The sequence below is a fragment of the Phocaeicola coprocola genome (assembly GCF_041333015.1).
Taxonomy (GTDB): domain Bacteria; phylum Bacteroidota; class Bacteroidia; order Bacteroidales; family Bacteroidaceae; genus Phocaeicola; species Phocaeicola coprocola.
Genome location: NZ_JBGKGM010000001.1, coordinates 1211100 through 1268770, shown reverse-complemented (window position 1 = coordinate 1268770; position 57671 = coordinate 1211100). Strand labels below are relative to the sequence as shown.

General features: G+C 41.5%; 43 protein-coding genes, 1 other RNA gene and 1 pseudogene (2 of these 45 cut by a window edge). 23 read left to right on the top strand and 22 right to left on the bottom strand.

All coding sequences use genetic code 11. From position 1 onward, the window contains the following. Positions 1–2023, bottom strand: the 5' portion of a protein-coding gene (locus tag ACDG22_RS05250) for a pectinesterase family protein (RefSeq protein ID WP_270230432.1). The gene continues 77 nt to the left of window position 1, outside the view; 2023 of the gene's 2100 nt are visible here — the first part of the coding sequence; it begins with the start codon at positions 2021–2023; its stop codon lies beyond the left edge, outside the window. Between the two features lie 261 nt (positions 2024–2284). On the opposite strand from ACDG22_RS05250, the gene ACDG22_RS05245 reads away from it, so the two are divergent. The 3 genes from ACDG22_RS05245 (at position 2285) to ACDG22_RS05235 (ending at position 6318) form a co-directional block, all read left to right on the top strand. Beyond that, positions 2285–3670: a PTS galactitol transporter subunit IIC gene (locus ACDG22_RS05245; RefSeq protein ID WP_007567001.1), complete on the top strand. Its 1386-nt coding sequence runs from the start codon at positions 2285–2287 to the stop codon at positions 3668–3670. Positions 3671–3712: 42 nt separating this feature from the next. Beyond that, positions 3713–4636, top strand: a complete 924-nt coding sequence (gene kduI / locus ACDG22_RS05240; protein WP_007567003.1) for a 5-dehydro-4-deoxy-D-glucuronate isomerase — start codon at positions 3713–3715, stop codon at positions 4634–4636. 203 nt (positions 4637–4839) lie between these two features. After that, complete coding sequence (locus ACDG22_RS05235) at positions 4840–6318, top strand: MFS transporter (protein WP_007567004.1); 1479 nt, start codon at positions 4840–4842, stop codon at positions 6316–6318. Between the two features lie 614 nt (positions 6319–6932). On the opposite strand, the gene ACDG22_RS05230 is transcribed toward ACDG22_RS05235, so the two are convergent. Then, positions 6933–8150 carry a transposase gene (locus ACDG22_RS05230; RefSeq protein ID WP_370858802.1) on the bottom strand — a complete coding sequence of 406 codons (1218 nt, stop codon included), beginning with the start codon at positions 8148–8150 and terminating at the stop codon, positions 6933–6935. A 240-nt stretch (positions 8151–8390) separates the two neighbouring features. Between ACDG22_RS05230 and ACDG22_RS05225 the strand changes: the two genes are divergently transcribed. Both ACDG22_RS05225 and ACDG22_RS05220 read left to right on the top strand, forming a co-directional pair. Continuing rightward, on the top strand, positions 8391–11645 hold the full coding sequence (locus tag ACDG22_RS05225) for a SusC/RagA family TonB-linked outer membrane protein (protein ID WP_270230349.1): 3255 nt from the start codon (positions 8391–8393) through the stop codon (positions 11643–11645). 15 nt (positions 11646–11660) lie between these two features. Beyond that, positions 11661–13751: a RagB/SusD family nutrient uptake outer membrane protein gene (locus ACDG22_RS05220; protein WP_270230348.1), complete on the top strand. Its 2091-nt coding sequence runs from the start codon at positions 11661–11663 to the stop codon at positions 13749–13751. A 222-nt stretch (positions 13752–13973) separates the two neighbouring features. On the opposite strand, the gene ACDG22_RS05215 is transcribed toward ACDG22_RS05220, so the two are convergent. The 3 genes from ACDG22_RS05215 to ACDG22_RS05205 all read right to left on the bottom strand — a co-directional run bounded on the left by ACDG22_RS05215 (position 13974) and on the right by ACDG22_RS05205 (position 18961). After that, positions 13974–15236 carry an acetylxylan esterase gene (locus ACDG22_RS05215; protein WP_177593856.1) on the bottom strand — a complete coding sequence of 421 codons (1263 nt, stop codon included), beginning with the start codon at positions 15234–15236 and terminating at the stop codon, positions 13974–13976. Between the two features lie 297 nt (positions 15237–15533). After that, on the bottom strand, positions 15534–17999 hold the full coding sequence (locus ACDG22_RS05210) for a bifunctional UDP-N-acetylmuramoyl-tripeptide:D-alanyl-D-alanine ligase/alanine racemase (RefSeq protein ID WP_007568791.1): 2466 nt from the start codon (positions 17997–17999) through the stop codon (positions 15534–15536). Next, positions 17975–18961, bottom strand: a complete 987-nt coding sequence (locus ACDG22_RS05205) for a GSCFA domain-containing protein (RefSeq protein ID WP_270213087.1) — start codon at positions 18959–18961, stop codon at positions 17975–17977. Before ACDG22_RS05205 ends, ACDG22_RS05210 begins: the two co-directional genes overlap by 25 nt. A gap of 92 nt (positions 18962–19053) precedes the next feature. On the opposite strand from ACDG22_RS05205, the gene dxs reads away from it, so the two are divergent. The 16 genes from dxs (at position 19054) to ACDG22_RS05125 (ending at position 40134) form a co-directional block, all read left to right on the top strand. After that, the gene (dxs, locus tag ACDG22_RS05200) at positions 19054–20961 is read left to right on the top strand and encodes a 1-deoxy-D-xylulose-5-phosphate synthase (RefSeq protein WP_270230347.1); all 1908 of its coding nucleotides are present in this window, start codon (positions 19054–19056) and stop codon (positions 20959–20961) included. Next, positions 20958–22298, top strand: a complete 1341-nt coding sequence (trkA, locus tag ACDG22_RS05195; RefSeq protein WP_007568797.1) for a Trk system potassium transporter TrkA — start codon at positions 20958–20960, stop codon at positions 22296–22298. The genes dxs and trkA overlap by 4 nt, the downstream gene beginning before the upstream one ends. A 908-nt stretch (positions 22299–23206) precedes the next feature. Continuing rightward, on the top strand, positions 23207–23557 hold the full coding sequence (locus tag ACDG22_RS05190; RefSeq protein ID WP_007566212.1) for an NADH-quinone oxidoreductase subunit A: 351 nt from the start codon (positions 23207–23209) through the stop codon (positions 23555–23557). Continuing rightward, a complete protein-coding gene (locus ACDG22_RS05185; RefSeq protein WP_007566210.1) occupies positions 23548–24150 on the top strand; it encodes an NADH-quinone oxidoreductase subunit B in 603 nt (200 codons plus the stop codon). The genes ACDG22_RS05190 and ACDG22_RS05185 overlap by 10 nt, the downstream gene beginning before the upstream one ends. A gap of 24 nt (positions 24151–24174) precedes the next feature. Further along, positions 24175–25797, top strand: a complete 1623-nt coding sequence (locus ACDG22_RS05180) for an NADH-quinone oxidoreductase subunit D-related protein (RefSeq protein ID WP_007566208.1) — start codon at positions 24175–24177, stop codon at positions 25795–25797. A gap of 34 nt (positions 25798–25831) precedes the next feature. Next, entirely contained in the window at positions 25832–26923 is a 1092-nt protein-coding gene (nuoH, locus tag ACDG22_RS05175) for an NADH-quinone oxidoreductase subunit NuoH (protein ID WP_007566205.1), read from the top strand. Between the two features lie 25 nt (positions 26924–26948). Further along, positions 26949–27416 carry a 4Fe-4S binding protein gene (locus ACDG22_RS05170; RefSeq protein ID WP_007566203.1) on the top strand — a complete coding sequence of 156 codons (468 nt, stop codon included), beginning with the start codon at positions 26949–26951 and terminating at the stop codon, positions 27414–27416. A 12-nt stretch (positions 27417–27428) separates the two neighbouring features. Then, positions 27429–27944, top strand: a complete 516-nt coding sequence (locus ACDG22_RS05165; protein ID WP_007566200.1) for an NADH-quinone oxidoreductase subunit J family protein — start codon at positions 27429–27431, stop codon at positions 27942–27944. A 17-nt stretch (positions 27945–27961) separates the two neighbouring features. Next, entirely contained in the window at positions 27962–28279 is a 318-nt protein-coding gene (gene nuoK, locus ACDG22_RS05160) for an NADH-quinone oxidoreductase subunit NuoK (RefSeq protein ID WP_007566198.1), read from the top strand. 17 nt (positions 28280–28296) lie between these two features. Further along, the gene (gene nuoL / locus ACDG22_RS05155) at positions 28297–30189 is read left to right on the top strand and encodes an NADH-quinone oxidoreductase subunit L (RefSeq protein ID WP_270230346.1); all 1893 of its coding nucleotides are present in this window, start codon (positions 28297–28299) and stop codon (positions 30187–30189) included. Further along, positions 30186–31670: a complex I subunit 4 family protein gene (locus ACDG22_RS05150; protein WP_007566194.1), complete on the top strand. Its 1485-nt coding sequence runs from the start codon at positions 30186–30188 to the stop codon at positions 31668–31670. Before nuoL ends, ACDG22_RS05150 begins: the two co-directional genes overlap by 4 nt. Positions 31671–31676: 6 nt before the next feature. Next, the gene (locus tag ACDG22_RS05145) at positions 31677–33101 is read left to right on the top strand and encodes an NADH-quinone oxidoreductase subunit N (RefSeq protein ID WP_204482516.1); all 1425 of its coding nucleotides are present in this window, start codon (positions 31677–31679) and stop codon (positions 33099–33101) included. A gap of 513 nt (positions 33102–33614) precedes the next feature. Next, entirely contained in the window at positions 33615–35219 is a 1605-nt protein-coding gene (locus ACDG22_RS05140) for a hypothetical protein (protein ID WP_040311763.1), read from the top strand. A 30-nt stretch (positions 35220–35249) separates the two neighbouring features. Then, positions 35250–36680 carry a DUF5723 family protein gene (locus ACDG22_RS05135; RefSeq protein ID WP_022125904.1) on the top strand — a complete coding sequence of 477 codons (1431 nt, stop codon included), beginning with the start codon at positions 35250–35252 and terminating at the stop codon, positions 36678–36680. 155 nt (positions 36681–36835) lie between these two features. Next, complete coding sequence (locus ACDG22_RS05130; protein WP_007566267.1) at positions 36836–37807, top strand: type I phosphomannose isomerase catalytic subunit; 972 nt, start codon at positions 36836–36838, stop codon at positions 37805–37807. A 125-nt stretch (positions 37808–37932) separates the two neighbouring features. Further along, positions 37933–40134, top strand: coding sequence for a GH92 family glycosyl hydrolase (locus ACDG22_RS05125; RefSeq protein ID WP_007566265.1), 2202 nt, complete (start codon positions 37933–37935; stop codon positions 40132–40134). Positions 40135–40245: 111 nt separating this feature from the next. Here the strand turns inward: ACDG22_RS05125 and ACDG22_RS05120 are convergent, their stop codons facing one another. Beyond that, positions 40246–41400: a lactonase family protein gene (locus ACDG22_RS05120; RefSeq protein WP_022125905.1), complete on the bottom strand. Its 1155-nt coding sequence runs from the start codon at positions 41398–41400 to the stop codon at positions 40246–40248. Between the two features lie 112 nt (positions 41401–41512). On the opposite strand from ACDG22_RS05120, the gene ssrA reads away from it, so the two are divergent. After that, positions 41513–41909, top strand: a transfer-messenger RNA (tmRNA) gene (gene ssrA, locus ACDG22_RS05115). A 146-nt stretch (positions 41910–42055) separates the two neighbouring features. On the opposite strand, the gene bioD is transcribed toward ssrA, so the two are convergent. From bioD to ACDG22_RS05080, 7 genes are all read right to left on the bottom strand, one after another. Continuing rightward, positions 42056–42697, bottom strand: a complete 642-nt coding sequence (gene bioD, locus ACDG22_RS05110) for a dethiobiotin synthase (RefSeq protein ID WP_270230345.1) — start codon at positions 42695–42697, stop codon at positions 42056–42058. Between the two features lie 11 nt (positions 42698–42708). After that, positions 42709–43461, bottom strand: coding sequence for a malonyl-ACP O-methyltransferase BioC (bioC, locus tag ACDG22_RS05105; RefSeq protein ID WP_270230344.1), 753 nt, complete (start codon positions 43459–43461; stop codon positions 42709–42711). Further along, positions 43446–44114 carry a DUF452 family protein gene (locus ACDG22_RS05100; RefSeq protein ID WP_270230343.1) on the bottom strand — a complete coding sequence of 223 codons (669 nt, stop codon included), beginning with the start codon at positions 44112–44114 and terminating at the stop codon, positions 43446–43448. Before ACDG22_RS05100 ends, bioC begins: the two co-directional genes overlap by 16 nt. Before the next feature lie 149 nt (positions 44115–44263). Continuing rightward, on the bottom strand, positions 44264–45427 hold the full coding sequence (locus tag ACDG22_RS05095) for an 8-amino-7-oxononanoate synthase (RefSeq protein ID WP_370858801.1): 1164 nt from the start codon (positions 45425–45427) through the stop codon (positions 44264–44266). A 12-nt stretch (positions 45428–45439) separates the two neighbouring features. After that, the gene (bioA, locus tag ACDG22_RS05090; protein WP_270230342.1) at positions 45440–46729 is read right to left on the bottom strand and encodes an adenosylmethionine--8-amino-7-oxononanoate transaminase; all 1290 of its coding nucleotides are present in this window, start codon (positions 46727–46729) and stop codon (positions 45440–45442) included. Next, a complete protein-coding gene (gene bioB / locus ACDG22_RS05085) occupies positions 46719–47675 on the bottom strand; it encodes a biotin synthase BioB (protein ID WP_270212611.1) in 957 nt (318 codons plus the stop codon). Before bioB ends, bioA begins: the two co-directional genes overlap by 11 nt. Continuing rightward, a complete protein-coding gene (locus ACDG22_RS05080; RefSeq protein ID WP_270212610.1) occupies positions 47647–48117 on the bottom strand; it encodes a hypothetical protein in 471 nt (156 codons plus the stop codon). Before ACDG22_RS05080 ends, bioB begins: the two co-directional genes overlap by 29 nt. Positions 48118–48386: 269 nt before the next feature. On the opposite strand from ACDG22_RS05080, the gene ACDG22_RS05075 reads away from it, so the two are divergent. Beyond that, the gene (locus ACDG22_RS05075) at positions 48387–49757 is read left to right on the top strand and encodes an ACT domain-containing protein (RefSeq protein WP_270230341.1); all 1371 of its coding nucleotides are present in this window, start codon (positions 48387–48389) and stop codon (positions 49755–49757) included. 21 nt (positions 49758–49778) lie between these two features. On the opposite strand, the gene ACDG22_RS05070 is transcribed toward ACDG22_RS05075, so the two are convergent. From ACDG22_RS05070 to ACDG22_RS05030, 9 genes and pseudogenes are all read right to left on the bottom strand, one after another. Further along, positions 49779–50219 carry a hypothetical protein gene (locus ACDG22_RS05070; RefSeq protein WP_270230340.1) on the bottom strand — a complete coding sequence of 147 codons (441 nt, stop codon included), beginning with the start codon at positions 50217–50219 and terminating at the stop codon, positions 49779–49781. A gap of 96 nt (positions 50220–50315) precedes the next feature. Next, positions 50316–50804 carry an ankyrin repeat domain-containing protein gene (locus ACDG22_RS05065; protein WP_270230339.1) on the bottom strand — a complete coding sequence of 163 codons (489 nt, stop codon included), beginning with the start codon at positions 50802–50804 and terminating at the stop codon, positions 50316–50318. Between the two features lie 26 nt (positions 50805–50830). After that, complete coding sequence (locus ACDG22_RS05060; protein WP_022125882.1) at positions 50831–51307, bottom strand: hypothetical protein; 477 nt, start codon at positions 51305–51307, stop codon at positions 50831–50833. Between the two features lies 1 nt (position 51308). Then, the gene (locus ACDG22_RS05055) at positions 51309–52622 is read right to left on the bottom strand and encodes an RHS repeat-associated core domain-containing protein (protein ID WP_370858800.1); all 1314 of its coding nucleotides are present in this window, start codon (positions 52620–52622) and stop codon (positions 51309–51311) included. A gap of 379 nt (positions 52623–53001) precedes the next feature. Next, a complete protein-coding gene (locus ACDG22_RS05050; RefSeq protein WP_217771246.1) occupies positions 53002–53373 on the bottom strand; it encodes an RDD family protein in 372 nt (123 codons plus the stop codon). 469 nt (positions 53374–53842) lie between these two features. Then, positions 53843–54826, bottom strand: a pseudogene (locus ACDG22_RS05045) (RHS repeat domain-containing protein); the annotation flags it as partial. Positions 54827–54981: 155 nt separating this feature from the next. Next, on the bottom strand, positions 54982–56145 hold the full coding sequence (locus ACDG22_RS05040; protein ID WP_007564783.1) for an IS4 family transposase: 1164 nt from the start codon (positions 56143–56145) through the stop codon (positions 54982–54984). Positions 56146–56282: 137 nt separating this feature from the next. Continuing rightward, positions 56283–56792 carry a fimbrial biogenesis chaperone gene (locus ACDG22_RS05035; RefSeq protein ID WP_270230337.1) on the bottom strand — a complete coding sequence of 170 codons (510 nt, stop codon included), beginning with the start codon at positions 56790–56792 and terminating at the stop codon, positions 56283–56285. Further along, positions 56789–57671, bottom strand: partial view of a DUF6443 domain-containing protein gene (locus ACDG22_RS05030; RefSeq protein WP_270230336.1) — the 3' portion only. It continues 2789 nt past the right edge of the window; the window shows 883 of its 3672 coding nt (coding positions 2790–3672); its start codon lies beyond the right edge, outside the window; the stop codon is at positions 56789–56791. The genes ACDG22_RS05035 and ACDG22_RS05030 overlap by 4 nt, the downstream gene beginning before the upstream one ends.

Genomic DNA, 57671 nt, shown 5'->3' with positions numbered 1-57671 from the left:
GCCGTGCCCAACTTACACGCTGGCTTATATCAGCTCCTTCTCCCGTGTTCTTATACTCTGCATAACGAGCTGTCTTTTCGTTTTTAGGATTTCTCCAATTATCCCAACCAGCTTTTACTATATGCTTTCCTAATTCACAATTCATAAATAAAGTATAAGCGTACGGGCGCCATGGTCTTCCTAAATAAACTTTATCAACTCCCTCTTCTGCTGTTAACTTACAGTTATTAAAGATATATCCATACTTGATATTTTCAGGAGTCGATGCAGCTGTAACATAAGAATTTGCCTTACTGTGTATCGTACAATTCTCAAACCATGCAGTTGACGGTCCAAATATGAAATCGGTCGTTCCTTCGATATAACAATCTTCAAAATAAAGTCGAGTACCTGCAACTCCTGTATAGACAGTATCCTGATTACCCAAGAAACGGCAGTTAATAAAACGCAGACAATCTCCTTCTGTATGTAAAGCTACAGCCTGACCTAATTTAGGCGCATTGTTTTCTATCGTTATATTCCGAAAAGTTATATGGTTTCCTTCTACTTTGACTGTATATGTACGGAAGGTACCCATATTATTCATATTGGCATGATCTGCATTAGTTATAATCGTATTTTGCACATCCTCTCCTATGATTTCAACATTTTGCAGCCATGAAGGAATAATCAATTTTTCTTTATACGTACCCTTTTTTACATATATCTTTACATCAAAATCCATAAAAGCACGAACACTCTCCAAAGCCTCTGCTATCGTAGAATAATCGCCTGTCTTATCTTGGGCAACAACCAGCTCCCTAGGCTCAGCGAAACGTCGTTTTTCCTTAGGCAATCCTTCCCATTCCAAGCTGGCCAAAATAAAAGGTCCCACAGCTTTCGGGTCATTATCACGTACAAGTTCATTTATATAATAAGAATAATCTCCCATTCTGTAATTCTTTCCCCCTAATCCAGCAACAGCACATGCCTTTGTGATGGAAACAAGACCATTCTCATCAACTTTTATAAACTCATTCAAAATACCCTCATAGCCTTTACGGGCTACAGCAAAATATGATGAAGGTATATATCCCTTACGAACGGCCTTAAACAGAGAATAAACGAACATGCTGGAGCATGAAGACTCCAGATAGTTTCCAGATTCTCCACTTTTATCCATAACCTGATACCACAAACCTTCCGGACTCTGATACTTTTTCAGAGTCTTTGCTATCTGATTCAAAATAACCAATACAGAATCACGTCCCGGCTCATGCAAAGGTATAAAATCAAGATTATCAACTATAGCCATTGTATACCACCCTAAAGCACGTCCCCAGCAATGTTGTGACTGACCGGTTGTTTTATCTGCCCATTTTTCTCGCTTGCTTACATCACATGCATGACGGAACAGTCCATTTGACGGATCATAGGTGTGACGTGCAACAATCTTTATCTGATTTATCACTTCCTGATAGGCATGCGGATCATTATTTCTATAAGCATATTCAGCAAGAAACGGCGTCCCCATATAAAGCCCATCCAGCCACATTTGATTAGGATAAACTTTTTTATGCCAAAAACCGCCATCTTCATTACGAGGCTGACCATCAAACTGCAGTCTCAACAGATTTAAAGCCTTTTTATATTTTTCATCCTTAGTCTGCTCATAAATCCGGAAAAGCATTTTCCCCGAATTTATACGGTCTAAGCTATAATCTGTCAACTTATATTTCTTTATCGTCCCATCCTCATTTACCATTGTATCTGCATACGCCAGCGCATAATCATAAAATTTCGAATCGCCATATCGATCATACACATCCATCATAGCCCCCAATTCTAATCCATGGCAATAATCCCATTTTAAAGAAGGCTGAAAATCTACTTGCCAAGATTCTGGATTACGTACCATTTCCGATTCGGCCATTCGTACAGACCAAGGTTTCTGTTTTTTTGGAAAATCTTCTGTAGTCTGAGCCATACTTGTAATACAAAGCATAGCTCCCAAACACCCTAATAAAATACTTCTGTTTTTCATGATTCGATAATTACTTTTATAAATACAAATATAGCCAAAAGCACGAATCCGTATGTGGATTTTCTGTGCTTAAAGGTAGATTTATTATTCACATCCTTACAATAATCGTGTACGATAACGGGAAATATTTGTTTATTTCAATAAAGTTTTGAATTAAATCATATTTCCGTTGCAAATTAAAAGAAAAGAACGTATTTTTGGTGCAATTTAAATTTATAATTAAACCTAATATCACGATTCACAGAAAGACAAAAGCAAATTATGGAACAAGTTTTTAGCTATATCATCGGTCTGGGAGCAGCGGTGATGATGCCTATTATTTTTACTATTTTGGGAGTATGCATCGGAATTAAATTCGGAAAGGCGTTAAAGAGCGGACTCCTTGTGGGAGTGGGATTCGTAGGGCTGTCTGTCGTGACGGCATTGCTCACAAGCAGTCTGGGAGATCCCCTGAAAAAAGTAACCGAAATCTACGGACTGAGCCTTGGCATTTTCGACATGGGATGGCCGGCTGCCGCATCGGTCGCATACAATACATCTGTGGGAGCTTTCATCATTCCCGTATGTCTGGCCGTAAACATCGTTATGCTTCTGACCAAAACTACAAAGACAGTAAACATCGACCTGTGGAACTACTGGCACTTTGCCTTCATCGGAGCTGTTGTATATTTTGCGTCAGACAATATATGGTGGGGATTCTTCGCTGCAATCATATGCTATATCATTACCCTGATCATGGCAGACCTGACAAGTAAACAGTTTCAGACATATTATGAAAAAATGGACGGAATATCCATTCCCCAACCTTTCTGTCAGGGTTTTGTTCCGTTTGCCGTAGTGATAAACAAGGCTCTCGACAAAATCCCGGGATTCGAAAAACTGAACATTGATGCGGAAGGCATGAAAAAGAAATTCGGTATCATGGGCGAACCGCTATTCTTGGGAGTCATTGTAGGATGTGGTATCGGAGCACTTGCATGTGAAAACACTCAGGAACTTGTAAACAATATCCCTTCCATTCTGGGACTCGGTATCAAGATGGGAGCTGTAATGGAACTTATTCCACGTATCACTTCGCTGTTCATTGAGGGATTACGTCCTATTTCGGATGCAACCCGTGAGCTCATTGCACGCAAGTTCAAGAATGCGGCAGGGCTGAACATCGGTATGAGTCCGGCACTGGTTATCGGACATCCTACTACACTGGTAGTCTCACTGCTGCTGATTCCGGTAACACTGTTCCTTTCTGTTGTCCTGCCGGGTAACCAGTTCCTTCCGCTGGCATCACTTGCAGGTATGTTCTATCTGTTCCCTGCTGTCCTGCCTGTTACAAAAGGCAACGTACTGAAAACCTTCATTATCGGACTGGTTGCACTGATTGTGGGACTTTACTTTGTAACCGATCTTGCGCCGTTCTTTACACAGGCTGCTCAGGATGTCTTTGCCAAGACCGGAGATTCGGCAGTGAAAATACCCGAAGGATTCCAGGGAGGAGCACTCGACTTCGCTTCAAGCTTGTTCTCATGGATCATTTTCCATCTGGTATATAACTTTAAAATCGTCGGTTCAGCTGTTCTGGTAATCTGTACACTGGCACTTGCCATTTTCAACAGAAGACGGATTATTAAGGAAAGCCGACAGGGATAAGTCAAAAGAATCAATATAAAACAATATAAAATCAAGAAAATTATGAAAAAGTTAGCTCTTGCAATGATGTTTGGCGCAGCAGCCGTTAGCGCAAACGCCCAGATTTCCAGCGTACAGATGCAGGTTGCATGTAACCCGCAGGACGTGAAAACATACGACACACAAAGATTGCGCAGCAGCTTCATGATGGAAAAGGTCATGGTCGCTGATGAAATCAATCTTACCTATTCTATGTACGACCGGTTCATCTTTGGAGGTGCAGTTCCTGTAAACAAAGAACTGACACTGGATACAATCGATCAGCTGAAAGCTCCTTATTTCCTGTTCAACCGTGAGCTGGGAATTATCAATATCGGAGGAGAAGGTATCGTAACAGTGGACGGCAAAGAATATGCGCTCAATTTCAAGGAAGCTCTTTATGTAGGAAGAGGCAATCAGAAAGTTACCTTTAAAAGCAAAGATGCATCAAAACCGGCAAAATTCTATTTGAATTCAGCCATTGCTCACAAGGCTTACAAGACACAGCTTGTCACACTTGACGGACGCAAAGGTTCCCTGAAGGCTAATTCATTTGCAGCTGGTAAAATGGAAGAAAGTAATGACCGTGTAATCAACCAGCTGATCGTAAGCAACGTTCTGGAAGAAGGTCCTTGCCAGTTACAGATGGGATTGACAGAGCTGAAGCCGGGAAGCGTATGGAATACAATGCCTGCACATACCCACTCACGCCGTATAGAAGCATATTTTTATTTTAACCTGACTCCGGGCAACATGATCTGTCACCTGATGGGAGAACCTCAGGAAGAAAGACTGGTATGGCTGGCCAACGAACAGGCTATTATGTCGCCGGAATGGTCTATTCATGCAGCTGCCGGAACAAGCAACTATATGTTTATCTGGGGAATGGCCGGAGAAAATCTCGACTATGGAGATATGGATAAAATCTCATACACAGAAATGAAATAATCCAGTTTTCATATAATCATCTATTTATCATTCTAAATGTTGTGGTTCTTAACCATTTACATAACTCAAATTACATACCACACATTTAGAATGATAGTTTTTTGACAAACAAATTTAAATTGGGCAGGCAAATTTTTAGGAACACAAAGAAACACTTTCAGTAGAGCCAAAACCCATAGAAAAACATTATTAAACTTTATATCATGAATACATTTCGAAAAGTAGATGAAAAAATGACAAACTTCAGATGGGTTATTTGTGGAATGTTATTTTTTGCAACTACAGTAAACTATCTTGACCGACAGGTTCTTTCTCTAACTTGGAAAGATTTTATCGCACCAGAATTTCACTGGACAGACTCCAACTATGGAGATATCACAGCTATATTTTCAATTGTATATGCCATAGCAAATCTTTTTGCCGGACGTTTTATTGACTGGATGGGTACCAAAAAAGGATATCTCTGGTCTATTTTCATTTGGTCAGCAGGAGCCTGCCTCCACGCATTATGCGGCTGGGCAACTGAGGTAACCTTAGGTATTCACAATGCAACAGAAATGCTTTCTGCCACAGGAGCCGTAGCATCAACTATCGCAATCACCAGTGTATACTATTTTATTGCAGCACGTATTGTTTTAGGAGCAGGTGAAGCAGGTAACTTCCCCGCAGCCATAAAAGTAACAGCAGAATATTTCCCTAAAAAAGACCGTGCTTTCTCTACTTCGATATTCAATGCCGGTTCTACCATTGGAGCATTGATAGCTCCCGTAAGTATTCCTCCTTTGGCACGTTATTTCCAAAGTATAGGTGTAGGAAACGGTTGGGAAATGGCATTTGTTGTAATCGGTGCTTTAGGTTTTGTTTGGATGGGATTATGGATGTTCCTATATAAGAAACCAAATGCTAATCCACATGTAAACGCAGCTGAATTAGCATATATTGAGCAAGACAACAATGAGCAAGAAGCAAAAAGCTCAGACTCACAGACTACAAACAGTGATTTTGACAATCAGAAAATTTCTTTCCTCCAGTGTTTTAAATTCCCTCAGACATGGGCTGTATTCTTCGGTAAGTTCATGACAGATGGTGTATGGTGGTTCTACTTATTCTGGACACCTGCTTATATCTCAGACGTGTACGGTTTCTCTTCTGATACTGCTACCGCTCAGATGCTTATCTTTGTACTATATGCCATCACAATGCTTTCTATATACGGAGGAAAATTGCCAACCATTATCATCAATAAAACAGGCAAGAACCCATATGTAGCACGTATGCAAGCGATGTTTATCTTTGCTTTATTCCCGTTGTTAGCTCTATTTGCTCAACCATTAGGAAATTATTCATATTGGTATCCGATTATTATTATAGGTATTGCAGGTGCAGCCCATCAGTCATGGTCGGCTAATATCTATTCTGTAGTAGGTGATATGTTCCCAAAGAGCACTATTGCTACCATCATCGGAATCGGTGGTATGGCAGGAGGTATCGGTTCATTCTTTATCAACATGGGCTCAGGACGACTGTTCGACTATGCAGCCGAAACCAATATGGTGTTTATGGGCTTTGAAGGTAAAGCAGCCGGCTACTTCATCATCTTCAGTATATGCGCAGTAGCTTATCTGATTGGATGGATAATCATGAAAATATTGGTTCCGAAATATAAACTGGTTAAGGTTTAATTAATTCAGGAATTAAGATAGTTCAACTCCCCTTTACATTCAGACGTTTAAAGAACAAAAGGAAAAACGTGAAGAATGTAAAGGGGAGTTTTGTTGTTCTTTCGCTTTAAACAACGTGAAATTACCTCCAACATTTGTTCAGAAAAAATTATTTTTAGTACAAACCTTGATATCTTTTGTACAAAAGATCAGGCAAATAACTGCATGTTTTTTAAAAACAACATGATAATATATGTATTATTTGACATTTATAGTTATTGTGGTTTACTAAAAAGAAGTAGAAAGCTTTAAAGGAAAGGGTTACATAAAAGAGTACCCTGTCTTTGTTCTTTTTTGAATGAAGCATTATCTATAAAATTAATTCAGACACTGAATAAATTATAGTTAAATATTATTCTTTTCGTGCATAATATATTTTATCGGATAGCAAATGTCCAACTCTTCTATCACGAGAAAAATCACCACGTAAAAATGTACACATATACAATTTTCCCGATAAATCGTACGATTTTATAGGTCTCTGCGACCAAATAATATCAATTTTGTAATACCAGAATAATAAAATTTTTATAATACATATATTACAGCAATAGTTCGTTAAAAATTCGCCAAGCCTAAGCGGCTCTGGCAGTAAATAAAATGAGTTCTTTGAAAAGTTTGTCAATAACTTGCGGGTCTGGGCTAATCCCAAACACGCAAATAAATCGTTCAAGCATATAAGCATTGTGTATGAATGACTTGCAGGAGGATATGGAATAGGCTATTCCGAGCCTCTTACATGCCGCTTTGGCCAAGTTGACAGCAGCAAGCGATGCATTGAAGTGAAAATCCAATTTCCTGAAGTCGGTAGACTGGCAGCTGGTGATTCCTGCATGCTGCTTGCCATCTCTAAAGCAAAATTCCAACTGGAACCTGGTTCTGTAATAATCCAGCACCTCGCGTCCATCCATGGAATCGTCTGTAGAGAAATAAAGCTGCCACTTGTCTGTCCTCCCGTCCATCGGATACCAGACGGCTAAGGAAACATACCTTTTGAAAGCTTTAGCATAAACCCTCAATCCGTATAGCTTTCCTTTGTTCACCTCGTATTCCTTGCACCGGGTCAAATCCAGATTGGCAAAGTCAATCCTGCCGTCAAACCACTTGGGATGACCACGTTTTCCTGTTTTCTTTTCCAATGTCGGATAGTACAGGACAACATCATTCCTAAAGCGGCTGATAACATGGAAACTGTTCTCACACATAGGCGTTACGAAAGTTTCCTTGGAAAAGAATGCGTCTGCAACCACCGTTTTGGATATGCTTTGCAGCTTGTCTTTTCTGCTGATAAGATAGCAGCTGTACCAGTCAACAAGGTTCTTGTCCATATTATCCAAGGTCTTACAATCCGGCGTCTGAATGGAACCTAAAGTCATGCATTCATGGTTGTCGATGTCAATGACACCGATGCCCATGATTTCCAATCCTCGCTTGTACTCTCCTGCACAACCGGACCAGAAGTAACCTATCCAAGGTGTCTTCTTGCCTGATTTGGGAATATAGGAAGGGTCGATGGCAATGGCTTTTCTTTTGCCTGTGAGATGCTTGCTGATGACAGATCCGTTGAACGCAAACCAGTCGAAAGTTTCATGCTCAAAAAGGTTACGATAAGTCTGTTCTGAGAAACAGCCATATCTGCCCAATTGGAGGAAGTTTATACGATCCGGGATGGCCATGAATAATTTCATGGTGTCCATGAATGCTTTTTCAAAAGGTTTGTGTATATTCGCTACTGATTTGAGAGCCGACATGCACTCGGATTGGTATTGCATAAGGAGTGTTTCTTTAGTCATAATCAGAAGAGTTCAGAGACTTCTAATTTACTAAGAAATAACGAATTATGCAATACTTTCCTTCTTTATTATCAGCAGGTTAGCTCTCTTTTTTTCAGCACATTTCTTCATGCTTAACCATTCGTTTTTGACAACATTTCAATGACCTCTTTAGTGTTTCCGAACCAGCTTTTGCCGGTTCTGTTGTTTAACTTTTAATCTTTCGGTAAAAATTTACCGAAGTATTGTTACAGATAATCTATGAGAAGCGTACAAAAACAAATCAGCTTATTATTAATCTTATTAATAAGCTCTTCACTAAATGTTCTAGCACAGAACAAAACGATTACCGGTACGGTAAGAGATGCTAATGACGTAGTTATCGGAGCCTCCGTCACAATCAAAGGCAACAAATCACTTGGTACCATCACTGACATAGAAGGTACATATAGTATTTCCGTTCCAGAATCAGCTCAGGAATTAATCTTTTCTTATGTGGGATATGAAACCCAAATTGTTCCTATAAAAGGGCGTACAACAATTAACATTACTTTATCAGAAAGCAGCCAAATGCTGGATGAAGTTGTTGCTATTGGATATGCAAAGGTACAACGCAAAGACCTAACTGGAGCTATTTCTTCAGTTGGAGGAAAAGAACTTGCGAATGTTCCTGTAACCACAGCTATGCAAGCCTTACAAGGAAAAGCAGCAGGTGTCAATATTGTAACAGCTAGTGGTGCTCCAGGGGCAAGTGCCAATATTACTATTCGAGGTGGTATGTCTCTTACTCAAGGGACAGAACCACTTTATATTGTCGATGGATTTGAAATGGGAGATGCACTCGATAATATTGATATTAACGATATTGAAAGTATAGATGTCTTAAAAGATGCTTCATCAACAGCCATTTATGGTGCACGTGGCTCCAATGGTATCATTGTAATAACAACAAAATCAGGTAAAAAAGGTAAAACACAAATTTCATACAATACATATTTTTCGTTTGACAAATTAGCAAAAAAACTAGATATGCTAAATAACGTAGAAGAGTATGTAAAATATCAATATGAATTTGCTGCTATGCGAGAAAATGCGTTAACAGCATACTCTAATGTATACGATAATGCCATAGGAATTGATCAAGATGACTTTTATACAGGAGCCTATGAACGCATCGCAAATCGTTATTCAGGAACAGAAGGTATTAATTGGCAAGAAGAAGTTTTTGGAGGATCAGCTATGACACAAAGTCATAATGTAAATATCTCAACAGGAACAGAAAAGACTCAAGTCATGTTAAGTTATAATTATAATGGACAAGATGGTCTTTTAGCAAATCACTCCTCTAACAAAAGTTCATTCCGTGCAAAAATCAATTCAGAATTATATAAAGGAATCCGACTAGACGTAAATACAATGTTTTCTAATAAAAGTACCGATGGAGGTGGTAAATACGACGGTATGCGAAATGTACTGTTGCAACCCATTCACGGAGGAACGCTTTTTACACAAGACGAATTGTTGTACACTCAAACATATCCAGACTATACTAGCATGGATTCTGCATTCAATACGCCTAATCCTTTAGTACAGAATAATGCTTCAACCTCTAACAGTCGGTTTCGTCTATTCAGCGTAAATGCCGGAATTGAATTCGATTTTCTTAAATACTTTACATATAGAGTGGCAGGAAGTTATACCTGGTCAAACTCAAAATCGACATCCTTTGCCGATGAAAATTCTACATCTTATATCATGGATCCCGAGAATACAGGTATAAATGGAAGTATTGGGAACAAAGAATCTTACAAATATCAAATTACAAATACATTAAATTATAATCAGACATTTGCCCAAAAGCATAAAGTTAATGTATTGCTAGGACATGAAGTCACCTACTCTGAGTCAGAGAAAAATTCAATGAAACTCAGAAAATTCCCGTATCCTAACCATGGATTGGACCAGATTGACCAAGCAGAAGTCTATGAAAAAGATGCAGGTCATTCGCATAGCGGTATGGTTTCTGCTTTCATCCGTGCCAATTATACGTTTGACGAACGATACTTGTTTACAGCAACTTTACGAGGCGACGGATCTAGTAAATTTGCACCGGCAAACAAATGGGGCATATTCCCTTCAGTTTCAGCAGCATGGCGTATATCAGAAGAAGCTTTCTGGAAAGGTCATCAAATAGAAAATATCATAAACAACATGAAATTACGTATTGGTTACGGTACAACCGGTAACAATGGTATCGGAGACCGTCTATACGTTACGAGCATTCAGCAAACCAGCTACCCGATTAATAGTGATGCAGGAAATTCTGCCTATTTGCCTGGAGAAACTTTAGGTAACAAAGACTTGAAATGGGAAACATTAATCTCGACCAACGTCGGACTTGATTTATCATTTTTCAACAGCCGCATCAACTTTACAGCAGAATGGTATAACAATCAATCTAAAGATTTACTAATGCAATGCGTTATTCCTAGTTCTACCGGCTATAAAAACCAATACCAAAATGTGGGAAAAATGCGAAACCGTGGATGGGAATTCACTTTAAACACTGTAAACGTACGCACAAAAGATTTTAGCTGGACTAGTGATTTAAACTTGTCATTTAACTCATCACATGTTGAATCACTTGAAGAAGGGCTGAATGAAAAAACATTTGCAGTAGGAAACAGCCGCTCTGGAATGGTTACTTACTATGCTACTGTAGGACAAGGGCTAGGAGATATGTATGGATATGTCTATGAAGGTGTTTATACAACGGAAGACTTTATAGAAAGTAAAGATGCCGATGGAAATACAGTCTTCACCTTGCGCGACGGAGTAGTAAGACCATCGGAAGGAAGTGTTCAACCAGGCGATATAAAATATGCAGCCGACGATGTAGATGAAAACGGAAACCCTATCTTCACAAGAAAAAATGTAAAAATCGGTAACGGTACACCGACTTGCATAGGTGGTTTCAACAATAGCTTCAGCTACAAGGGGTTCGACTTAAGCGTCTTCATGAAATTTGCCCTTGGACAAGACATCTACAATGCTACAAAACAAAGTATGTCACCATATGCACAATTCCAAAACATTCCAACCGAATTTAATAACTATTACCGTGTAATTGATCCGGCTACAGGAAAAAAAGCTACAACATTAGCCAGATTAAAAGAACTGAATCCTAGTGAAAGCAACCGTTTGTGGAGTTTGAGCCTCAACAATGCTACCAGCGGATTTTATCCATCTTCATATTACGTAGAAGACGGTTCATACCTGCGTATCGCACAAGTGACATTAGGCTACACATTCCCTAAAGCATGGACAACAAAAGTAATGATTTCAAATGCCCGAATCTATTTCACAGCTAACAACTTAGCCACAATTTGCGGATATTCTGGCTACGACCCTGAAGTAAAATCAGCAAATGACAATGTGGTTTGTACTCCTGGATATGACAGCTCCATGTATCCACGTTCCAGAAGCTATGTTATAGGTCTTAATTTAACATTCTAAAAAACTGATACAATCATGAAAAATATAACATCAACATTAAGAAGAAAACTAATTTTATCAGCATTAGTAACAGTCTCATTAAGCTTAGGAACAAGTATGACATCTTGTTCTGACTGGTTAGAAATGGAAGCTTATACTAGCGATGATATAGAAACCACTTTCAGTGATGAGGTTAGAGCTGATAAATTTGTACAAGGTTGTTACCGTGGATTGATACATAACGAAATGTATTACCAATTAGGTATGGGAGAAACAGTTATGCACTCATGTGAAGATGGCTCTACAAATAATAGCAAATATATGATGTGTAATTACAAATTTGATGCTTTAATTCCCGCAACAGTAACTACTATTTACAAAGAACAATATCGTATTATTGAAGCGACCAATATTGCCATCTCAAATTTAAGCAAAATGCCAGAAACTGAAAAACGCAATCAATTATTAGGTGAAGCCATCTGTATCAGAGCATTTTGTTACTTAAACTTAATCCGCATATATGGAGATATACCTGCTGTTTACACTCCTTTAGAAGAAATGGATCCTAACGATGAAAATACATTTTATCCTAAGCGTTCATCACGTGATGAAATTTATGACAAAGTTATTTCAGAAGTGCAAAGTGTTATTGACTGGCTACCTTGGTTTGAAGAAAGCGACTATCAGACTCCTGAACGTATAACTAAGCAAGGAGCTTATGCATTATTAGCTCGTTTAGCTCTTTATGCAGGAGGGTACTCACTCCGTTGGAATCTAGAAACTAATGATCCAGCTACACTCAAGATGGCTCGTCGTGATGATGCAACCCGAGTAAAAGAACTTTACCAAATAGCAGATAATGCTTGCTTCCAAATTATAAACCACGGAAGTAACTCGTTAGTACAAGCTCATGAAGACATGAGTGGTTTCCAATATCTATGGTACAATCACTGCCAAAGAAATTTCGCAGCCACCAATACAGAAATATTATGGGAAACAGCACAATATGGTGACGTAACAAATTCTCAATTTACAACTTATGCTCAGCCTGGTTCACGAGGTGGTAAATATGGCTCATTGAAAGCTATGCAATTCATGTTACCCACATATTACCTATCATTCAATCCCAAAGATACACGCCGCGATGTTTCATGTACCTCATATAGCATTTATTTCCTAGAAAAAGGAAGTGCTAATGACACTTGGGTTGATGTAGGAACAACTTACTCTTGCATAATGCCGGGCAAATTCCGTCTTTCATGGTGCGTTGCCCCTCAATCAAATAAACAACGTAACCTAGATATTCCTATTTTCCGTTACGCAGATGTATTACTAATGTATGCTGAAACTCAAAACTATTTAAACAACGGTCCTACTCAGGCTGCCAAAAACGCACTACAAGAAGTACGTAACCGTGCAGGTGTCGGTGAAGAGCTTACAATCCCTAATGAACAGGAGGCTTTTGATGATGCTATTGTACAAGAGCGTAAATGGGAATTTGCTACAGAATTTACATTACGCACCGACTTGATACGTATGAATCGACTAGCAAAAGAGTTAGCTAAAACTAAACAAGCAATGAAAGATTTATCAGATCGTAAAAATGAATATGCAAATATACCTACATATCGTTTATACAAATTTCATATAGATGCTCAAGAATACGGAGATAAATTTCTTGCTGTTGATTACATAGATTTAACAGATCCATCAGAAATTGAGGTTGTAAAGAGTGTACCTACAGCCAAAGAAGAATATGATGCTTTCCAAGAGAAAATATTAAATATAGTAAAAGCACATAATATTGAGGTCAGCAATGGTGACAAATGGTATCCTGTAAATATGTTTGAAGCATATACTAGCACTTTTAATGGCAATTCCCGTAAAATGGTCGGATTCAGAGCAGGATTCAACACATTACAAATAGGAAAAATCATTTATACCCTACCTACCGGATCTGCTGAAAATGGTGGAAAATATCCAACATGGATTGAATCTGCAGATGGAAGTGACGGACTATATTATGGTTTTCAAGAAAATAAATCAGAATTATGCCCATTTGCAGCAAAAAGTCCTGGACATCCATTAGTTGACAATCCTAATTTAACACAATTGCCTGGATACTAAAAATATCTTTTTCAAAAGAAAATTTTTAATTATATCCAAAGCTATCATTAGTAAAATGAGAATATAAAATAGTCCTATCATGCTTCACATTTAGAAGTAATGATAGGACTATTAAATTATCAGTTCCCCTCCTCTATAAAAAAGAAGTATCCATCTTATTTTAAAGCTAATTTCCTAGGAAATGAACATATTCCTAGTTTAGACAAGTTCTATCCCCCTCACTCATTTAAGATGTTTCTGAATCCATTTCAACTGTCCATATTCCGTATCATCTGAGGTCCAATGCTCGTTTATAGGAGTAATAAGAGCATCTTTCGGACAATCGAGCACATTGTAAACAATATAGCTGGTAGTAGGAGGACAAGTATCATCATTATACCCCCAGGTAATATATACCGGAACTTTTATCTGCTTTGCAAAATTTACAACGTCATAATAAGCTAATGTACTTATTTTTTCGGGAGTATCCATGCCTTTATAGTTTTTGAATAAATGCGGATATCCTCCCGCACGTCCTGCCTTATAACCAGCCATATCACTCAATGCCGGATGATTAGCTACACACGCTGTAACACGCTTATCCAGTCCTGCCGTAACAATAGCAAGCGCTCCCCCTTGACTACCGCCCTGAACTATTACATTTTTTCCATCCCAATCAGGTTGAGAAGTAAGGAAGTCAATAGCACGTACACAACTCATATAGACTTTTTTCATATAATAATTATCCCGGTTGTCTATACCATTAACCAGATAGTTTCCAAAAGCAGACGAAATTTCCTTAAACTCTTCGGTAGACATTTCCGGATTCAAGCCATGAATTTCCATTTCCAGACGGATGCATCCCTCTTCAGCATAATAAATATGACGCTTGGGCTCCTTGATAGTCTTTACTCCAGCTCCCGGAGGGCACAATACCACAGGATATTTCCCTGGAGCTTTTGGACGGGTAAGATAACCGTAAATATACGAACCGGGGCGGAAGCATTGCAGCTTAACCAAATAACAGTCAGCCTTTTCTGTAGAATATTCAGGAGCTGGTTTTATGGTATATTTCAACGGACACCGTGCCGCATCTTCCATATTTTTTTGCCAGAACTGATTAAAATCGTCAGGAAGCTCCGTATATGGTTGCAGCTTCTCGGGAGAGAAACCAACCTTAACGTGATGTTTATACGTTTTACCATTCACAACAGCAACCAGACGACAGTCACGGAATCCTGGATTTTTCATCGTTCCGACATTAATGACAGCACGTCCGTTTTTCAGCTTCACGGAGCCAGTTTTATCTGCTGGCATCATATCGCCCCCGAGTTCATATTTCACTTCCACCCCATCCTGAGGAATACCATATTTATAAAACTGAACTTCTACTTGAGCCTTTTCTCCCATTTTATACAACCAGTCAGCATGATCGGGTACTGTTACCCATAATACATCACTTCGATAAGGATAATTCTCGGCGGTAGAAGAGAGAGCTGAAAACATAAATGCACAAATAAAACCTCCCTTCAAGAATAAAGACTTTACGTTTTTCATATCTATACCAATTGATTCGGTTGAACAATATTTTACCAATAGCAAAAATACATCAAAACACTTGTACTGATGTTTACTTTTTAGACATTGAAGTGTAATAACTCACCAAGATCTTCTACTATTGTATACTATTTACCGTCAAAATCAAAAAGGATAGATACAAAAAAGGACCGTATCATAGTGCGTATAGAGCAATGATACGGTCCTTTTTACTGTTGGAACAGTCAGTATTTTATTTCACAATACTTAATTCTGATAATAAATACGTTTTACACGATTCGATACACTTGTCAAAATTTCATAAGGAATCGTATTGAGCTTATCTGCTAATATTGTTACAGGTAATTCATCACCAAAAATAATAGCTTTATCCCCTTCCTTACAATCAATATCTGTCACATCGATCATGCAGACATCCATACAGATATTTCCGACATAAGGAGTCTTCTGACCGTTTACCAGACAATAAGCATTACCATTTCCTAAATGTCTGTTCAAACCATCAGCATATCCAATAGGGATTGCAGCAATACGTGAATTACGTGTCAGAATTCCCTTCCGGCTATATCCTACAGTTTCATCTGCCGGAACATCGTGTATTTGCAAGATAGTTGTTTTCAAGGTACCAACATTATGCAGAATTTTATTAGTAAAAGGATCTATACCATATAATCCTATGCCTAAACGAACCATATCAAACTGTGCACCCGGATAACGTTCGATACCAGCTGTATTACAAATATGACGCAAAATTTTATGACTAAATCCTGCTTGCAGCTCAGCAGAAGCATTCTCGAAAGTTTCAATTTGCCGGCGAGTAAACGAATCAAAGCGTTCGGCATCACTACCTACCAGATGAGAGAATACAGAACGAGGAATTACAGCCGACTGACGATGTAAACGATCTACCAAGGCTGGGATTTCTTCAGGAGCAAATCCTAACCGATGCATACCCGTATCAATCTTGATATGTATCGGGAAATTGGAAACGCCTTCACGTCCGGCAGCCTTAATCAATTCTTCAAGCAAGTGAAAACTGTACACTTCCGGCTCCAGTTTGTAGTCGAACATGGTTTTAAATGCCGTAAGTTCCGGATTCATAATGATTATAGAACTATTAATTCCAGCCTTACGCAAGTCTGCTCCTTCATCGGCTACTGCCACAGCCAGATAATCTACACGGTGATCCTCCAGCGTCTTCGCTATCTCAAACGAACCTGCTCCATAAGCAGAAGCTTTAACCATACATACCATTTTTGTATCTGGCTTAAGCTTATTACGATAATAATTCAGATTGTCGACCAAAGCCTCAAGATTAATCTCAAGAATCGTTTCGTGCACTTTCAACTCCAACAAATCTGTAATATCATCGAAATGGAACACACGAGCCCCTTTTATTAACACCACTTCATTGCGCAACGAAGATAAGATACCCGATTCTATCAATTCAGCAGTTGTACGGAAAAAGCGTTTATCGATTTCAAATCGTGAAGCCGCAGCAGATATTTCTTCACCTACTCCTATTATACGGTCTACCTTACGGCTATGTACCAAATCGGCTACCTGACGATAAAGCAATTTACTAGGTTGTCCACTCTCCAAAATATCTGATAAAATAAGCGTACGCCGACGACCTTTATCTTCTGTACGGCGGGCCATGAAATCAAGAGCAATGTCCAGTGAAGCAAAATCAGAATTATAACTATCGTTTATTAAAACACAACCATTCTTGCCTTCCTTCACTTCCAGACGCATGGCAACTGGTTCCAAATGAGCCATCCGTTCGGCAATATCCTCAGGAGAAACCATCAGATACAATGCCACAGCAAGAGCATTTAATGAATTTTCAATGGACGCATCATCTATAAAAGGAATGCGGTACTCCTTCAAAAAGCCCAGATAGCGATATTTTACGGTAGTTCCGGTATCATCCTTTTCTATTTTTTCAATGAACAATGGACGTTCATTATCCTTCATCGACCAGGCTATCTCACGAGATGTAAACAGTGACTTCGAAACACAACTGCTTATCAACTCATTATCACCATTATAAATAATGACATCACAGTCTTTGAAAAGCTGCAGCTTTTCCATACATTTACCCTGCAAAGAAGAAAAATTCTCCTGATGTGCCCAACCGATATTTGTCAACACTCCGATAGTAGGCTGAATGATAGGCTGTAATGCTTCCATTTCACCCATTTCTGAAATTCCAGCCTCAAATATACCCAACTCAGTATGTTCGTTCATCATCCATACAGACAAGGGTACTCCTATCTGTGAGTTATAACTACGAGGTGAACGGGTAATTACTTTTTCAGGACTTAACAGTTGATAAATCCATTCCTTCACCACTGTTTTTCCATTACTTCCGGTAATACCTACAACAGGAACCTGGAACTGTTCACGATGTTTGGCAGCCAGACGCTGCAAAGCTTTCAGTGTATTTCCAACTTGCAAAAAATTGGCGTCAGCATAATGAGACAACTGCTCTGGCACATCAGTTACCACAAAATTTCTCACCCCTCTGGCGTAAAGTTCCGGTATGTATTTATGTCCGTCATTACGCTTTGTTTTTAAAGCGAAAAATAAAGTTTCTTCCGGAAAACACAATGAACGGCTATCCGTAAGAATCCAGTCAATAGTTGCCTGGTGTTTTCCTATTCTCTCAGCTCCAATGACGGAGGTTATTTCTTCAATCGAGTTTGACATAATGTTATTTCATTTTGTACGTCTAAGTACGGTAATTTTTCTTTTAGCCTTTCTATCTTTAACATTATTTGACTTAGAAAAGTATAATAAGCTTCCGATTTTGCATTGAAAGGACGGTGGTCAAGCCCCTTTTTTATTTCTTGCCATTCCTTCATTATATGCAACGTTTCTGTTGTGAAAAAGCACTCACAAAAACATTCCCAGATATAGTTTATGGCAAGCTGGCTCGGATGAAGCATATCATCGGCATAAAAACGATAATCACGCAATTCGTCCAACAGAATCTCATATGACGGAAAATAATGACAATATGAAAACTTCTGACATATTTTTTCGATTGCCAGCAAAAGTACTGCCTTACTTAACTGATTGCCATGTAAGCCGTCTTTCGCATGACGTATCGGGCTAACCGTAAACAAGATCTGTACCTCCGGATTCACCAAGCGAATCTTTTCAAGTAAAGAAATATAAACTGATACGATTTCGTCTACATCCAACAGACGCCGTACAAACAATTTATCTGGCAGTTTATGGCAGTTTCCAACAACTTCTCCAGTTTCTTTCCATTCATAAACCCGTGCAGTTCCCCAAGTAATAATCAGCCAGTTAGCCTTACCTAACGTAGCACTTCCCTTTATCATGCGGAAGTTGATTTTATTCAGACACTCTAACTTGTCTGATGAAGAAAAAGAACTATGATGCATCAGACTATACCAAATTCCTTTGTCAAAGCGTAAGTCGTCCTCACCATATACCTTTTCATCCAATAATAGAGATATGGACTTTGCTATTGAAAAAGGATTATATAAAATGCCAAAAGGATTTATGTCACAATTAAACTTATTATCTACCAATAGTTTTCCTATATTTTCCGAGAAACAAGACCCCCATGACATAAGTAAATCCGAATGACAAATTTTAGATTGTCCGACCGGCAATTCTACTTTTGTTCTAAACTCCATAAGCAAACATTGTTCATTATTTTTTGTGCAAATGTAAACACAATACACATATTTATCGTATTTTTGTGAAATTAATATTGAATAAAAACCGGATGGAACAACCCATTTCTTACGAATTGTTGAATAAAATAGATAGCCCGGAAGATTTGCGTCATCTTCCTATCGAGTCTTTACCTGAGGTCTGTCGGGAGCTCAGGGATAAAATCATTGATGAACTTTCTCGCAATCCCGGGCATTTTGGTTCAAGTTTAGGAGTAATAGAATTAACTGTTGCACTTCATTATATATTCAATACCCCCTATGACCGCATTGTATGGGACGTAGGACATCAGGCGTACGGACATAAGATACTGACTGGACGTCGTGACCGTTTCTGTACAAACAGAAAACTAAACGGTTTATGCCCTTTTCCCTCACCGTCAGAAAGCGAATATGATACGTTTACCTGTGGACATGCATCCAACTCTATCTCCGTAGCTCTAGGCATGGCTGTTGCTGCGGCCCGCAAAGGTGAAGAAAACCGCCATGTAGTAGCCGTAATCGGGGATGGTTCGATGAGTGGCGGGCTGGCTTTTGAAGGATTGAATAATGCGTCTTCTACTCCCAACAATTTGCTGATTATCTTGAACGATAACAACATGGCGATCGATCGGAGCGTAGGAGGAATGAAACAATATCTGCTAAATCTCCAAACATCAGAAGGATACAACCGACTGAGATATAACATCTCAAAGAAGCTACATCAGTGGGGAGTTCTGAATGAAGAACGCCGGAAAAGCTTAATCCGTTTCAACAATAGCCTGAAATCTGTTCTTACCCAACAACAGAACATTTTTGAGGGAATGAATATCCGCTACTTCGGTCCAGTAGACGGACACGATGTTTTTGCTCTGGCAAAAGTACTGAAAGAAATTAAGGACATGAAGGGACCGAAACTACTTCATATCCATACAATCAAAGGCAAAGGATTCAAACCTGCGGAAGAAGCAGCCACCATCTGGCATGCTCCAGGCATATTCGATAAAGAAACTGGAGAAAGAATCGTAAATGATACAAGTGGTATGCCACCTTTATTCCAGGATGTGTTTGGCAAAACCTTACTGGAACTGGCAAAAAAGAACGACAAAATTATTGGAGTGACTCCAGCCATGCCTACTGGCTGTTCTATGAATATCTTAATGAAAGCTATGCCCGACCGTGCATTCGATGTAGGCATTGCCGAAGGACATGCCGTAACTTTTTCGGGAGGTATGGCCAAAGAGGGATTACTGCCTTTCTGTAACATTTACTCCTCGTTCATGCAACGGGCATACGACAATATTATCCACGACATAGCCATACAGAAACTGAATGTAGTGTTATGCCTAGACCGTGCTGGCTTAGTAGGAGAAGACGGTCCAACGCATCATGGCGTATTCGATCTGGCGTATTTACGTCCTATCCCTAACCTAACAATAGCTTCACCTTACGACGAACAGGAACTGCGCCGGCTGATGTATACAGCACAGCTTCCCGACCAAGGTCCTTTTGTTATCCGCTATCCTCGCGGACGAGGTGTGCTGACCAACTGGAAATGTCCACTTAAAGCTGTTGAAGTGGGAAAGGGCAGAAAACTGAAAGACGGTTCCGACCTGGCTGTAATCACAATCGGTCCTATCGGAAATACAGCAGCCAAAGCTATTACAGAAGCCGAGAATACTCATAATTGCAGCATTGCCCACTACGATCTCCGTTTTTTAAAACCACTGGATGAAGCATTATTACACGAGATAGGAAAAAAATTCTCACGTATCATCACAATAGAAGATGGAGTGCTCAAAGGTGGAATGGGAAGTGCTGTTCTGGAATTTATGTCAGACAATAACTACACCCCTATGGTAAAGCGTATGGGTATTCCTGACCATTTTATACAACATGGTCCTGTAAATGCTCTTTACTCCATTTGTGGTATCGATCAAACAGGTATATATAATACATTAATTCATATTCTGAACTCATGAAGATTATCATTGCCGGCGCAGGAGCTGTAGGAACACACCTGGCCAAACTCTTATCAGATGAGAAACAAGATATTATCCTTATGGACGACGACGAAGAAAGACTGGGAAGACTAGGCAGTAACTTCGATCTGCTCGCCGTCAACATATCCCCTACTTCGATTTCAGGATTGAAAGAAGCGGGAGTAGCAGGTGCAGACTTGTTTATCGCCGTAACTCCGGATGAAAGCAGGAATATGACCGCATGTATGCTGGCTACTAGCCTGGGAGCCAAAAAGACAGTTGCACGAATCAATAACTACGAGTATCTGCTTCCTAAGCATAAAGAGTTTTTTGCCAAACTGGGAGTCGACTCCCTAATTTATCCGGAAATGCTGGCAGCGAAAGAAATTGTAGATGCCGTAAAGATGAGCTGGATTCGTCAATGGTGGGAGTTCGCTGGAGGAGCATTAGTTTTACTCGGAACCAAGATGAAAGAAACAGCAGAAATTCTGAATGTACCTCTGCATGAGTTGGGAGGAAGAAATATCCCTTTCCATATTGTTGCAATCAAACGTGGCAGCGAAACAATCATTCCCCGAGGTGATGATACTATTATTTTGAATGACATCGTATATTTTACGACAACAAAAAAATATATTCCTTATATCCGGAAAATTGCTGGAAAAGAGAATGAAGCTGATATCCGCAACGTGATGATTATGGGTGGAAGTCGTATAGCCGTACGTACCGTACAATATATGCCCGAATACATGCGTACTAAAATCATTGAGAGTGACTTCAACCGATGCAACCGACTTACCGAACTGGTAGATGATAAGGTAATGATTATCAACGGAGACGGACGAGATATGGAACTGCTTCTGGAAGAAGGAATCAAAAATACAGAAGCATTTGTTGCTTTGACCGGAAATTCAGAAACAAATATTCTTGCCTGCCTGGCAGCTAAACGTTTAGGTATAAGCAAAACCGTAGCCGAAGTCGAAAACATAGACTATATCAGTATGGCAGAGAGTCTGGATATAGGTACTGTTATCAATAAAAAATTCATTGCCGCCAGCCATATCTACCAAATGATGCTGGATGCCGATGTATCAAATGTCAAGTGTCTGACATTTGCCAACGCCGATGTAGCAGAATTTACAGTAAAAGCAGGCTCACGCATCACTCGCTCTCAGGTAAAAGATGTGGGCCTTCCTAAAGGAGCTACTATCGGAGGACTCATCAGAAACGGAGAAGGTATCCTGGTTACAGGTAACACCACCATCATGGAAAACGACCACGTAGTAGTGTTCTGTCTGGGAATGATGATCAAGAAGCTGGAAAAATTTTTCAACTAAATTCTAAGCCCAGTTATTTACTCTTTACAAAACGTATTTACATAGTCATTCTATACGAAAGCCTTGCTTTACACAACAAAATAAAGCAAGGCTTTTTTACAACTGACAATCAAACATTTGCTCATTCAACATCAAACCTAAGTATAAGGATAAAAGAAACTATAATGGTATCTGACAATTTTCATAATAGCAATTCTTCTACAATACTTGTTTAGAAAAACAATAAAAAGAAAACTATAAGAATCACTTATTTTTCACTAAATGTCCTTCATGTTCGAAATCTTATAATACGACCGGATTTTCAGAATTACAAGCTATTTGCATTTTGTTTTTTTATACAATCCTATTAAAAAGACTAAAAATAAATCACTATCTTTGCACCCGTTTTCAGATAGGTATATGATGGGTAAACAGGTGAGAAAGGCAACAATATTTTTCTTTGCTTTCCTTATAATGGTCATTATAGGGAATGTCGTTTGTGTACCCGCACAACATACCGACAATACAGCTTCCGTATCCTGCACAACAACTTACAGTGAGATACAGGAACCTCAGTCGCCCATGGAAAAAACCATCCAACACCTATTCTCTCAAAATCATACAGATCTCCCCAATAAGGCAATTATTATACCAAACATCAATACTTACGATTTCAAATCGGTATTACGTAATGTTATATGTTTAGCGGTATATTATAATATCACCGTATATCGAAGTTTTGCCTGTTTCAATCACCCCCCGACAAACAAGACAATTTCCTATTACATTTATACGTTAGAAAAAATATTGATTTAGCCTCTCTATAACGATAGAGATCAGGCTAGATTTTATTCTTTATATATGGTAAAGGGCGTTTTACCATATAGAGAGTGTATATATATACGATTTACAAATATAAAATTCTATTTATGTTTTTCACATTTTTAATTGTTGTCATTCTGACGGCCATAGCCTTAGTAGTAGTCGCAATGACAATCGCAAAGCTTATCGCACCGCGGTCGTTCAATCCACAGAAGGGAGAGCCTTATGAATGTGGAATCCCGACACGAGGGCAATCATGGGTACAGTTTAAGGTAGGATATTACCTGTTTGCCATTCTGTTCCTGATGTTCGATATCGAAACAGTATTTTTGTTTCCGTGGGCAGTAGTAGTCAACGAAGTCGGTACTTATGCCTTGGTGTGTGTGGCATTTTTCTTATTAGTATTAATATTAGGCCTGGCATATGCATGGCGGAAAGGAGCATTGGAATGGAAGTAAAAAAACCAGCAATCCGTTCAATGAAATACGATGAGTTCAAAAACAATGATTACCTGCAACGCATGGTAGATGAACTGAACCGTGACGGTGCCGGAGTAGTCATAGGAACAGTAGACCAACTCATCGAATGGGGAAGAAGCAATTCACTCTGGTCACTGACATTCGGAACAAGTTGTTGTGCCATCGAATTTATGGCATTGGGAGCTGCACGTTACGATATGGCACGCTTCGGATTTGAGGTAACACGTAACTCTCCGCGACAAGCAGACATGATTATGGTTTTAGGAACTATTACCTACAAGATGGCTCCGGTACTGAAACGTCTGTACGACCAGATGGCAGAACCCAAATATGTCGTAGCAGTCGGCGGATGTACCATTTCCGGAGGACCGTTCATTAAATCATATCATGTAGTCAACGGTATAGACAAAATTATTCCGGTCGATGTATATATTCCGGGATGTCCTCCTCGTCCGGAAGCTTTCTATTATGGTATGATGCAGCTGCAGCGCAAAATAAAAGTAGAAAAATTCCTTGGAGGTGTGAACAGACAGGAAAAGAATCCTGATTCACAGAAAGAGAATGGAAAATAATTAACGACAGGAAAACAGCAATTTATGAATATAACTGAAAAAATATCCCGATTAGTTCCGGGAATCACTATTACCGAGCAGGGTGATCAGGTGATAAGTATTCCGGCTGAATCGTTTCATCAAATAGCCGAAACCCTGCGTAATGATCAGGATGAACCGATGGATTTCCTGCGTGATATCGTAGGAATGGACTGGCAGGAAGGTGGTCTGGGAGCACTTTATTATCTGGAATCAAGTAAGACTTATAATCGTATCGTTCTTAAGACTTCAACGACCGATCGTGAAAATCCTTATCTGCCGTCAGTATGTGACCTGTGGAAAACTGCAGAAATCAAAGAACGTGAAGTATTCGACTTCTTCGGTATCCGCTTTCTGAATAACCCGGACATGCGACGTTTATTCCTGCGTGAGGACTGGAAAGGTTATCCATTACGTAAGGACTACGACATGAACTCCAATCCCCTGAATATGGAGAATGAAGAGAATGCAGATATCACCGATGAATATTACCTGAATCCAGACGGAACAATAGCTGATAAGAAAAATATCGTTTTCGGACAACAGGATTTTGTGGTTAACATTGGTCCTCAGCACCCGTCTACTCACGGTGTACTTCGTCTGCGTACTTCACTGAACGGTGAAACAATCAGTAAGGTAGACCCTATCTGTGGTTATATACACCGTGGAATAGAAAAAATGAACGAAAGCCTGACATATCCGCAGACACTGGCTTTGACCGACCGCCTGGATTACCTGAGCGCACATCAGAACCGTCACGCATTGTGTATGTGTATTGAAAAAGCCGCAGGCATCGAGATTTCAGAGCGCGCACAGTATATCCGTACCATCATGGACGAACTTCAGCGTATCGACTCTCACTTGTTGTTCTACTCTTGTCTGGTTATGGATATGGGAGGATTAACTCCTTTCTTTTACGGTTTCCGCGAACGTGAAATGATTCTTGACATCTTCGAAGAAACAACCGGAGGACGTTTAATACAAAACTATAACATGATCGGTGGTGTGCAAGCCGACCTGCATCCGGACTTCCAGCGCAAGGTTAAGGAATTTATCAAACATCTGCGTAGTGTCATCAAAGACTATCACGATATATTTACCGGCAATGTGATTGCAACGACCCGTCTGAAAGGAATCGGAGTATTGAGTCTCGAAGATGCTATTTCTTTAGGAGTAACAGGAGGTTCAGGCCGTGCGTCCGGTTGGGCAAACGACGTGCGTAAACATCATCCGTATGCCATGTACGATAAAGTTGACTTCAAAGAAATCACTTATACGGAAGGGGATTCATTTGCACGCTACATGGTACGTATGGACGAGATCATGGAATCTTGCCACATCATCGAACAGCTGATAGACAATATTCCGGAAGGAGAATATCGCGTCAAGACAAAAGCAATCATCAAACTGCCGGAAGGTAATTACTCAGCAGCAGTAGAAAGCAGCCGTGGAGAGTTTGGCGTAATGCTGGAAAGCCATGGAGACAAGAGCCCTTACCGTCTGCATTACCGTTCTACCGGATTGCCGCTGGTACATGCGCTCGACACTGTTTGCAAAGGCAATAAAATTGCCGACCTGATTGCTATCGGAGGAACATTAGACTATGTAATTCCGGATATAGACAGATAATATCTTTATTTATCATTCTTAATTTAAAAAGTATATGTTTTTAGATTATTATAATCTTCAACCGCTTTTCATGGCAATACATTCTGCACTATGCAGCGTAATGCCTGAGGGGCTGGCAATCTTTCTGGAAGGGCTGGTAGTAGGCGTAGTGATTCTGGTTCTTTACGCTGTACTTGCTATCATATTGATTTATATGGAGCGTAAGGTTTGTGCAGCTTTCCAATGCCGTATCGGTCCGAACCGCGTAGGAGGTAAAGGAGGTTTGCTACAAGTTCCAGCCGATGTTATCAAAATATTGACAAAGGAAATTATCAGCCTGAAGAATTCAGACCATTTCCTTTACAATTTGGCTCCGTTTCTCGTTATTCTGGCATCTATTCTGACATTTTCATGTTTGCCATGGAATAAAGGTGGAGAGATTCTTCATATGAACATCGGTATATTCTTTGTTCTGGCCGCATCATCTATCGGAGTTTTGGGTATTCTGCTTGCCGGATGGAGCAGTAACAGTAAATATACCATCATCGGAGCCGTGCGAAGCGGAGCTATGATTATCAGCTACGAACTGTCTATCGGCCTGACCGTATTGACTATGGTTATGCTGAGTGGTACAATGGATATCCAGCAGATAGTAAGCGGACAGGCAGACGGCTGGAATATCTTCAAAGGACATATTCCGGCAATCGCTGCATTCGTTATTTATCTGATTGCCGGTAATGCAGAAGCCAACCGTGGTCCGTTCGACTTGGCCGAAGCAGAACAGGAACTTACTGCCGGTTATCATACCGAATATTCCGGAATGCATTTCGGCTTCTTCTATCTGGCAGAATACCTGAACCTGTTCATTACCGCCGGTATTGCTACAACCCTATTCCTGGGTGGCTGGATGCCATTGCATATAGCTGGTCTGGACGGTTTCAATGCCGTAATGGATTACATTCCCGGAGTAATATGGTTTGTTGGAAAAACTTTCTTTATCGTATTTCTGTTAATGTGGATTCGCTGGACATTCCCACGTCTGCGAATAGACCAGGTTCTTACACTGGAATGGAAATACCTGATGCCGCTTTCACTGGTAGTATTGCTGCTGATGGCATTGTGTAAAGTTTTTGGATTAACATTTTAAGGTAGATAGCTATCAATAAGATATTATGGAAAGTTTTAGTGAATATATAAAAGGTTTTGCTTCAGGAGTAAAAAGCTTGCTGATAGGTATGCGTACCTCTATGAAGGTATTCTGTCAGCCTAAAGTGACCGAGCAGTATCCGGAAAACCGTCATACGACGTTGCACATTCCCGAACGTCATCGTGCTCAGCTTGTTATGCCACACGACGATGAGAATCATCATCACTGCATTGCCTGTGGACTCTGCCAGATGGCCTGCCCAAATGGCACGATTAAAGTCATTTCAGAAATGCGTGAAGATGAGGAAGGAAAAAAGAAAAAGGTTTTAGTGAAATATGAATACAACCTGGGATCGTGCATGTTTTGCGAGTTATGTGTAAACGCATGTCCGCATGGAGCCATCAAGTTCAGCAACGATTTCGAAAATGCTGTATTCGAAAAAGAAAAGCTCCTGCTCACACTAAACCATGAAGGTTCAACACTTGCTAAATAAAAAGGAGAGAATATGGAAATAACACTTCAAGAAATCGTATTCTATGTCGTTGCAGCAGCAATTGCAGTATTTTCCGTACTGGCTGTAACAACAGGAAAAATTTTACGCGCCGCTACCTACCTGCTTTTCGTCCTTTTTGGTACAGGAGCTATTTACGGTGTATTGGGATATACCTTCTTAGGGGCTGTACAGTTAATGGTATATGCCGGAGGTATTGTTGTATTATATGTATTCTCTATCTTGCTGACTCAGTCGGACAAGAATATGAAATATCCGATAAACCGTGGCAAGCTTATCAGTGTATTGCTGACAACGCTTATCGGCGCCGCACTGGTATTATTTTTAATCTTTACAAACGGTTTCGCCCTTAACATCATTCCACAGGGTGTAGAATTACCCGCCCGTGAAATTGGTCTGGCGTTAATCGGAACAGAAAAATATCAGTTTGTTCTACCGTTTGAAGTAGTCAGCATCTTATTGCTGGCATGTATGATTGGTGCCATTCTGATAGCAAGAAAACAAAAATAAAAATAAAAATTACGACTATGGAATTAGATGTACATGTAATACACTATCTGGTCATCAGTACCATTATGATGTTCTGCGGAATCTACGGATTCTTTACCCGCAAGAACCTGCTTGCCTTGCTCATCTCGGTAGAGCTTATGCTGAACGCAACAAACATCAATTTTGCAGTATTCAATCGTTATCTTTTCCCGGATCATCTGGAAGGTCATTTTTTCAGCTTGTTCGGAATTGCTATCGCTGCGGCAGAAACAGCTGTTGCTATTGCTATTATTATTAATGTATATCGCAATATCAAACAGGTTTTGACTGACGATATTACTGACATGAAAGGATAACTAAAAATATTTTGATTATGGAATATACAATTCTGATACTCGCATTGCCCATACTCAGTTTTCTTATTCTGGCTCTGACGGGTATGTACATGAAGCATCGCATAGCGGGCTTGATAGGCACACTGTCACTGGCAGGTGTTACTGTATTAAGCTATCTCACCGCTATCAATTACTTTACAGCTCCGCGCACTGCCGAAGGAGTATTCCCGACACTGACTCCATGGAATATCCAGTGGCTTCCTTTTACGGAATCTCTCCACATTGATATGGGTATTTTACTGGACCCCATTTCCGTTATGATGCTGGTTGTCATCTCGACAGTCAGTCTGATGGTACATATCTACTCATTCGGATACATGAAAGGTGAAAAAGGATTCCAGCGCTACTATGCTTTCCTGTCACTCTTTACTTTCTCTATGCTGGGACTTGTACTTGCTACCAACATATTCCAGATGTATGTATTCTGGGAGCTGGTTGGTGTATCTTCTTATTTGCTCATTGGCTTTTATTATACGAAACCGGAAGCCATTGCAGCCAGCAAGAAGGCATTCATTGTGACAAGATTTGCCGATTTAGGTTTCCTCATCGGTATTTTGATTTATGGCTACTACATGCAGACATTCACTTTCACACCCGGTGAAGAACAGCTGATGAAGGCTGGCATGGTACTTCCTTGGGCACTCGGACTGATGTTTGTAGGTGGAGCAGGTAAAAGTGCCATGTTCCCACTGCACATCTGGTTACCCGATGCAATGGAAGGCCCGACTCCAGTCAGTGCATTGATTCATGCAGCCACCATGGTCGTTGCCGGAGTTTATCTGGTAGCCCGCATGTTCCCGCTGTTTATCGGTTTTGCTCCACATACACTGCATATGGTTGCCTACGTGGGAGCATTCACTGCATTCTATGCTGCCTCTGTAGCTTGTGCACAAAGTGACATCAAGCGAGTCCTTGCTTTTTCTACCATTTCACAAATCGGTTTCATGATGGTTGCTCTGGGTGTATGTACAGCCAATAACCCTCATGAAGGAGGCTTGGGATACATGGCAGGAATGTTCCACCTGTTTACTCATGCCATGTTTAAAGCCTTGTTGTTCTTGGGAGCCGGATGTATTATCCACGCCGTGCACAGCAATGAAATGTCGACAATGGGAGGACTTCGCAAGTATATGCCTATCACTCACATTACATTCCTCATCGCATGTCTGGCCATTGCAGGTATACCTCCATTCTCTGGTTTCTTCTCGAAAGACGAAATTCTGACAGCCTGCTTCCAGTTCAGTCCGGTTATGGGATGGATAATGACAATTATTGCCGGAATGACAGCATTCTACATGTTCCGCTTGTATTATGGTATCTTCTGGGGAACTGAAAATAAGGAACTTCATGCAGCACATACTCCGCACGAAAGTCCTTTGACAATGACTTTCCCGTTAATGTTTCTAGCAGCCATAACTATTGTATGTGGCTGGATATTGCCTTTCGGACACTTTGTATCGGCCAATGGCGAAGCATACGATATTCACCTTAATGCACAAGTAGCCGCAACAAGTATTATCGTTGCTGTAATAGCTATTCTTCTCGCTACCTGGATGTATGCACGCGAAAAACAACCCGTTGCCGACATGCTGGCAGCACGTTTCAGTACATTGCACCGTGCAGCTTACAAGCGCTTCTATATGGACGAAATCTGGTTGTTTGTCACAAAGAAGATTATCTTCCGCTGTATATCTATCCCGCTTGCCTGGTTCGACCGTCACGTTATCGACCAGTTCATGAACTTCATGGCCTGGAGTGCCAATGCAGCAGGCGAAAGCGTACAACCTCTGCAAAGTGGTAAAGTTCAAAGCTACACCATGTGGTTCTTGGGAGGAGTTATAGTATTAACTATCATGTTATTAGTATTATGAATATATTAAGTCTTTTTGTTTTAATTCCTTTACTCATGTTGCTGGGATTGTGGATTGCCCGCAATGTGAATCAGGTAAGAGGAGTAATGGTAGCCGGCTCTACATTGTTGTTAATTCTTGCTGCCTACCTGACAGTATCTTATATAGGACTGCGAAACGGAGGAGCTACAGACGAAATGCTGTATACAGACAGCATTGTCTGGTATGCCCCATTACATATAGCTTACTCGGTAGGAGTAGACGGAATCTCTGTTGTCATGCTTCTTCTGAGTTCCATCATTGTATTTACAGGAACGTTTGCATCGTGGAAGCTCAAACCGCTGACTAAAGAATATTTCCTTTGGTTTACGCTGTTAAGTACCGGAGTTTTCGGTTTCTTTATCTCTACCGACCTGTTTACCATGTTTATGTTCTACGAAGTTGCCTTGATTCCGATGTATCTGCTTATCGGCGTATGGGGCAGCGGTAAAAAAGAATATGCAGCCATGAAGCTGACCCTGATGCTGATGGGAGGATCTGCTTTCCTGCTTATCGGTATTTTAGGAATCTTCTATGGTGCCGGAGGTGAAACCATGAATATTCTGGAAATAGTCAAACTTCAGATACCAACCGAAATGCAACGTATCTTCTTCCCGATGATATTTCTCGGATTTGGTGTGCTGGGTGCATTATTCCCATTCCATACATGGAGTCCCGACGGTCACGCCTCAGCGCCGACAGCCGTATCTATGCTTCATGCAGGTGTTCTGATGAAACTGGGAGGTTACGGATGTTTCCGTGTAGCCATGTATCTGATGCCTACCGGAGCTGCCATTTGGGGTGATTTCTTCCTGGTATTGACTACCATTTCAGTTGTATACGGTGCTTTCAGTGCTGTGGTACAGACCGATTTGAAATACATCAATGCCTATTCTTCTGTAAGTCACTGCGGCCTGGTACTGTTTGCTTTATTGATGATGACTAAAGTAAGTGCTACCGGTGCCATTCTCCAGATGCTGAGCCATGGTTTGATGACAGCATTATTCTTCGCCCTGATTGGTATGATTTACGGACGTACACATACCCGTGATATCCGTCAGTTAAGCGGACTGATGAAAATTATGCCTTTCCTTTCTGTTGGTTATGTAATCGCCGGACTTGCCAACCTCGGTCTTCCGGGCTTAAGCGGTTTCGTTGCCGAAATGACTGTATTCGTCGGATCATTCCAGCATGCAGATTCATTCCATCGCATATGTACAATCATTGCAACGATGAGTATCGTTATTACAGCCGTATATATCTTACGCGTTGTCGGTAAAATACTATACGGAACTTGTACTAATCCGGAACACCTGAAGCTGACCGATGCAACCTGGGATGAGCGTTTTGCCGTAATCTGCCTTATTGTGGCTGTTGCCGGATTAGGTCTGGCTCCTTATTGGGTAAGCCATGTTATCAGTGGCAGTGTAGAACCTATTATTTCACAACTTTGTCAATTATAACGCATTATGGATATAATAACAACTTTACATACCATGCAGGCAGAAATCGGTTTGGCAATTATTCTGATAATTGTGTTACTTGCCGATTTATTCCAGAAGGTTCCTTCTCCGAAAAACATGCAACGGCTTTCATGCGCATTGCTTGTTATTCTGCTACTCAACAACCTATTCAATTCTGCCAGTGGAGAAGCTTTCGGAAGCATGTATATCAATACTCCCATGACATCTGTAGTAAAAACAGTCCTCACATTAGGAACAATACTGGTATTCATGCAGGCAGACACATGGCTGGAACGCGAAGACACACGTCATAAAGCTGGAGAGTTTTATTTATTGACTCTTTCTACCTTACTGGGTATGTTTTACATGGTCAGTGCAGGTAGCTTCCTGCTCTTCTATGTAGGACTGGAACTTGCCAGCATCCCGATGGCTTGCCTTATTGCATTCGACAAATATCGTCACCACAGTGCAGAAGCTGGAGCCAAATTCATTCTGAATGCCATGTTCTCGTCAGGTTTGATGCTTTACGGTTTATCATTAGTATACGGAACTTGTGGAACAATGTATTTCAATGATATCAGTACCATGATAACCGGAAGCCCGCTTCAAATCCTTGCCATGGTATTGTTCTTTGCCGGATTAGGCTTCAAACTGAGTCTGGTACCTTTCCACATGTGGACACCCGATACCTATCAGGGAGCTCCGACAACAGTCAGTGCCTATCTTTCTGTTATCTCAAAAGGAGCTGCAGCTTTTGCTTTGATGAGTATTCTGCTGAAAGTATTCGGCCCGATGGTTGCCGACTGGAGTCTGTTACTCTCTGTTGTAATCGTACTGACTATTACAATAGCCAATATTTTTGCAATCTTGCAGAAAGACCTGAAACGCTTCATGGCATACAGTAGTATCTCACAAGCCGGATATATTATGCTTGCTGTATTAGGAGCCTCAGCTCAAGGCATGGCATCTTTAGTATATTATGTAGTAGTTTATATTGTAGCCAACCTGGCAGTATTCGGTGTAATAGGAACAGTAGAACAACATAATGGAGGAACAGTCGACCGCGATGCCTATAATGGTTTTTATAAAACCAATCCTAAATTGAGTTTTGTTATGACCATTGCCTTATTTTCACTGGCAGGTATCCCGCCGTTTGCTGGATTTTTCTCAAAATTCTTCGTCTTTGCATCTGCTTTCCATGCAGGCCACTGGCTGGTAGTATTCCTGGCGTTGGTAAATACAATCATTTCGCTATACTATTACCTGCTCGTTGTAAAGGCCATGTATATTGTTCCTAATGAAACCCCACTTGCCACATTCAAAAGCAGTGCGACCACTCGTGCCTGTCTTTTTATCTGCCTCATGGGAATTATTTTATTAGGAGTATGCAGTTCTGTATATCAAATCTTTACAGAAGTTGCTGCTCTATAAACAATAAAGAGAGCTATTTAACCAAACAAAGAACAGATACTTAAGAACATAAGTTTCTATCTTTTAGTATTGCTGTCCGATAAGACTTTACCAGACAGAGGATTGGATCTCGCTTGAATAAGTCAGTTTCACGACCTCTGCCACTTTAAAAGTCTATCGGACAGCAATATTTTTATATTCTTGTCCACAACAAAACTTTCCTTATAGCCAGCTGCAAAATTTATTTTAACGCAAGAATGAACAATAGTAAGCATTTTTACGTTTCTATCATTAAATTTAATAAAGCAAGAGGGGTCGCCCTTTTCACATAAGCATCATCAGTAATAATCTGCAAACAGGTATATTGCTGAACTTTTTACACCGGAAAGCAATTATTTTGTTATTTATTAATTTTATAATTATTTCATGAAAAAGCAACTGACAAACAAAACATTTTCTTGCGCACTTGTACTACTTTCCAGTTGTATGCTATCATGCGTAGATAGTGATTACGATTTAAGTAAAGATCTCGACATGACAATAACAGTGGGAGGTGATAACTTAACTATTCCAGCCAGCAATACAAAAGACATTACATTAGACAAGATTTTCGACTTAGATGAAGAGAGCACAGTAAAAACTGATGCAGCAGGCAACTATGCCCTTATACAGTCAGGTGAAGGCTCCAACACTCAGGTTACTATCGAAGACATTACAATTAACTCCAACGAAATAGCACTTCAGTCTGCCCGGACAGAATTAAACTATGAAGTATCTTTAGATGGAACATTGACAGCCACAGTAAGCGATAAAACGTCTTTCAGCATTGACAAGAAAAATATAACAACCGATGTTACCGCACTGTACAGTTCGGATGTCATCATGCCTGCCTCACTGCGCATGAATATAGAAGGAAACAATTCGCTGACACTTAAGAAAGGATTCCAACTAGATTTTCCTGAGTACATGACAATCAGTACAACAGACCAGCGAGTTGATATAGAAGGAAGTAATTTGATTTTTAAACAAGATATAAACGTATCCAGTACATCACCTCTTTATATTCCAATCAATATTACACATATTGATTTTGAAGCAATGGGAGATGGTAAAGGTCTTGTAGCTCCCGGACATCTGGTCATCGCAGATGATATAAAGATAAGCGGAACCAGTACAACAGAAGGAGGCAGCGCCATCCAGATGATTATGGATACGGAATTTAGAATCGATGAAATCCAGCTGACTCAAGTTACTGCCAAGGTTAATCCGGAAATCAATGTATCTATCGACCCTATTGCGATAAACAACTTGCCGGACTTCCTTCAAGACGAACAGGTAAGAATAGATATGACCGATCCTAAAATATATCTGACAGTCAGCAACACCTCTCCTATCGAAGTTAATTTCAGCGGTACACTGAAATCATACAAAGATGGAAAGGTTATTGCATCTGTTCCTGTCGGACAGTCACCCAACCTGATTACCATTCCCGGCAATCATGCAAATGATTATATAATCTGCCTGCACAGACTCGACAGTCAAGTAGAAGGAGCTGATGCCAGCGTTACTGTTGAGAACCTGAACGCTTTAATCGAAACCATTCCAGACGAAATCCGTATGGAAAGCATAGAAGCAAAAGCGTCCGACCGTGAATGTTCGATTATTTTAGGAACAACATACAATGTCAAGGCTGATTACGAGATTAATGCGCCATTGCAGTTCAATGAAGGAACCAACATCGTTTACAGCGACGTTATAGACGATTGGAATAAAGATGTGAAAGATCTGTTTGTAAAAGAACTGGTAGTTACAATGGACGCAAAGAATACTATCCCATTGACTATGAACATGGACGTAAAGGCAATAGACAAAAATGGAGCTGTACTGAATAACATTTCAACAGAAGTTTCCAGCCAGATAGCAGCAGGAACCATGGAAAATGCAAAAGTTACAGCACTCCAAATAACATTGAAATCGACAGATGCCAATGCATTCAAGGAACTGGACGGTCTGAAATACGAAGTCTCGGCTACTCCATCAGCTGAAACAAGCGGCAAAGTATTAAACAAGAATCAGTCCTTGCGTCTTGAAAACATGACTATAAAAATAAAAGGCGGTGTTACTGTCGATATGAATTAATCAATCCCTTACCAACAATTATTGAATTATATGAAAAGAAATAACATATACCACATTCTTGTTACTATTGCCTTTGTATGTCTTTGTACAGTTTCTTCTGCACAATCCTTACGTTCTGGCTATTTTCTCGAAGGATACACATACCGTCACCTGATGAACCCAGCTTTTTCACCCGAGCGAAATTACATTGCTGTTCCGGGTATAGGAAATATCAACGTTGGTGCTCAGTCGAATGTAGGTTTAAATACTTTCATCTATCCATACGGAAATGATAAGCTCACAACCTTCATGAACAGCAGCATCAGCAACGACGATTTTTTGGGTAAATTGAAAGACAATAACCGTATCAACGTAAATCTGAACATGACATTGCTTTCTGCCGGATTTCGAGCTTGGGGCGGATTCAATACAATTGATGTAAACATGCGTTCTACCACCAGCCTCAACTTACCGCGCGGATTATTTGAGTTCATGAAACTGGGAATGAACAGCAGCAATTCTGTATACGAAATGGATGATTTAGGCATTTCATCGAATAACTACGCTGAAATAGCCCTGGGACACTCTCGTCAAATCAATGATAAACTAAACGTCGGCGGTAAATTAAAATTCTTGCTTGGAGTGGGAAATGTCAACATCAAGATGACGGATATGAAAGTCCAGATGGCAGAAGACAAGTGGATGGTTCAGGCAAACGGAGAAATGAATACTTCTGTAAAAGGCTTGACCATTCCGACCAAAGAAGAAAGTGGAAAAGAAATAAAAAATCCATCAGAAAGAGATCTGGTTGACTGGGATAACATCGATCTGAACAGTCCCGGTCTTTCCGGATTCGGTATGGCTGTCGACTTGGGAGCCACTTATAAGCTTCGCGAAGATTTAACATTGTCTGCCGCAATTCTTGATTTGGGATTTATTTCATGGAGCAATACCATCAAAGCAAAGACAAGTAACACTCCCTGGGAGTTCAACGGATTCCAGAACATAGCAATGGGCTCTGATGACGCAGACGGCGACAAACCACTGGAAGACCAACTGGAGGATCTGGGCAATGATATCGAAAACTATGCAAGTTTCCATCGTACGGAAACCGGAAGCAGCTCTACAAGAGCCTTAGGAGCAACATTGAATATAGGTGCTGACTACGTATTCCCGCTATACGACAAATTGCATTTCGGTTTCCTGTCTTCCACACGCATCAATGGCAAATACAGTTGGAGTGAAGGACGCATCTCAGCCAATGTAACTCCGGTCAAATGGTTTGACGCAGGTGTCAATTATGGAATATCATCCTTCGGTTCCTCATTCGGATGGATCTTGAACTTCCACCCATGTGGTTTCAATTTCTTTGTCGGAATGGACCACCTGATGACAAAAGTAACTCCACAATACATACCGGTAGGCAAGCTGAATACAAATGTCAGTGTAGGATTCAACGTTACCTTCGGTAAAAAAATCTGATCAGGTTATCAAAAACAAAAATAGACTGAACATACAGACAATATATGTTCAGTCTGTTTTGTTTTATCTTCCTATATTTCCTCTTTTTTTACCCGCTTCACCTACTTTTTCGGCTAAAATAATTACTTTTGTAAACAAACCTAATTATAACACTTATGTACCCTTTAAAATTTAAACCGATCTTAAAATCCACTATTTGGGGAGGAGAAAAAATTATCCCGTTCAAACACTTAGACTGCCAGCAGGCACAAGTAGGTGAAAGTTGGGAAATATCAGATGTACCGGGCGACGAATCAGTTGTTGCCGATGGAGCCGATGCAGGTAAGAACCTTACACAAATGGTAAGCGAATACAAAGGTGCACTGGTAGGTGAAAGCAATTACAAACGCTTCAACGGAAAATTCCCTCTGTTAATCAAATTTATTGATGCACAGCAGGATCTGTCTATTCAGGTTCATCCTGATGACGAGCTGGCTATGAAACGCCACAATTCAATGGGAAAAACAGAAATGTGGTATGTGATAGGAAACGATGGCGGAAAAGCTCACTTGCGCTCTGGTCTGAGCCAGCAAATCACTCCCGACCAGTATGCGGCAATGATAGCCGACAACACAATCTGTGATGCCCTTTCAGACTATGCCGTACAACCGGGCGATGTATTCTTCTTGCCGGCAGGACGTATTCACAGTATCGGAGCAGGCTGTTTCATCGCAGAAATCCAGCAGACTTCGAACATCACGTACCGTATCTATGACTTCAACCGTAAAGACAAGAACGGAAATACCCGCGAACTGCATACCGAACTGTCAAAAGATGCAATCGATTATACTGTATCGGAAGATTACCGTACACATTACACTCCTAAGCAGAACGAACCGGTAGAACTGGTTTCATGTCCTTATTTCACAACTTCAGTATACGACTTGACTGAAAAAATGAGCATGGACTATACAGAGCTGGATTCATTCGTTATCTATATATGCATGGAAGGCGCTTGTACCGTAACCGACGATGAAGGCAATACAGTAAGCTTGCAGGCTGGAGAATCTGTATTGTTCCCAGCTACAACCAAAACATTGGATGTAGTTCCGGAAGGACATGTAAAATTCCTCGAAACTTACGTATAACATGCCGCTTACGGCACTATAATTAAACAACGATTACCATAGGGATTGCAGAAAGGAATTCGTCCACATATGCTGCAAGCTCTATGGTAATTCATTCTGTTATCCACACTTTATTAACCTGATTCATGAAAAAACTTTCTGTATTTCTCTATACTCTTGCACTGGGAAGCGCGTTTTACAGTTGCAGTACAGCCAAGCAAGATACTCCACAGACAGATTATACACAATACGTTGATCCTTTCATCGGAGCAGCCGACAACGGACATACCTTTCCGGGAGCCTGCCGTCCTTTCGGTATGATACAGACCAGTCCTGTAACAGGAGCTGTGGGATGGAGATATTGCTCCGAATACATGTATGCCGACTCCATTATCTGGGGGTTCACACAAACTCATCTGAATGGAACCGGATGTATGGATTTGGGAGATATCCTCGTGATGCCTTTCACTGGTGAACGCCACCGCACATGGGATGCTTACCGTAGCAGTTTCAGTAAGACCTCCGAAAATGCCACTCCGGGATATTATACTGTCACACTCGACCAGGCAAAGGTAAAAGCAGAACTGACAGCCACTACCCATGCGGCATTGCACCGATACACTTACGAACAGGCCGACTCTGCTTCTATCCTGATCGACTTGCAGCACGGACCGGCATGGAACGAAAAACAATATCATTCGCAGGTAAACAGCTGCGAGGTAAACTGGGAAAACGACAGCACGCTTACCGGACATGTCAACAACAAAGTATGGGTTGACCAGGATTATTATTTCGTCATGCAGTTCAGCCGTCCGGTCATCGACCATTTTGAACTTCCTATGGCAGAAACAGAAAAAGGCAAACGCCTTGTAGCAAGTTTCAATATCCAGCCGGGTGAAGAAGTACTGATGAAAGTTGCTCTCTCCACCACCGGAGTAGAAGGAGCTAAGGCCAATATGGCAGCCGAAGTTCCGGGATGGGATTTCGAAGGAATACGGACTGCCGCCAAAGCCGACTGGAACAGCTACTTGAGCCGCATCGAAGTAGAAGGTACAGACGAAGAAAAGACAAACTTCTACACCAGCTTCTATCATGCGCTGATCCAGCCCAACGAAATATCAGACGTTGACGGACGCTATCGTAATGCTGCCGACTCTGTAGTAAACGCTACAGGAGGTAAATTCTATTCTACCTTCTCCTTGTGGGACACTTACCGCGCCGCTCATCCGTTCTATACCCTGATGGTTCCTGAGCGTGTAGACGGATTTATCAACTCACTGGTAGACCAGGCCGAAGTACAGGGATATCTTCCGATATGGGGACTGTGGGGCAAGGAGAACTTCTGTATGGTAGCCAATCATGGAGTTTCTGTCGTTGCAGAAGCCTATGCCAAAGGGTTCCGCGGATTCGATGCAGAACGTGCGTTCAACGCCATCAAACAGACTCAGACCGTATCACACCCGTTAAAGTCTAACTGGGAGAACTACATGAAATATGGTTATTTCCCGACCGACCTGACCGAAGCTGAATCTGTTTCATCTACACTGGAAAGTGTGTACGACGACTATGCAGCTGCCGACATGGCTAAACGCATGGGAAAGACAGAAGATGCCGCATACTTCGCACGACGTGCCGACTTCTACAAGAACCTGTTCGACAGCAGCACACAGTTCATGCGTCCTAAAAAATCGGACGGCACATGGAAAAGTCCATTCAACCCTAGCCAAATCGGACATGCCGAAAGCGTAGGCGGTGACTATACGGAAGGAAATGCATGGCAATACACCTGGCATGTACAGCACGATGTTCCGGGATTAATAGCCTTGTTCGGTGGAGAAGAACCTTTCCTCAACAAACTAGATTCACTGTTCACACTGAAACTGGAAACTACTCAGGCTGATGTAACCGGACTGATCGGACAATACGCACACGGAAATGAACCAAGCCATCATGTGACTTATCTGTATGCCCTTGCCGGACGTCCTGAACGTACACAGGAACTGATACGTGAAATCTTCGATACCCAATATTCACCCAAACCAAACGGATTATGCGGAAACGACGACTGCGGACAAATGTCAGCCTGGTATATGTTCTCTGCCATGGGATTCTATCCTGTCAATCCGGTAAGCGGCGAATATGTGTTTGGCGCACCTCAGTTGCCGGAATTCGTACTTCACCTGGCAGACGGAAAGACCTTTACCATTAAAGCAGAAGGACTTTCTGAAGCCAATAAGTATGTAAAGAGCATTACCCTGAACGGTGAACCGTACACCAAGAACTTCATTTCGCACGCTGACATCGTGAAAGGTGGTACACTGGTTTACCAGATGACAGACAAGAAATAAATAAGCAACGGGATGTAAAACCCGATATGATAAAAGAGAGGCTTGTCAAACTCCGTTTCGGAAAAATGACAAGCCTCTTTTATGTCGTAAAAAACAAATTTTAGATTACTCTCAGTCCATCGGAACAAACTTCAGACAAACCGGCTTCGACATTTCAATTTTCTCACCGGTATCCTGCAACAATCCGGTTTCCGCATCACGCGCAAATATCTGAATTTCATTCGTATCCCGGCAAGCCACCAGCAAATATTTCCCATTAGGCGTAATGGCAAAGTTACGCGGATGAATTCCCGTAGGCTGATAGCCTGCCTTTTCCAGCGTACCGTCCTCCGAGTTGACTGAGAAAATAGCAATGCCATCCCCTTTCAAGCGATTGGAAGCATAAACAAAGTTACCGTCCGGCGAAATATGAATATCCGCACTGCCACGCGCATCGAGCGTATCAGCCTTGATAGTCTGAATGGTATCCAGCTTCATTTCATCGTACGAAAGCACGATAACATCACCCGAAAGTTCCGTAATGAGGTAAGCATGTTTCCCGTCTGGCGCAAAGCATGTATGTCGTGGTCCGACTCCCGGAGCCAGTTGTACATCATAAGATGCCGCGCGGTCCAACAACCCCTCGCCTTTCTTTTCGCTGACCGGAAATGCATGAATACGGTCAGTACCCAGATCATTGGCAAGCAGCAAACGACCATCCGGTGTAAAAAGCACACAATGCAAATGCGGCTGGCTCTGCCGTTCCTTATCCGGTCCGCTTCCCGTAAAGACGAGCGTATCACCTTCCAGCAGTTCCCCGCGACTTCCTAAAGGAAATACAGTAACATTTCCACCCATATAGTTGGCAGTCAGCACATAATCCTCCTTCGGACTCAACGTAATATTACAAGGAGCTCCCCCATGAGTTGGTTGAGAGTTAATGAAAGAAAGCATCCCTTTCTCACGGTCAAAGCTCAGCGCATTGGCCGTAGAAGAAATCCCTTCATCCTCTCCTACCGCATACACCCGGCTACCATCGGCCGACGGAGTAAGAAAAGAAGGATTCGAAATGCCGGACAACCCACTCCGGAACGTCCCTTTCCCTGTTTCCTGATTGAATACATACACACGGATGCCTTCCTCCTGCGCCCGGGCGTAACTACCCACCAGCAGATACAACGAGTCTGTTGTTCCTCCGGAAACTGACTCCGCGTGTTTCGCATTTCCCATGCAACCGTTTCCTACTAAAGCCATAGCAGCCATACATACACCTATCAATGTCTTCATATTCCTGTGTTTAATCAATTCATTAAGGACGTCAAAAATACGTAAAATCAGTCATATTTTGGCAGAATCACAAATATTTCATATCTTTGCAACCGATAAATATCACAGACTTGGGCTTGACTGGATTTGACAGCGAGAGATGTGGTATGTAAGCATGCAGTGCGTCAGTGATTTGCACTATAATCTCAGTTACTGAACAATTATCTGGCAACGAAAACTATGCTCTCGCTGCTTAATCGAAGTACAGTAGATTAGCTTTATTTCCGTCACAGTGATGGAAACGAGATGTCGCTCAAAAGCTCTTGTTCCGAAGCGTTTGGCTAAGCGGCACAGCAAAATCGGGAATAGTTTCAGTCGGGTTCCGAGGCTGAAATGAAATTTTAGGAACTAAGGTATAAGTGGGTGGCTCTGGTCTTGCTTATGCACGAAAACCGAAGGCAGAGATAAGCATGTAGAAAGCATATGGCTTCCTTGTTTGGACGAGGGTTCGATTCCCTCCAGGTCCACCCAGGAAATATGAGAAAGGCTGTTTCAAACTGAAAAATGAAACAGCCTTACTTATATCTGTAAGTTATATAATAAAAAAATCTCCTGTCCTGCTTCATCCCAAACGATGCAGCTAAGACAGGAGATTTTCTCATTTTAAGCCTTTATCTTATAATTTCGGAACAATCACGAAATGAGTTTCCGGATATTCCTTTGCCAGCAAGTCACTGATATAAGCTTCTGTATCCCGACGGATAATATCATCATCTTCTTCCGGGAAAAGATTATAAGCCACGGTATGCAGACGAATACCCCGACAGGTTACAGCCTCCAGGCTCAGCAAAGTATGGTTGATGCTTCCCAATTTTCCCGAAGTCACAAAAATCAACGGATAGTTTTTCTGCGCCACATAATCAATTGTCAGCAAATCGCGGGTAAGCGGAACCATCAGACCGCCTGCTCCTTCCAGCAAGACCGCATCATAGGTTTCACTCAACTGACGGGTAGCCTTTTCTATCTTGTCAAAATCAATCGGACGATGATCTATTTCGGCAGCCAAGTGAGGCGAGCAGGGATAAGTAAATATCTCGGGCATGGTCAGTCCGCTTTCATCTTCCGGCAGCAAACCGGTTCCCATAATCTTACGGTGCAGTTCGATATCTTCCGACATACCGACATTTCCCGTCTGAATAAACTTCTGCGTAATGGTACGCACACCTTGTTCGTTCCATGTCTTTGCCAGATAACCGGTTGCATAACTCTTTCCGACATTGGTATCAATGCCGCTCACAAAAAAAACATTGTCTTTCATATTATTACATTTTATTTTTTACAAATCATATAAATAGGATGATAAGTCAGCGGAACGGTTCCGTCGGGAGCTGTGTACTGTTCCCTATAGCGACGGCAGAAATCATCCAGTTCTCCCCTCGTCCAGCTCTGGCGACGTATGCCCGTCACTCCCGTTTCCTTCAGATGCTTCAGTACCTCCAGCGGCGAAGCGAACGACAACTTCAGTTTTTCCTCCCGGCTATATACAATCTGATATTCGGTCGACAATACATCTGTCAGCTCCTTCAGCGAACGGTAAGGAAGCGTATCCGAAGTAAGCGATACCACCTCTTTTACATTCTGAGGACCAAACGTACTGAAAGCCAGATAACCATCGGCCGTCAGGAGCTTGCGACAGCCTGCCAGAAACGTCTCCGGCTGGTCGAACCACTGAATGGCAGAGCACGACACAATCAGATTCTGCCCCGACGGGAAATTCAGCGCCTCTGCATCGGATGCAGCAAAATGAATCCTCTTATTGGCAAGCAAATCGGTAAGATACGGTTCCACTTCGGGACACAAGTCGTTCAGCAACAAGCGTTCGGGAGTAGCACGATGCAGAAAGGCACGGGTAAACATGCCTGTTCCACAACCAATCTCCAGCACGTTACGCCGTCCCCCCGATGGGATATACTTGCCTATCGCATCAGCCATGTGATAAGCAATCTGCCGCTGTACATCCGCCCGTATGGAATAACTGCCCACAGCCTTGGCAAAACGGCGGCGAATCAACGTCTTGTCCATTCTTCCCCCTTTCCTTCCAGCAGGCGGTCGAACAACGCAGTATCATAATGTTCCGCTTCCACCTCCATCACCTCTGTGTCAGTCCATGCGGCACGCTGATTTGCCGGAATAAAAATCTTGTCACACAAACCGATGATTGCCTTGTCCCACACAAAAGCCGCAGGCTGAACCTGCCCGACCTCATGCTCCAAAGCAGCCAGTTCCGCTCCCAGCTCTTCCGTCGTACGGTAAGGCTGATGCGAAAGAAACTCCCTCACCTGTCCCGCACCGCCACATATTCTCCGGCGGAAACGCGCCAGCGCAGCATCCGAAAAATTCTCCAGTGTACCGTGAAAAACCGCTTCCGCTATTCCCCGCCGGTCATCTATCGGGAAAGGCGTACCGTTGACAGCCAGTTTCATCTCCCAGGGATAAGTACGTCCCGAAAGAATCTGTCCGGCTACCCATACTCCCATCGACCAGGCAAGCAGTCTGATTTCACGATAACCATCCAACAAAGAATAATCGAACTCCAACGTACGGTAATCGAAGCAGAGCAGACAGTCGTACCCCTCCGCCACCGTACGGCGGAACAGATTCTCGTCGCTTCCCCATCCTGCAAAGAAGAGAAGCAGGCGCGGACTATTTTCTTTTTTTATAAATAATTGTTTCATTTTCAGTCATTCGGCAGACATGCAAAAAACATGCTGATATTTAAAAAAAATATGCTGATGTTTTCGGAAAAATATGCTGATGTTTTTCTTAAAACATGCTGAAGTTTTTTCATGCATTCGTACCGGTGTTTTTTAAACGTTCATAATCTTTACAACTCACGGCATAAACTGTCCACTTCCTCTTCTGTGACAGCTGCCGTCAGCGAGATACGCAATCGGGAAGTTCCTTCGGGAACCGTAGGCGGACGAACCGGCAGCACATAAAATCCTTTCCGCTGCATGTCTTCCGCTTTCAGGATGGTCTGGTTGCTCTCACCCACAATAAAAGGGACAATATGACTTGAGGAAGGACACTCACGACCTGCCCCCCGGACAGCTGCCTGCACCCGAAGAGCCGCCTCAGCCAGTCGTTCCCGACGGTCGTTCCAGCCTCCCAGACGCGACAGGATAAACTTTGTCCATGCCACATTCAGCGGAGGAAGTGCTGTCGTAAAGATAAATGTCCGCATCCGGTTAACCAGAAACGAGCGCATTACCTCACTGCACACCACATACGCTCCGACCGAAGCCAACGCCTTACCGAACGTACCGCACAGAAAGTCAATATCCTTCATACATCCTTGTTCCTCGGCCACACCCAGTCCGCTTCTGCCACGTACGCCAATCCCGTGCGCCTCATCCACATACAGCATCACACCGGGATAACGCTTTTTCAAGTCCACCAACCGGTCGAGAGGAGCCACATCTCCATCCATACTGAAAATACTCTCCGTCACGATAATGATCTGTTCGTGGTCTTTATAACTCTTGGCAAGCAAAGCCTCCAGTTGCCCGTAATCCTGATGACGATAACGGATGCACCGTGCAGCCGACAGCCGGATTCCGTCAATCAGACTGGCATGTACCAGCTTGTCTGCCAGAATCAGCGTATGCGCATCAGCCACAGCGGGAAGTATTCCTGTATTCATGTGATAACCACTTGAAAAGACCAGTGCACCGCTTGCTCCGAACATCTCGGCAAGCATCCGTTCCAACTCATCGTATACGGTAAAGTTACCGGTCAGCAGGCGCGACGACGACGACGAGAACAGAAAATCACGTTCCGAAAGCGTGCGCATAAACTCGTCACGCAGCGCAGTGTCGGCAGCCAGTCCCAGATAGTCATTCGAAGAAAGATTCAGCATACGCTTGCCTTCCTTCCAGATCCATTTCCCCTGATGTTCCGCCTGCGACAGTGTACGCAGATTGCCAGCCTCATCCAGCGCATCGAGCGTCCGGCTATATAAATTATCCGATGAAACCATCGTTTCCATTCCTTTCTTTCTTTAACAAGTTATTTCTCTTACAATCTTCAGCAAGCCGGAAGTCAGCTTTGTCAGTTCCTCCTTGCTGATAATAAACGGAGGCATGATATATACCAGTCGTCCGAACGGGCGCACCCAGATACCTTCTTCCACAAACCGGCGTTGCATCCATGCTATATCCACCGGATTCTTCATTTCGATGACTCCGATAGCCCCCAGTACACGTACATCTGCCACCTGAGGCAATCCGGCAGCCGGTAGCAGTTCCTCCCGCAGTTGCGACTCAATGCGTTTCACTTTCTCCTCCCATCCGCTGGACAAGAGCAGATTGACGGAAGCGCAAGCCACCGCACAGGCAAGCGGATTTCCCATAAAAGTAGGTCCGTGCATAAAAGCATGCGGCTCGTGTGAAGAAATACAGTCCGCCACCTTATCGGAAGTCAGCACGGCCGAGAAAGTCATATACCCTCCGGTCAGCGCCTTACCGATACACATGATATCGGGTTCCACTCCGGCATGTTCCCAGGCAAACAGTTTTCCGGTACGTCCGAAGCCCGTAGCAATCTCGTCGAAGATAAGCAGCAAACCATATTCACGGCACAACCTGGCCGCCTCACGCAGATACTGCGGATGATAAAAACGCATACCGCCGGCTCCCTGAACTATCGGCTCCAGTATCAGTCCGGCAAGCGTCTGATGATGCTTTTCGATTGTTTCCTTCAGTGGAAGAATATCCTTCTCGTCCCATTCGGCATCGAAACGGCACTGAGGCGCAGGCACAAAATAACGTACCGGAAGCGCCGAACCAAACAAACTATGCATGCCCGTCACCGGATCGCATACCGACATCGCATTCCATGTATCTCCATGATAGCCGGAACGGATTGTCACAAAATTGTTCTTTTCAGGCTTTCCCGCAGCAAACTGATACTGTACCGCCATCTTCAATGCAACCTCTACAGCCACCGAACCACTGTCGGCATAAAAAATCTTCTGCATGGAAGGTGGAACAATCTTCAAAAGTAATTTTCCCAATGCGATGGCAGGCTCGTGCGTAAGTCCTCCAAACATCACATGCGACATGTTTTTCAACTGCTCTTCAATCGCCCGATTCAATACCGGATGATTATATCCATGTACGGCACACCACCACGACGACATACCGTCTACCAGTTCCGTACCGTCTTCCAGCGTAATGATACACCCTTTTGCCCGTTTCACCTTATACGTAGGCAACGGGTTAATGGTCGACGTATAGGGATGCCACAAATGCTCCCTGTCGAAGTTATCAACACATTGTTCATAAGTCATAACCCACCTCCTTTATTCGTTTTTTATCTTCTGCCACTTTCGAACCCAGCGTCGTCAGCAAATCTCCCACGATAGCCGAGTTCACACCGATATACATCGCCTTACGTACCGCCTCGTCACTCAGTTGCGAACGTCCTCCCGCAAAACGAAGATAAGCCGAAGGATTGACAAAACGGAACATAGCCACTGTACGCAAGACCTCTTCTTCCGAGAGCGCAGGCTCCGTTTCGAGCGGAGTACCCTTGATCGGCTGCAACAAGTTGAGCGGAATAGACTGAATATCCAGCGATTTTAAAGTAAAGGCAAACTCCACACGCTGCCGCATGGTTTCCCCCATTCCGATAATTCCTCCGCAACACACATCCATTCCCGTACGACGGGCAGCCTGTATGGTAGCCAGTTTCTCTTCCTGTGTATGAGTAGAACAGAGATTGGCGAAATGAGAAGGCGCCGTTTCCAGGTTACAATGATAGCGGACTACTCCTGCTTCATGAAGCAACGCGAGCTGTTCCTCAGTAGCCAGCCCCAGCGAAGCGCAAAGCTGTATATCTGAGTACTCTTTCAAATATGCAAAATGCCGGCACAAAGCCTCTACCTCCTTATTGGAAGGTTTCCGTCCACTCGTTACCAGCGAAAAGCGAGCAACTCCCTGTTCTTCGTTCGCCTTTGCATGGCGCAGACATTCCTCCTGCGAAACCAGTCCGTACACCTCAACACCCGTTGCATAATGTGCCGACTGAGCACACCATTTGCAATCTTCGGAACACCGTCCCGACTTGGCATTGATAATGGAACACATATCAAACTTATGCGAAGCATACTTCAGCGTAATGCGATGAGCGGCTTCACACAATTCCTCCAGAGGAGCCTCCTCCGCCAGCCAAAGCGCCTCTTCCGGCGTCAGTTCAAGACCGTCGTCAACTTTTTTTTCTAATGTTTCTATCATATATATTTATAGGCATAAAAAAGCGGAATGGCGAAAGTACCCGTGTACACCTACAACAAGATGCCACACGAATCCTTTCGCCATTCCGTTTCGGTAAATGACAATTATTCTGAGTTTTTCTAATACAAGCAACCTCACTGCCCGCCGGTTCAACAGCCACAGGCAGTCCCATCAAAAGCAGGATGACACATCCCAGCGGAATTCCTATATCGTACGGTGAAGCATCCTGTTCCCTGATGCCGTTCATAGCATATACACACTGCCCGTTACCTTCTACCGACACGATATGTCTTGCCTTATCCAACGATGAATCGGCAATACCCTTACACACCCTTCCAATCGTCACATGCCGGTGCAGACTTCCGAACACAGCATAATTTTTCCGACTCCAACGGCGGAAACGGATCGATTTTCTCTGGTTATGTAATGTGTTTTCGTGCATATGGTTTTATTCAGATGGCTGCAAATATAGAGAAAAAACCGAAAGCCGGCTTAAAAAATCGGATAAACTCATTGCGACAGGACATTTTTAAGCCTTCTTCAAACCGTTTTTCTTATTTTAATTATCTTTCATCACAAAAGTTTCATAAAAGAATACGGTTTCATAAAAATATGTATCTTTACACTTTGTAAAAAGGCTTTCTTAAAAAGCAAGATAAAAAGGCTAACAAAACGGCATAATAACCAAGCACTTAACTCAAAAAGAGAAAAATGAAAGTTTGTAATTTAGGAACAGTAACCCATCTTGAAGACATCATGCAGATGTCTGATTACATCTGTACAGAAGCTCCCTTACTTATAATCGTTCCTGCTTTCGACCGAATCAAACGCAGTCTTCAAGAAATTTCCATTCATTTGTTCCGTGCCGAACAGGAAAAGGCTTCACAAGCCATCCTGCATCTGGAAAAGCACTGCATGGAAACTGTTTCCGGATTCCTGCCCAATCATGGTTCAGCCTTTGAGTTTGCCCAAACACAGATCACATCCAATTTCCAGCATATCCGGCAACTGGCAAACAGCACGTTCAGCCAGTCCGACGAACGCAAATTACTCATTTCGGGAGAATACATTTCTTCGGCACTGGTAGCCGCCTATTTAAAAAGCCGACACATTGATGCCACTGTAGCAGATACTGCCACACTGATGCACCTGGATGCTGACGGAAAACCTGATTTAGAAACAATCTGCCAGCAGGCACAAGCTTTTGCGCAAACAGCACAAGCCGCAGTCTATGTCACCCAGTCGCTTGTATGCCAGAATGCTTACGGTGAAGTAGAATATATCGCCAAAGGTGACAGTTGCGCTTATGCCATGTATCTGGCCATCGCTTTCCGTGCTCAAGAACTCGTACAACGGATACAGGCAAAAGAAATATACATCCCGAACGACAATCAAAAGCCGGAAGAAAGCAACGACACGATGTTCTCCTTCGAAGAAGCCGAGAGCCTCATCAATGCCGGCGGTCTTCTGGTGTCACCCCGCAGCCTCTCGCTTGCCCATCAATATCAGATTAGTATCCGGCTGATAAACGGACAAGGTCGCATCATCCGCCTCGTCAGTGAGATACAAGAAGAAACGCATACCGTAAAAGCCATCACAGCCCGGAAACACATAACCTACATCCGACTGCATTCATCGGGAAGTGTTTCTTCCTTCCGCTTTCTGGAGAAAACACTTACTGTCTTTGCGAAGTACAAGGTATCCATTTATCTGATGACATCATCCAGCACCAACATTTCGATGGCGATAGAAACAGATACAGAAACCCTGAGCCTGCTCCGCCGTGAGCTGTCAGGATTTGCCGAATTAATCACGGAAAACAATATTGCCACTATCAGCATACTCGGAAAACTGAACTGGGGAGATTCGGATGCAAGCAGCCATATCATCGAATTGCTGCACGACATACCTATCCTGATGATTTCGTACGGGAATGACAATCATTGCGTATCGATAGCCATCCGGCAGAGTGACTGCAAACACGCTCTCTGTACGTTATCCGATCATTTCCTCGGAACTGATTTCACACACGAAAACGGCTCGCATTCGTTCAGTGAAGAGTATAACGCTTTTATCATCTGATTTTTCATCTAACATAAAACATTATTTACTTCGAAATAAAATCATTGTAATTTTCATCGCAGGTATATTCCGTTTCGCTATCTGACCCGTTCTGGAACTCGAGTCCGCCAGTGATGCAAGCCGTTCTCCTTCTCCGTATTCCGCCTTTTTCATGCGGTCCAGTCCGTCGTAGGTAAACCTGTAACCTCTTGTGCTCTGTTCCTCTCCTGCCTTCCAACTGATGCTGCTGATGTTTCCGTTGTAGCAGGGTGCATATGCGTAGTCTGCTATCCCTTTATCACTTCCGGAACGGGTTTCTCCTGCCTGCCGGAATATTTCTTCTGCCTGCGGGGGCAGCACGTAGCGCAGTCTGTTCAGGTCATCGTACACATAGTAGGTGTCAAGGTGTTCCGTTCCCTTCGTATCGGTGTGTATTCTCCGCTCCAGCACGGTTCTTCCTTCGTTGTCGGTATAGGTTTCCACCGTCCCGTCTGTCCGGATATACTAAAGAATCCTGCCATTATACTTGATAAGTAGCATATTGGCAGGATTACATTAAAGCTCTAATTCATTTGTAATTTATGAATTATTTGACCTCTCATGAAGAAGAATATTAACTAAATCTAAGTCATTGATTTGTTTGGCAAAATCCAATGGAGAGCGATTAGCTCTATTCTTGTTTTGAATATTAGCATTATACTTTAAAAAGAGTTTTACCATTCTATAATCACCATGAGCATTGAATACCGCAACCCATAAAGGATTATTTCCATATTTATCAATAATATTGATTTGAGCTTTTTTTTGCAGTAATAATTCTGCTATTTCAAGATTGAAATATGCGGCACAATAATGTAAAGGAGTTTCTCCTTTGTAGTCTTGTTGATTTATATTAATATTTCTATTTATCAGGTTTGTTGCAATATCATTTCTACAACAAGCAATGGCTTCATGTAGGAGATTTTGTTTATATTCATTACAATCATTGATGCATGTATTAGATATAACATTTTCATATTGTTCATATGATACATGTTCAATGATTGAAAATAAATCATTTTTCTTCATATTTATGGCTTCTATTTGTTATTCTTTTATTTTATTGGTCGATAAATTTCAATATCTAAAAAATATTGAAAATCTTCTTCATAAAAGTCTAATACCAATTCTTCTTTTTTATCTTGCCTGATAAATACAATGATTCCACTCTTTTCATCTTCATATTTGAAGTCCCAATTAAAAACCGACAAATTAGGGATAGGTAGTAATCCACATTCTTTTACATTGGTTAGTTCCATCATATAGTTGGCATTCCAATCCAGTAGTTTCGACCGCACTATTCTTTGTAACTTCTCTTTGTCTTCAAATGAAATTGTTTCTTTGTAAAATAAAGTATCGGAGTCAAAGTCTATCTGTTCTAAGAAGCTATCTGTTTTTACAATAGAAAGAAGCATATCGGCTGTAACTTCTATATTCAATAGTTTATTGAGCTGTTGTAAGTATGCTGGTAAAAAATTGACTTTGCCAAATAATCTTCTTCTTTTCTGTTCGTATGTTTCGTTGTTATTCATCTTATTCAAAGTTTTTATAGTAGGTTTTACTTTTTGAGGTTTCTAATTTAACTCGATTATATGAATTATATTGAATTTGGTTCTCTCTTATTTTGATTTTTCCAGCTTCCCAATGTGGCTGTTCTTTATGGCTTCTGTCCAGTGTCTGTTGTTGTACTGATTTTAATTCTGTACCTCCTCCCTTTTTAGGAACTTCATAGGTATATTCTCTTCCTGAGGCATTCTTTGATTGGGATTTGGGTTGCGCACTGGTTGGAATTCCCTCTTTTCGCATGACATCTCTACGAGCAGCTCTTGAAGTCTCCTCTGTTTTTTCTATTGTCTTGCCTGCTCTGTTTGTGCTTTTTGCAACATCCGATATTTTATCTGTGGCACGAACACTATTAATAACAGCTCCTGCGCCTCCTGGAATAAATGGAACGGCAGCCGCTATAGCATCTATCACAACCCCTGCACCATCAATTGCAGCTGCACCATAACTTCCTTCACTAATATTCTTCCAAAAGCTATTTATACCAAGTGATAAACTGGCTGCATCCCATACCGTTTCCCAAATTCTTCCGTCCTTATCAATTCGATTGATTGGGTTACTTCCACAATATACATAAGAAGAGGTAAAGTAATCTTTTTCAGATAAAGGATCTGATGTGATAAACCTTCCCACAGCCGGATCATAATGCCTTGCCCCGTAATCGTACCAGTTAAGTCCCTTTTGTGTGTCAAGTTCCTTTCCGTTGTACTTGTAGGGCTGTACGTTTCCGGTGTTGGCGAACATACCTCCGAAGGGGTAGTAATGGTTCACTTCCTCCACCTTTCCATTCCGGTCTGCCACCACGCGGTTGTTTCCCTGATGGTCTTGCAGGTAATAATGATACATACCGTCGGGTAGAGATACATATCCGTATTCCGTAACCAGTCTGATGGGGTTCCCGTTTTCATAGATCAAATTCCCCGCATAGTCGGTGGTGGTCGTCTTTCCGTCTGCCCTGTGTACCGTGCGGAGCTTTCTTCCTTCAGCGTCATAGAGGTATTCGGTCGTACTTCCGTCTTCGAACTCAATGCGTTGCGGCAAATTTAGAAAATTATATTGAACATCCTCGATGTTCCGGTTCAAATCCTGAGTAAGATTTCCGTTTTCATCGTAGGTGTATTCCGTTTCCCTGTCCGCCCCGTCCTTGAACTCAAAGCCGTTGCTGTATGCAGAACTTGCCGCATTGTCGGTAACTTTCGTCAGTTGGTTTCCGTTGTAGCAGGGGGCAATTCCTTCCGTATAGTGCAGCTCCTCCTTGAAGAGCAGGCTTTCGATGGAGGTCATCTTGTCCTGGATGCATCACTGGCAGTGTTTCATAAAAAGAGAAACTGTTTCAAATTTTAATTATTCAAGAACAGTCTCTCTTTATGAGAAAGGCTATTATGCTTTATATCTCTGGATGTCCCTGTCGACACGTCCTGTAAGGGATAGCGGAAACCATTGTAATAGGAGAATATGCATTAATGGCAGTATGAGCAGATAGACATATTTGCAATGTTACTCCAATATGTGTACTAATATTCATAACATGATTTCATTTCTTCGCCGCATATTATCAAGAGAAGCACTGTATGCCGAATGGTACGTACGGTGGTGTGAGAGGTCGGAAAATGAAAGTAGGAAGAAAACTTTCATTTTCCTCCTACTCAATTATTAAATTGAATTACAACTTGATGACTTTAGTACCTACGATATAATCTCCTAACCTTCTTCCTTGAGAATGATAACACATAAATATTAAATCAAATATGCCTAATATGTAAAATAGATTGCGTAAGACGCATTTTAGTGGAGATGCTGTTTTTTTTGTTTGGCAGTCCACAATTTGCAACTTAAATATACTTTTTCCAAAACTTTTACCTTTTAGATCTTTAAAGATGAAGAGACTCCAAAAAATAATTGGTCCTATAATAGAAAAGTTAAAGTTTTCTTTTAATATTCCTATATGAGATAATATAAGCATTAGAACTATTGACATAACTGAAAAAATGATTTCATCAATGAGGAATGATAAAAAACGTTTGGTATAATCCATGTTGAAACTATTTAAATAAATCGGTAAAAAAATTATATATTTCTTTGAGGTTAATAGATACCTCAAAACCAATACCTATTGCAGCAGAACCTCCTGCAGTTATTTCTTCTTTCTTTTCTTCTTTATGATGTACTTCTTTAAAATATTTTCCTGTTGAGTCATATATAGTGGTTTTATTTGTTGTTTCTTTAAGCATAAGGAAATTCCAAGATGTTCCTTCTTCTAAGGCCGAATATTTATCATTTATTTCATATGCTTCTTGATAGGTCCCAGCTCCTCCAATTCCCAAATCTATTGATGCTCCTTTAGTTGCTCGTATTCCATCATTTCCTATTTTTACACTTCCAGCATCAGCATCTATTCCAACTTTAGCACCCCAAACTTGAAAGTTAGCACTCAATCTCCAACCAATAGAAACATTGGCTGATATTGCATTCTCTAAATGTGGATATGCATCTTTCCAATCATTTCCATCGGGATCGATATACCTCATGGGAAGATTGTTACAATATATATACGGAGAGGCATAGTAGTGTTTTTCAGCTACTGAATCTACTACTGTGAATCTTCCCAGTGCCGGATCATAATATCTTGCCCCGTAATCGTACCAGTTGAGTCCCTTCCGTGTATCAAGTTCCTTTCCGTTGTACTTGTAGGGCTGTACGTTTCCGGTGGTGGCGAACATACCTCCGAAGGGGTAGTAATGGTTCACTTCCTCCACCTTTCCGTTCCGGTCTGCCACCACGCGGTTGTTTCCCAAATGGTCCTGCAGGTAGTAGTGGTACATACCGTCGGGCAGGGATACATATCCGTATTCCGTAACCAGTCTGATGGGGTTCCCGTTTTCATAGATCAAATTCCCTGCATAGTCGGTGGTGGTCGTCTTTCCGTCTGCCCTGTGTACCGTGCGGAGCTTTCTTCCGTCGGCATCATAAAGGTATTCGGTCGTACTTCCGTCTCCGAACTCAATGCGTTGTGGCAAATTTAGGAAATTATATTGAATATCCTTGATGTTCCGGTTCAAATCCTGAGTAAGATTTCCGTTTTCATCGTAGGTATATTCCGTTTCCCTGTCCGCCCCATCCTTGAATTCAAAGCCGTTGTTGTATGCGGAACTTGCTGCATTGTCGGTAACTTTTGTCAGCTGGTTTCCGCTGTAGGTCAGTGCGAGGTTGTCCACCAGTCCGTATTCCTGTGCTCCGGTCTGTCCCATGCGTCTGATTCCGAGAATGTTTCCCGTTTTGTCGTAGGCGGTAACCTCCTCATTGAAGCGGTTAGGGTTGGATGCAAGCCGTTCCCCCTCTCCGTATTCCGCTGTTTTCATGCGGTCCAGTCCGTCGTAGGTAAACCTGTAACCTCTTGTGGTCTGTTCCTCTCCTGCCTTCCAGCTGATGCTGCTGATGTTTCCGTTGTAGCAGGGTGTTCCGGTTCCGTCTGTATAGTGCAGCTCCTCCTTGTTTTATCCAGTTAGCGATGATAAGCCTTTGTCTATAACTGTACTTCATAAAACATCCCAAAAGTTTTGTGTTTAACTTTTGGGATGCACTTCAAACTTGATATATCTTCTTGGATCATTAGTGTCCCGTTAAAATCGGGACGAATTAAATATTAATCAAACAACCCCGGGAAAAGGGGATTTAATTGCTCTTTGACATCATTGAAATTAGTCTTATTGAACAACTCTTGTAAAGGTGTTTTATCCGTTAATGAAATGCTCAAAATCTGTAGGACCTCATAGGTCGAACGGCTTAAGTGCAAATCATGTTGGATAATAGCTACCAAACAATAAGTGATAATAGCCACACTTATCTGAATACGGACTGCGTTTTCTGTGGTGCCCCAGAACCTTTTGATTTTAAGGTGCTGCTTCAACCATTTGAAGAACAGTTCTACAAGCCATCTCTTTTTATAGAGATTAGCTACATCAAGTGCAGATATATGTTTGGCATTTGTCAGGAAGGTAAATTCACGATCATCTTCTTCATCATAGAACCTGATAATCCTGAATGATTCCGGATACTTCTTTTCAGAGGTATATCCTGATAATTTCACTTCAGCATCAGATAGTATATTCTTTGGTAGTCTGCGTTTCCATTTGCAGAACTTAAATTTAAGATTCGACTTGGCTCTTACGACAAAGAAAGAGCCAGTAAGATGAATCCGATATAGTTCCTTAAACGAATCATACGCTCTATCAAAAATATAGTATGCATTTGGTTCATAATGAATTGCAGACATTGCTGTTGAGTCATGTTTTGAAGCTGTGGTTACTGTAAAAAAAGCCGGAACCTGAGCCTCAATGTCATAAAGGACATGTGCCTTGACTCCACCTTTTTTACTTCGAAATTTAGCCCAAGGAAATGTTGCCAAACATAACGGAATGGTGGTTGAATCAAAAGCGTACTTCTTTCCTTCGATATCCAGAATATGAGTAGCTCGTTTATCACTGGCTTCTTTCATCATGAAGAATGCAAAATCTTCAAAGATTCTGTAATCCCTATTTTGGTTAGCTGATGCAAGTGTGGTTTTGGCCAAGGGTTCACGACCCAATCCCAAATGATAACACTTGGCTTGATGTGCTTCCAATGCAACAATCAGGTCGCGTAGGCTCTCACGATTGCTTAGCTGTCCGAACATCATAGCAAGAAGCTGGTTCCAGCAAGTGAAATGTTTGACGTAACGATTTCCATCGTATTTGTCCACGATTCTTCTGAATTTATTGTTGTTCAAAAACTCTACCAATTGAGCGAAAACATATTTGTCTTGATTCATTTGAAGCCATTTGATTTGGTTTCAAAGGTACAATTTCAAATCGTCGCGCTTTACAAATAGAGTATAATAAGCTATATTTCAGTTATTTCAAAGAACTATTTATCCACTTTTACGGGACAGTAATGTTCTTGGATATATTATTTCTCGATTAGAAAAATACTTTGTAATTTGAAAAAATATTTTTCATCAATCTGCATGTTTAAATATTGTTCGACCTCTCTCTTTTTTATAAGAACAATTCTTTTTTGATAAAGATTTGATTTTTCGCTTGTTTGAGCAATGAAATATGAAAATTTTTTACCAACTGTAATATTTTTAATAAATGAGTATCCTATACTAATAGGTTGTTTATCTAATAAGTTCTCATACATCATTTCAATCAAACTAAAATCGCCTTTTCTTTTTTTAAAAAAATCGTGTATTAATTCAATGTTTGATTTCTTATTTATTGGAACTAATGATATCCAAGTTAAATAATCTTCGCTTGAATTATTTGTTATTTGATACTCATCTATTGTTTGAGTTTGTTCAGTGATTCCATCAAAATAGCAAAATGATATGGTGTCAATATGTATTTTATCCTGTGCATTTAAACCCATAGTAAAAAACAGAAAAATCGAAAAAAATATGTAACTTATTATTTTCATGTCCCTTGCATATTTTCAATAGTTTCTTTTTTAGAATTTATAATCATTTCCATTAAAGTTTTATTTCCCTCAATCCATTGCCCATTAATAGGTTGATGGCTTGCACCTTTATGGTTTCCACCATTCAGAATATACAATAGTGCGTGTCCATTTGCTTCGTGGCTATAATTTTCTGCTGCACCTGCTGGCGATAAATTTTTATTGATAATAACAATAATATTTCCATTTGGTGAGTTTTGTATACCATCTTTATCAGGGAAGAGGGTTTTTCCCATGAAGCCGCTTTCGCCAGTAGAAAGCCCACCCATTGTTTCTCCTTTTAAATCTTTATCAGATTCTAAATCATATTTTGGGTCAAAGGAATTATAGGGCATTGTTTCAGTTCCTAATTTCCCATCTTGTCCCATAAAAGTAAACTTATCATCAAGCACAACTTCTACAATTCTATCTGAATTAACCATTGTTTTCAGATTGTTGAAGTTTAAACTCTTTCCACCATACGAATTTAACAATGTTCGGTCAATCATTCCATCCTTATTTAATCTAACATAACTACGAGCTTCTTTGGGTAATGTGTTTTGTATCATTATTAACTCTGCAGTTCCTGCAGGTTTTACATCACACCCATTAGGGTCAATGTATTTTACAGGATTATTTGCACAATATACATACTGCGATGAATTGTAATATTTCTCCTGCATCGGATCCTGTACATGCCATCTTTCTAAAGCCGGATCATAATGCCTTGCCCCGTAATCGTACCAGTTAAGTCCCTTTTGTGTGTCAAGTTCCTTTCCGTTGTACTTGTAGGGCTGTACGTTTCCGGTGGTGGCGAACATACCTCCGAAGGGGTAGTAATGGTTCACTTCCTCCACCTTT

Coding starts and splice junctions, on each gene's coding strand:
- bioD (WP_270230345.1), bottom strand. CDS start 42,697: ATGAAAGACAATGTTTTTTTTGTGAGCGGCATTGATACCAATGTCGGA.
- ACDG22_RS05140 (WP_040311763.1), top strand. CDS start 33,615: ATGACAATAACAGTGGGAGGTGATAACTTAACTATTCCAGCCAGCAAT.
- ACDG22_RS05185 (WP_007566210.1), top strand. CDS start 23,548: ATGGAAGTAAAAAAACCAGCAATCCGTTCAATGAAATACGATGAGTTC.
- dxs (WP_270230347.1), top strand. CDS start 19,054: ATGGAACAACCCATTTCTTACGAATTGTTGAATAAAATAGATAGCCCG.
- nuoK (WP_007566198.1), top strand. CDS start 27,962: ATGGAATTAGATGTACATGTAATACACTATCTGGTCATCAGTACCATT.
- ACDG22_RS05220 (WP_270230348.1), top strand. CDS start 11,661: ATGAAAAATATAACATCAACATTAAGAAGAAAACTAATTTTATCAGCA.
- ACDG22_RS05065 (WP_270230339.1), bottom strand. CDS start 50,804: ATGAAGAAAAATGATTTATTTTCAATCATTGAACATGTATCATATGAA.
- ACDG22_RS05145 (WP_204482516.1), top strand. CDS start 31,677: ATGGATATAATAACAACTTTACATACCATGCAGGCAGAAATCGGTTTG.
- trkA (WP_007568797.1), top strand. CDS start 20,958: ATGAAGATTATCATTGCCGGCGCAGGAGCTGTAGGAACACACCTGGCC.
- ACDG22_RS05040 (WP_007564783.1), bottom strand. CDS start 56,145: ATGAATCAAGACAAATATGTTTTCGCTCAATTGGTAGAGTTTTTGAAC.
- ACDG22_RS05190 (WP_007566212.1), top strand. CDS start 23,207: ATGTTTTTCACATTTTTAATTGTTGTCATTCTGACGGCCATAGCCTTA.
- ACDG22_RS05095 (WP_370858801.1), bottom strand. CDS start 45,427: ATGGAAACGATGGTTTCATCGGATAATTTATATAGCCGGACGCTCGAT.
- ACDG22_RS05125 (WP_007566265.1), top strand. CDS start 37,933: ATGAAAAAACTTTCTGTATTTCTCTATACTCTTGCACTGGGAAGCGCG.
- ACDG22_RS05215 (WP_177593856.1), bottom strand. CDS start 15,236: ATGTTTTCAGCTCTCTCTTCTACCGCCGAGAATTATCCTTATCGAAGT.
- ACDG22_RS05055 (WP_370858800.1), bottom strand. CDS start 52,622: ATGACCTCCATCGAAAGCCTGCTCTTCAAGGAGGAGCTGCACTATACG.
- ACDG22_RS05210 (WP_007568791.1), bottom strand. CDS start 17,999: ATGTCAAACTCGATTGAAGAAATAACCTCCGTCATTGGAGCTGAGAGA.
- kduI (WP_007567003.1), top strand. CDS start 3,713: ATGAAAAAGTTAGCTCTTGCAATGATGTTTGGCGCAGCAGCCGTTAGC.
- ACDG22_RS05080 (WP_270212610.1), bottom strand. CDS start 48,117: ATGCACGAAAACACATTACATAACCAGAGAAAATCGATCCGTTTCCGC.
- ACDG22_RS05165 (WP_007566200.1), top strand. CDS start 27,429: ATGGAAATAACACTTCAAGAAATCGTATTCTATGTCGTTGCAGCAGCA.
- ACDG22_RS05130 (WP_007566267.1), top strand. CDS start 36,836: ATGTACCCTTTAAAATTTAAACCGATCTTAAAATCCACTATTTGGGGA.
- ACDG22_RS05075 (WP_270230341.1), top strand. CDS start 48,387: ATGAAAGTTTGTAATTTAGGAACAGTAACCCATCTTGAAGACATCATG.
- ACDG22_RS05035 (WP_270230337.1), bottom strand. CDS start 56,792: ATGAAAATAATAAGTTACATATTTTTTTCGATTTTTCTGTTTTTTACT.
- ACDG22_RS05235 (WP_007567004.1), top strand. CDS start 4,840: ATGAATACATTTCGAAAAGTAGATGAAAAAATGACAAACTTCAGATGG.
- ACDG22_RS05100 (WP_270230343.1), bottom strand. CDS start 44,114: ATGAAACAATTATTTATAAAAAAAGAAAATAGTCCGCGCCTGCTTCTC.
- ACDG22_RS05230 (WP_370858802.1), bottom strand. CDS start 8,150: ATGACTAAAGAAACACTCCTTATGCAATACCAATCCGAGTGCATGTCG.
- ACDG22_RS05225 (WP_270230349.1), top strand. CDS start 8,391: ATGAGAAGCGTACAAAAACAAATCAGCTTATTATTAATCTTATTAATA.
- bioB (WP_270212611.1), bottom strand. CDS start 47,675: ATGATAGAAACATTAGAAAAAAAAGTTGACGACGGTCTTGAACTGACG.
- ACDG22_RS05120 (WP_022125905.1), bottom strand. CDS start 41,400: ATGAAGACATTGATAGGTGTATGTATGGCTGCTATGGCTTTAGTAGGA.
- ACDG22_RS05170 (WP_007566203.1), top strand. CDS start 26,949: ATGGAAAGTTTTAGTGAATATATAAAAGGTTTTGCTTCAGGAGTAAAA.
- bioA (WP_270230342.1), bottom strand. CDS start 46,729: ATGACTTATGAACAATGTGTTGATAACTTCGACAGGGAGCATTTGTGG.
- ACDG22_RS05060 (WP_022125882.1), bottom strand. CDS start 51,307: ATGAATAACAACGAAACATACGAACAGAAAAGAAGAAGATTATTTGGC.
- ACDG22_RS05050 (WP_217771246.1), bottom strand. CDS start 53,373: ATGGATTATACCAAACGTTTTTTATCATTCCTCATTGATGAAATCATT.
- ACDG22_RS05245 (WP_007567001.1), top strand. CDS start 2,285: ATGGAACAAGTTTTTAGCTATATCATCGGTCTGGGAGCAGCGGTGATG.
- nuoL (WP_270230346.1), top strand. CDS start 28,297: ATGGAATATACAATTCTGATACTCGCATTGCCCATACTCAGTTTTCTT.
- nuoH (WP_007566205.1), top strand. CDS start 25,832: ATGTTTTTAGATTATTATAATCTTCAACCGCTTTTCATGGCAATACAT.
- bioC (WP_270230344.1), bottom strand. CDS start 43,461: ATGGACAAGACGTTGATTCGCCGCCGTTTTGCCAAGGCTGTGGGCAGT.
- ACDG22_RS05135 (WP_022125904.1), top strand. CDS start 35,250: ATGAAAAGAAATAACATATACCACATTCTTGTTACTATTGCCTTTGTA.
- ACDG22_RS05150 (WP_007566194.1), top strand. CDS start 30,186: ATGAATATATTAAGTCTTTTTGTTTTAATTCCTTTACTCATGTTGCTG.
- ACDG22_RS05205 (WP_270213087.1), bottom strand. CDS start 18,961: ATGGAGTTTAGAACAAAAGTAGAATTGCCGGTCGGACAATCTAAAATT.
- ACDG22_RS05180 (WP_007566208.1), top strand. CDS start 24,175: ATGAATATAACTGAAAAAATATCCCGATTAGTTCCGGGAATCACTATT.